At 63.6% G+C, this 57,671-nt stretch carries 47 protein-coding genes and 1 pseudogene; 21 read left to right on the forward strand and 27 right to left on the reverse strand.

Annotated elements, in window-relative coordinates:
- Window positions 1-708 (reverse strand): annotated as a pseudogene (locus DOD19_RS01735) (transposase); the annotation flags it as partial.
- Between the two features lie 175 nt (window positions 709-883).
- Between DOD19_RS01735 and DOD19_RS01740 the strand changes: the two are divergent.
- The gene (locus tag DOD19_RS01740; RefSeq protein WP_239497947.1) at window positions 884-1,366 is read left to right on the forward strand and encodes a hypothetical protein; all 483 of its coding nucleotides are present in this window, start codon (window positions 884-886) and stop codon (window positions 1,364-1,366) included.
- The gene (locus DOD19_RS01745; RefSeq protein WP_012435747.1) at window positions 1,359-2,576 is read left to right on the forward strand and encodes a hypothetical protein; all 1,218 of its coding nucleotides are present in this window, start codon (window positions 1,359-1,361) and stop codon (window positions 2,574-2,576) included. The genes DOD19_RS01740 and DOD19_RS01745 overlap by 8 nt, the downstream gene beginning before the upstream one ends.
- Here DOD19_RS01745 and DOD19_RS01750 read toward each other — a convergent pair.
- Window positions 2,573-3,784, reverse strand: coding sequence for a Druantia anti-phage system protein DruA (locus tag DOD19_RS01750; protein WP_012435748.1), 1,212 nt, complete (start codon window positions 3,782-3,784; stop codon window positions 2,573-2,575). The two genes, DOD19_RS01745 and DOD19_RS01750, sit on opposite strands and share 4 nt — an antisense overlap.
- Before the next feature lie 257 nt (window positions 3,785-4,041).
- On the opposite strand from DOD19_RS01750, the gene DOD19_RS01755 reads away from it, so the two are divergent.
- The 3 genes from DOD19_RS01755 (at window position 4,042) to DOD19_RS01765 (ending at window position 6,337) form a co-directional block, all read left to right on the forward strand.
- Window positions 4,042-4,413: a transposase gene (locus DOD19_RS01755; RefSeq protein WP_004633552.1), complete on the forward strand. Its 372-nt coding sequence runs from the start codon at window positions 4,042-4,044 to the stop codon at window positions 4,411-4,413.
- Window positions 4,414-4,418: 5 nt separating this feature from the next.
- On the forward strand, window positions 4,419-4,745 hold the full coding sequence (gene tnpB / locus DOD19_RS01760; RefSeq protein ID WP_131807846.1) for an IS66 family insertion sequence element accessory protein TnpB: 327 nt from the start codon (window positions 4,419-4,421) through the stop codon (window positions 4,743-4,745).
- 62 nt (window positions 4,746-4,807) lie between these two features.
- Window positions 4,808-6,337, forward strand: a complete 1,530-nt coding sequence (locus DOD19_RS01765) for an IS66 family transposase (protein ID WP_009238807.1) — start codon at window positions 4,808-4,810, stop codon at window positions 6,335-6,337.
- Between the two features lie 29 nt (window positions 6,338-6,366).
- Here the strand turns inward: DOD19_RS01765 and DOD19_RS01770 are convergent, their stop codons facing one another.
- From DOD19_RS01770 to DOD19_RS01780, 3 genes are all read right to left on the reverse strand, one after another.
- A complete protein-coding gene (locus tag DOD19_RS01770; protein ID WP_012435749.1) occupies window positions 6,367-7,143 on the reverse strand; it encodes a metallophosphoesterase in 777 nt (258 codons plus the stop codon).
- Window positions 7,121-7,348: a hypothetical protein gene (locus DOD19_RS01775; RefSeq protein WP_012435750.1), complete on the reverse strand. Its 228-nt coding sequence runs from the start codon at window positions 7,346-7,348 to the stop codon at window positions 7,121-7,123. The genes DOD19_RS01770 and DOD19_RS01775 overlap by 23 nt, the downstream gene beginning before the upstream one ends.
- A 115-nt stretch (window positions 7,349-7,463) precedes the next feature.
- Entirely contained in the window at window positions 7,464-8,684 is a 1,221-nt protein-coding gene (locus tag DOD19_RS01780) for an AAA family ATPase (protein ID WP_012435751.1), read from the reverse strand.
- A gap of 770 nt (window positions 8,685-9,454) precedes the next feature.
- Between DOD19_RS01780 and DOD19_RS01785 the strand changes: the two genes are divergently transcribed.
- The 4 genes from DOD19_RS01785 (at window position 9,455) to ubiA (ending at window position 13,620) form a co-directional block, all read left to right on the forward strand.
- Window positions 9,455-9,697, forward strand: coding sequence for a hypothetical protein (locus tag DOD19_RS01785; protein WP_045202615.1), 243 nt, complete (start codon window positions 9,455-9,457; stop codon window positions 9,695-9,697).
- Window positions 9,698-9,871: 174 nt separating this feature from the next.
- Window positions 9,872-10,372, forward strand: coding sequence for a Dps family protein (locus DOD19_RS01790; RefSeq protein ID WP_024974785.1), 501 nt, complete (start codon window positions 9,872-9,874; stop codon window positions 10,370-10,372).
- A gap of 127 nt (window positions 10,373-10,499) precedes the next feature.
- Window positions 10,500-12,677, forward strand: a complete 2,178-nt coding sequence (gene katG / locus DOD19_RS01795; protein WP_112183710.1) for a catalase/peroxidase HPI — start codon at window positions 10,500-10,502, stop codon at window positions 12,675-12,677.
- Window positions 12,678-12,744: 67 nt separating this feature from the next.
- Window positions 12,745-13,620, forward strand: a complete 876-nt coding sequence (ubiA, locus tag DOD19_RS01800; RefSeq protein ID WP_112183712.1) for a 4-hydroxybenzoate octaprenyltransferase — start codon at window positions 12,745-12,747, stop codon at window positions 13,618-13,620.
- Window positions 13,621-13,685: 65 nt separating this feature from the next.
- Here the strand turns inward: ubiA and proC are convergent, their stop codons facing one another.
- Window positions 13,686-14,510, reverse strand: a complete 825-nt coding sequence (gene proC / locus DOD19_RS01805; RefSeq protein ID WP_112183714.1) for a pyrroline-5-carboxylate reductase — start codon at window positions 14,508-14,510, stop codon at window positions 13,686-13,688.
- A gap of 30 nt (window positions 14,511-14,540) precedes the next feature.
- Window positions 14,541-15,257, reverse strand: a complete 717-nt coding sequence (locus DOD19_RS01810) for a YggS family pyridoxal phosphate-dependent enzyme (RefSeq protein WP_112183716.1) — start codon at window positions 15,255-15,257, stop codon at window positions 14,541-14,543.
- A gap of 122 nt (window positions 15,258-15,379) precedes the next feature.
- On the opposite strand from DOD19_RS01810, the gene DOD19_RS01815 reads away from it, so the two are divergent.
- The 9 genes from DOD19_RS01815 (at window position 15,380) to DOD19_RS01855 (ending at window position 24,828) form a co-directional block, all read left to right on the forward strand.
- Window positions 15,380-16,423, forward strand: a complete 1,044-nt coding sequence (locus tag DOD19_RS01815; protein WP_024974790.1) for a type IV pilus twitching motility protein PilT — start codon at window positions 15,380-15,382, stop codon at window positions 16,421-16,423.
- Between the two features lie 66 nt (window positions 16,424-16,489).
- The gene (locus tag DOD19_RS01820; protein WP_112183718.1) at window positions 16,490-17,629 is read left to right on the forward strand and encodes a PilT/PilU family type 4a pilus ATPase; all 1,140 of its coding nucleotides are present in this window, start codon (window positions 16,490-16,492) and stop codon (window positions 17,627-17,629) included.
- 197 nt (window positions 17,630-17,826) lie between these two features.
- Window positions 17,827-18,264 (forward strand): type IV pilin protein, encoded by a 438-nt coding sequence (locus DOD19_RS01825; RefSeq protein WP_112184288.1) that lies wholly within the window; start codon window positions 17,827-17,829, stop codon window positions 18,262-18,264.
- A gap of 8 nt (window positions 18,265-18,272) precedes the next feature.
- The gene (locus tag DOD19_RS01830; protein ID WP_024974793.1) at window positions 18,273-18,746 is read left to right on the forward strand and encodes a GspH/FimT family pseudopilin; all 474 of its coding nucleotides are present in this window, start codon (window positions 18,273-18,275) and stop codon (window positions 18,744-18,746) included.
- On the forward strand, window positions 18,743-19,345 hold the full coding sequence (pilV, locus tag DOD19_RS01835; protein ID WP_024974794.1) for a type IV pilus modification protein PilV: 603 nt from the start codon (window positions 18,743-18,745) through the stop codon (window positions 19,343-19,345). Before DOD19_RS01830 ends, pilV begins: the two co-directional genes overlap by 4 nt.
- Window positions 19,342-20,379: a PilW family protein gene (locus DOD19_RS01840; protein WP_112183720.1), complete on the forward strand. Its 1,038-nt coding sequence runs from the start codon at window positions 19,342-19,344 to the stop codon at window positions 20,377-20,379. The genes pilV and DOD19_RS01840 overlap by 4 nt, the downstream gene beginning before the upstream one ends.
- Window positions 20,380-20,381: 2 nt before the next feature.
- Window positions 20,382-20,951 (forward strand): pilus assembly PilX N-terminal domain-containing protein, encoded by a 570-nt coding sequence (locus DOD19_RS01845; RefSeq protein WP_024974796.1) that lies wholly within the window; start codon window positions 20,382-20,384, stop codon window positions 20,949-20,951.
- Between the two features lie 30 nt (window positions 20,952-20,981).
- Window positions 20,982-24,233, forward strand: coding sequence for a PilC/PilY family type IV pilus protein (locus tag DOD19_RS01850; protein WP_112183722.1), 3,252 nt, complete (start codon window positions 20,982-20,984; stop codon window positions 24,231-24,233).
- Window positions 24,234-24,330: 97 nt separating this feature from the next.
- A complete protein-coding gene (locus tag DOD19_RS01855; RefSeq protein WP_112183724.1) occupies window positions 24,331-24,828 on the forward strand; it encodes a glutathione peroxidase in 498 nt (165 codons plus the stop codon).
- Between the two features lie 7 nt (window positions 24,829-24,835).
- On the opposite strand, the gene DOD19_RS01860 is transcribed toward DOD19_RS01855, so the two are convergent.
- The 11 genes from DOD19_RS01860 to DOD19_RS01910 form a co-directional block, all read right to left on the reverse strand.
- Window positions 24,836-25,534, reverse strand: coding sequence for a YafY family protein (locus DOD19_RS01860; protein ID WP_112184290.1), 699 nt, complete (start codon window positions 25,532-25,534; stop codon window positions 24,836-24,838).
- Between the two features lie 41 nt (window positions 25,535-25,575).
- Window positions 25,576-26,055: a cupin domain-containing protein gene (locus DOD19_RS01865; protein WP_024974800.1), complete on the reverse strand. Its 480-nt coding sequence runs from the start codon at window positions 26,053-26,055 to the stop codon at window positions 25,576-25,578.
- A 60-nt stretch (window positions 26,056-26,115) separates the two neighbouring features.
- Entirely contained in the window at window positions 26,116-26,511 is a 396-nt protein-coding gene (locus DOD19_RS01870; protein ID WP_027680594.1) for a VOC family protein, read from the reverse strand.
- Between the two features lie 168 nt (window positions 26,512-26,679).
- Window positions 26,680-27,411, reverse strand: coding sequence for an LrgB family protein (locus DOD19_RS01875; RefSeq protein WP_037031462.1), 732 nt, complete (start codon window positions 27,409-27,411; stop codon window positions 26,680-26,682).
- Entirely contained in the window at window positions 27,408-27,785 is a 378-nt protein-coding gene (locus DOD19_RS01880) for a CidA/LrgA family protein (RefSeq protein ID WP_024974803.1), read from the reverse strand. Before DOD19_RS01880 ends, DOD19_RS01875 begins: the two co-directional genes overlap by 4 nt.
- 52 nt (window positions 27,786-27,837) lie before the next feature.
- Window positions 27,838-29,082 carry a glycolate oxidase subunit GlcF gene (glcF, locus tag DOD19_RS01885; protein WP_024974804.1) on the reverse strand — a complete coding sequence of 415 codons (1,245 nt, stop codon included), beginning with the start codon at window positions 29,080-29,082 and terminating at the stop codon, window positions 27,838-27,840.
- A gap of 12 nt (window positions 29,083-29,094) precedes the next feature.
- Window positions 29,095-30,228 carry a glycolate oxidase subunit GlcE gene (gene glcE, locus DOD19_RS01890; RefSeq protein WP_112183725.1) on the reverse strand — a complete coding sequence of 378 codons (1,134 nt, stop codon included), beginning with the start codon at window positions 30,226-30,228 and terminating at the stop codon, window positions 29,095-29,097.
- 22 nt (window positions 30,229-30,250) lie between these two features.
- A complete protein-coding gene (locus tag DOD19_RS01895) occupies window positions 30,251-31,180 on the reverse strand; it encodes an ion transporter (protein ID WP_112183727.1) in 930 nt (309 codons plus the stop codon).
- A gap of 11 nt (window positions 31,181-31,191) precedes the next feature.
- Window positions 31,192-32,691, reverse strand: coding sequence for an FAD-linked oxidase C-terminal domain-containing protein (locus tag DOD19_RS01900; protein WP_112183729.1), 1,500 nt, complete (start codon window positions 32,689-32,691; stop codon window positions 31,192-31,194).
- A gap of 161 nt (window positions 32,692-32,852) precedes the next feature.
- The gene (locus tag DOD19_RS01905; protein WP_024974808.1) at window positions 32,853-33,743 is read right to left on the reverse strand and encodes a LysR substrate-binding domain-containing protein; all 891 of its coding nucleotides are present in this window, start codon (window positions 33,741-33,743) and stop codon (window positions 32,853-32,855) included.
- A gap of 27 nt (window positions 33,744-33,770) precedes the next feature.
- Complete coding sequence (locus tag DOD19_RS01910; RefSeq protein WP_112183731.1) at window positions 33,771-35,189, reverse strand: FAD-linked oxidase C-terminal domain-containing protein; 1,419 nt, start codon at window positions 35,187-35,189, stop codon at window positions 33,771-33,773.
- A 118-nt stretch (window positions 35,190-35,307) separates the two neighbouring features.
- Between DOD19_RS01910 and DOD19_RS01915 the strand changes: the two genes are divergently transcribed.
- On the forward strand, window positions 35,308-35,865 hold the full coding sequence (locus tag DOD19_RS01915) for a cob(I)yrinic acid a,c-diamide adenosyltransferase (RefSeq protein WP_024974810.1): 558 nt from the start codon (window positions 35,308-35,310) through the stop codon (window positions 35,863-35,865).
- Between the two features lie 68 nt (window positions 35,866-35,933).
- Here DOD19_RS01915 and DOD19_RS01920 read toward each other — a convergent pair whose 3' ends face one another.
- The 6 genes from DOD19_RS01920 to DOD19_RS01945 form a co-directional block, all read right to left on the reverse strand.
- Entirely contained in the window at window positions 35,934-36,836 is a 903-nt protein-coding gene (locus DOD19_RS01920; protein ID WP_112183733.1) for a mechanosensitive ion channel family protein, read from the reverse strand.
- 191 nt (window positions 36,837-37,027) lie between these two features.
- The gene (locus tag DOD19_RS01925) at window positions 37,028-39,148 is read right to left on the reverse strand and encodes a c-type cytochrome (RefSeq protein ID WP_239497962.1); all 2,121 of its coding nucleotides are present in this window, start codon (window positions 39,146-39,148) and stop codon (window positions 37,028-37,030) included.
- 455 nt (window positions 39,149-39,603) lie between these two features.
- Complete coding sequence (aroG, locus tag DOD19_RS01930) at window positions 39,604-40,683, reverse strand: 3-deoxy-7-phosphoheptulonate synthase AroG (protein ID WP_012762821.1); 1,080 nt, start codon at window positions 40,681-40,683, stop codon at window positions 39,604-39,606.
- Between the two features lie 388 nt (window positions 40,684-41,071).
- A complete protein-coding gene (gene tldD / locus DOD19_RS01935; protein ID WP_112183735.1) occupies window positions 41,072-42,535 on the reverse strand; it encodes a metalloprotease TldD in 1,464 nt (487 codons plus the stop codon).
- Between the two features lie 30 nt (window positions 42,536-42,565).
- Window positions 42,566-43,435 carry a carbon-nitrogen hydrolase family protein gene (locus DOD19_RS01940; protein ID WP_024974814.1) on the reverse strand — a complete coding sequence of 290 codons (870 nt, stop codon included), beginning with the start codon at window positions 43,433-43,435 and terminating at the stop codon, window positions 42,566-42,568.
- Between the two features lie 5 nt (window positions 43,436-43,440).
- On the reverse strand, window positions 43,441-47,721 hold the full coding sequence (locus tag DOD19_RS01945; RefSeq protein WP_112183737.1) for a YhdP family protein: 4,281 nt from the start codon (window positions 47,719-47,721) through the stop codon (window positions 43,441-43,443).
- 175 nt (window positions 47,722-47,896) lie between these two features.
- On the opposite strand from DOD19_RS01945, the gene glnE reads away from it, so the two are divergent.
- Both glnE and rrtA read left to right on the forward strand, forming a co-directional pair.
- Window positions 47,897-50,740, forward strand: a complete 2,844-nt coding sequence (gene glnE, locus DOD19_RS01950; RefSeq protein WP_112183738.1) for a bifunctional [glutamate--ammonia ligase]-adenylyl-L-tyrosine phosphorylase/[glutamate--ammonia-ligase] adenylyltransferase — start codon at window positions 47,897-47,899, stop codon at window positions 50,738-50,740.
- Window positions 50,737-51,357, forward strand: a complete 621-nt coding sequence (rrtA, locus tag DOD19_RS01955) for a rhombosortase (RefSeq protein WP_112183740.1) — start codon at window positions 50,737-50,739, stop codon at window positions 51,355-51,357. Before glnE ends, rrtA begins: the two co-directional genes overlap by 4 nt.
- An 88-nt stretch (window positions 51,358-51,445) precedes the next feature.
- On the opposite strand, the gene mprA (DOD19_RS01960) is transcribed toward rrtA, so the two are convergent.
- The 3 genes from mprA (DOD19_RS01960) to mprA (DOD19_RS01970) all read right to left on the reverse strand — a co-directional run bounded on the left by mprA (DOD19_RS01960) (window position 51,446) and on the right by mprA (DOD19_RS01970) (window position 57,513).
- Window positions 51,446-53,503, reverse strand: coding sequence for an MprA protease, GlyGly-CTERM protein-sorting domain-containing form (mprA, locus tag DOD19_RS01960; protein ID WP_112183742.1), 2,058 nt, complete (start codon window positions 53,501-53,503; stop codon window positions 51,446-51,448).
- Between the two features lie 196 nt (window positions 53,504-53,699).
- Window positions 53,700-55,679: an MprA protease, GlyGly-CTERM protein-sorting domain-containing form gene (gene mprA / locus DOD19_RS01965; RefSeq protein ID WP_112183744.1), complete on the reverse strand. Its 1,980-nt coding sequence runs from the start codon at window positions 55,677-55,679 to the stop codon at window positions 53,700-53,702.
- A 190-nt stretch (window positions 55,680-55,869) separates the two neighbouring features.
- On the reverse strand, window positions 55,870-57,513 hold the full coding sequence (gene mprA / locus DOD19_RS01970) for an MprA protease, GlyGly-CTERM protein-sorting domain-containing form (RefSeq protein WP_112183746.1): 1,644 nt from the start codon (window positions 57,511-57,513) through the stop codon (window positions 55,870-55,872).
- Window positions 57,514-57,671 lie beyond the last annotated feature (158 nt).

Consider the following 57,671-nt stretch of genomic DNA (forward strand, 5'->3'; position numbering starts at 1 on the left):
TGGCCACCTCCAGCAGCCGCTGGCGCTCCTCGGGCGTCAGGGCATGGCCTGGGGTCCCACGCAGGGCCGTAGGCCTGCCGTCGCCGGTTTGCAGCCCATCCTGGGCCTTCCAGCGCTGAAGCGTCCGCACGCTGATGCCGGCGAACTCGCAGGCTGCGGCGAGCCGGGCGCCCTCGTGGTGCGCCTGCTCGATGTGTTGGGCCATGTTGCGGCGATCTTCCAGGCCGATCATTCGGCCTCGCCCTTTTCCCTGGGGAAGATCGCCTCGAGTTTTTTTGACAGCACCAGCAAGGCGGCCGCCTCGGCCAAGGCCTTTTCCTTGCGCTGCAGCTCGCGCTCGAGCTCCTTGATGCGGCGGCGGTCCTGCTTGGTCTGCTGCGCACTGGCGGGCTGCTCGTGCGGCTGCGCCAGGGCCTGGGTGGCGCTGCCTCGCCACTGCGCAAGCTGCTGCGCGTACACCCCGTTCTTGCGGCACCAGGCGCTGCGCGCCGTCTCGTCCATGGCTGCCGTCGTGATGACCGCCTCCAGCCGGGCCGCAGCCGTCCAGATGCGCTCGCGCGCCGGCTTGGCCAATGCCTCGGAGCGCCAGCGCTCCAGCGTGTCGGCGTTCACGCCGATCTCCCCTGCCACGGCTTCCACCGCGGCGCTTTCGGGCGGCAGCAGCCTGGCCACCGCGCGATCCTTGAATGCTTGTCCGTATCGAGCCAATTCGTCCTCTTCAACGCCCCCGTGCTTCAAAAATCGGTGGGAAGGCGAGGCTGTGGATTTGTGGACGATGCGCTTCGCGCACCGGCCAGCTTGCCGTGGACAACGCTGGTGCGTTGCCCACCGCGCAGGCCTTCGCCCACAAGCTCCACAGCCACCTACCACCAAGGTAAGAGTCTTGAAGTCAGAGACTCAAGAATCTATCGGGGCGACAACTATTCTGACGCGGGGGGCGGCCGTCCGTGACGTGATGGTTAAGGGGCGACTGAACTCTGCGAAGGAGCCGTATCGACTTTACCGTCTGGAGATGACCAAGGATGAACCGAGATCGACGATTGCCTTGTTACGTGATCTTGACCCAGAGCTAGGATCTCTCGCGCGCGAGCTTCTCCGGCGAGCGATCTTTATTGAGCTACAAGACAGTCGCGCCAAGGAGGGGCTTTCAAAGCAAACTATGCGTTGGGAGTTGCGGCGAATATTCAATCCAGCATTCGGACTTTCGCTCAAGCGTGATAGTTATCTAGGGGTGCGCGACATTGAGGAGCTGCAAACATTCCTGACGGCTCCGGAGCGTTTTGCGGATCGAGCAAGGATGTCGTATGCCACCAAGAGCGGCGCGGATCGGTTCAGTGGGGAATTGTTCGAGGATACAGATGACTGACAAGCAGGCTTTCGTCAAACGAATTTGCTTTGACGATGTACAGGTGTCTCTTCCCGAAGTTGAACCGTGGGATGGAGATGAGGTTTCTCCCGATCTGCTAATTAGTGCCCTTGGTTTTGAGGATCGAGCTTCCGCTATCCCCCAATTGTTCGCTGAGCGCTTACCTCAGGGTGGGGCGGCTATTGCCTTGCTAGGTTGCTACGACATCAATACTCAGGACAACGAGGGTAATGGGGATGCCATCCGCGGGGCTCTGTCGCGTTTTTGTTCCGAAATTCGCACCTTCAGCGCCGAAAGTCCGCATGAGGTGCAATGCGCCGTGCAAGCTGCGCTGCAGGAGCTTCGGCAAAGCCGACAGAAAGTTCGCGTCGCTTTCGATATTAGCGGCGCATCAAGTACGTTGATCCTGTCCGTTCTTGCAACGCTCATTCCACAGGCACCCCGACTCGTACTCGACATCGTCTACGCAGAGCCAGAGGAATATGCTCCTCCGCGCTTCGAATATGAATCGAGGCTCGAGGAGTTGGTCCAAGAAGCCTTGTCGGATGGTGACGACAGCTCGTTTGCCGAGCAAGGTGTCTCCGATGTGGACGTCAACGAGCTGTATCCTGGTTTGAACGCAGAGAATCGCCCTGATCGAGTTATCGCGCTGCCCTCGTTACGCACATCTCGGTTGGTGCGCTGCCTTGCTCACATCAGCGATCAGCCACTTGTGTCGCCAGTGTCATCCATCTTCTGGATCCTTGGTGAGCCACCCGCGTCTTCCATGAGGTGGCGATTGGATCTGCAGCGTCGAATCGTAAATCGTCAGCTGGCAGTAATGGTAGGTAAGGAGCCTTCTGATACGACCGCTCCGTCACTATGTGAGCGCAACCACCATACTTGCAGTACGCGAGACTATCGCCAGACATTGGGCACTCTGGTCAGCCAGATTGATCAAAGCGCGGGATCGAACGTCTGGCTCATTCACATGGGATCGAAACTGCAGGCGGTTGGCGTCGCACTTGCGCTGCAGGTGCGTAACGAGGTCACAGTTCTGCGGGCGCGCCCAAAGCAGTTCAACGCTGGCAAGTACTCCAGTGGCGTTGGGACGCTGTGGCGATTGCACTTCGAAGACTTGGCAGGGGTTCTTGGCCGACTTCAACAGATCGGCGAGCTGGAATTGGAAACGAAAATTGAGACGTCACGTGAAAGACGTCCAAGTTGTTAGCGCTGTTTTTTTTGCGCTGTGAGAAGGTCCCATTCTTGGACCTTCTCGCGCACTAGATTTTGTGCATCGACTTCGCGCCAATCTGGGTAGCGGTGGGATCGAGGTACTGCCCATCGTTGCTTCCAGTAATCCGAGTACTCATCCACAGATAGTCTTTGGGGGGCTCCGAAAGAACCGCCTGCCATGCCAGAGTGGAGGTCGCTGACTAGGTTGAATAGATAGACTTCACGTTGCACGCCATGTGCAAGTAGGTCCAGCGGTAACCCAAGCAACATCAGCGCTTTGGTAACGTTTTGCCAGCGAACCTTGGGGCCGTTTCCATATCCGTTGGGTGTCAGCTGTCCATGGGCTACCAGCAAATCGCACATGCGATCGTAGAGATGCTCCAAATGGAGCATCCCGAATCCCTTCGTGTAACCAATCGGCTCCGCCAGCAGACGGCTATCGTATCGCAGGCGGTTGTACTGCGCGCTCTTGCCAAACGCGCTGGTCGTTGTAATCGCTACGAGCGGCTGCTGGATTTGTTGGCGTTGCATTGTCGTGCGCTTCGCCGCGTATCTTAGCCAGTACGCCTCCCGGATTGCGTCCGCTGCGAGTAGTCCCGCGCAAAGCTTGCCTCCTAGCAGGAAGCTATAAGGCGGGATCGCGCCGATGGTGTAGGCGTCCATCGTTTGGTTGACCAGCTCGAGTTTCCGACCAGCGGGAAACTCGAATAGTGTGTCTCGGCAGGCAAGGTCTGCCGGAGGGGATTGCAGTCCCAGGATACCAATCAGGCCGCCATGGGTTTCGTCCACTACAAGGAAGCGTAACCTGCGGCCGTATCCTTTCGAGTACGGCATGGACCAGCACGCACGAGCCAACGTCCACAGCTGCTCTTCCTCTGTCGTTTGCACCAGTCGGAGCGCGGGCTTTATTGCATGAACATCGATGTTCTGGCCGTTTTTGAACCAGTGACGGTGGCGCTCGAACAATGCCGCAAGCTTGCCACTGTATCCAATTCGCTCCCCAAGCCCGCGGGCAGCAACATGCAATCCTCGGACAAAGTCCTTGTTGCCGAACGTCAGAGCGTTGGTGCAGGCGGCGTGGGCTGAAACAATATCTGCGGCAAGCTGTTGTTTCCTAGATTCAAGCCATATGACTGCGCCTGAAGGGGCATGGAATGCCCCTTCAATGAGATTGGACGGAGTTCGGCGCACGTTACTGGTCATGGGGCGCTATTTGGCCAGAGGTGCGCGCGGAAGTCAAGCATGGGAAAAGCAACGCTAGTGCCGTGTCTCAGCATGCGACTTTCACGCGTGTAGCCTCATCGCCCGAGGTAATGTGCGGCGCCGCAAGAGTGCCTACCAATCGGTGTGATTCCCCAACGATGGGTTACGGGGCTATATCTGTAAGCACCCGGTGAACCCGTCTTGAAGGGGACCCGCGTAGCAAGGAGCATCGTGTCCATCTAGTTCTAGGTGGACACGTGGACACTATCGAAGAGAGCGCGCCAATACGGCGCCGACGTCGGCATAGCGCCGAGTTCAAGGCCAAGGCAGTGCAGGAGTGCATGCAGCCGGGTGTTTCGATCGCGGCGATAGCCCTGCACCATCGCCTCAATGCGAATCTGCTGCGGCGCTGGGTCGCCGAGCAGGAAGCAAAGAATGGCGCGCCTGAGGACCGCGAGTTGATGAGGGTGCCGCAAGGCGAGTTCATCCCGTTGCGGATCGGCGAGCCGACCACTGCCGTGCCGGACATCCAGATCGAAGTCCGCCGTGGCGCGACGACGATCAGTCTTCGCTGGCCGGGATCGGCCGCAGCGCAGTGCGCCCAGTGGCTGCAAGGGTGGTTGCGTTGATTCGGGTGGACGCGATCTGGTTGGCCGTGGAGCCGCTGGACATGCGCGCCGGTACCGAAACGATCCTCGCGCGGGTCGTCAAGGTGTTCGGCGCGGCACGCCCCCACCACGCCTACCTGTTTGCCAATAAGAGTTCGACGCGCATGAAGGTGCTGGTCTACGACGGCTTCGGCATCTGGCTGGCCGCGCGGCGCCTCAACAAGGGGCGCTTCATCTGGACGAACGGCGACCAGGCGATCGCCACGGCGCTCAATCCCGAGCAATTGCGTGCGCTGGTGACGGGGCTGCCTTGGCAGACGCTCACCCACGACCACGCGATCACGGTCGTGTAATACCCCCAAAGCCGTAAACTGGCTTCCTTCCAGAGGACTTGGGGTTCTGGCAGACTCGCCGCATGAACCTACCCACCAACCTCGATGCCCTGAGCCCGGACGAACTGCGCACACTGGCTGCGCAGTTGATGGCCCAGGTCGGCGAGAAGGACCGGGAGTTGCGGTACCGGCAAGCCAAGATCGACCAGCTCACACACGAGCTGGCCATCCACAAGCGCTGGAAGTTCGGCAAGCGCAGCGAGCAACTGACATCTGAACAGGCGAGTCTGCTGGACGAAGCCATTGACGCAGACCTCGAGGCGATTGAGACCGAACTGGAAGCGCTCCTGCCGTCGTCCAAATCTGAAGCCAAGAGCAAGCCCAAGCGCCAGGCATTGCCGCCGCAGTTGCCGCGCACCGACATCCACCACGAGCCGGACGCAGAGACCTGCACCTGTGGGTGTGCGCTCAAGCGCATTGGCGAAGACATCAGCGAGAAGCTGGACTACACGCCGGGCACGTTCACCGTGGAGCGTCACATCCGCGGCAAATGGGTGTGCGATCAGTGTGAGACGCTGGTGCAGACGCCGGTGCCACCCCACGTCATCGACAAAGGCATCCCGACGGCCGGACTGCTGGCACATACGCTGGTGTCCAAGTTCGGCGACCACCTTCCCCTGTATCGGCAGGAGCGCATCTATGCGCGCGCCGGTCTGGCCATCCCGCAATCGACACTGGGCGCGTGGGTGGGCATCTGTGGCGTGCGTCTGCAACCGCTGGTGGACGCCCTGCAAGAAGAGGTTCTGAGCCACGGTGTTCTGCACGCCGACGAAACGCCAGTGCAGATGCTCGCGCCCGGCAATGGCAAGACGCACCGCGCCTACCTGTGGGCCTATGCGCCGAGCGAGTTCGAGAAGATGCGCGCGGTGATTTACCAGTTTGCGCCCAGCCGCAGCGGCGAGCACGCTCGCGCGTTCCTGGGGCAGTGGCAAGGCAAGCTGGTATGTGATGACTTCGCCGGCTACAAGGCCAGCTTCGACGGTGGCGTCACTGAGATCGGTTGCATGGCCCATTCGCGGCGCAAGTTCTTTGAACTGCACGACAAGCACAAGAGCGAATTGGCGGGCCAGGCACTGCGCTACATGGTGAGCTTGTACGAGATCGAGGCGCAAGTGCGGGATGCTGAGCCAGACCAGCGCCTGGCAGCGCGGCAACAAAGGGCTGGCCCGATTCTAGAGCGGCTGCACGCCTGGCTCGAGGAACAGCGACGCCGCGTCCCAGACGGCTCGGCGATCGCGCGGGCCATTGACTACAGCCTCAAGCGGTGGCCGGCTCTCGTGCGTTACCTCGACGACCCGACGGTGCCCATCGACAACAACCACGTCGAGCGACAGATCCGGCCGGTTGCCCTGGGTCGCTCCAATTGGTTGTTTGCAGGCTCACTGCGCGCCGGTCAACGCGCGGCTGCCGTCATGAGCCTGATCCAATCGGCCAAGCTCAACGGGCACGATCCCTACGCCTATCTGAAAGACGTCCTCACGCGACTGCCGACCCACAAGGCGGCCGACATCGCCGAACTGCTCCCGCATCGCTGGACGCCCAGCGCCACCTAGCTGGCAAGACGGGTTCACCGGGTGCTTACCTATATCTCAAGCACTAATCCAGTACTGAAGGCCTGATTTTCCGCTGGGTGTCCTTTCGGTGCATATCCCCGTGGATTGCATATAACGCGACATGCGCCGACGCTGTAGTCGAAGCTGTCGTGCATATGGCCATGAATCCATAGATCGGCCAGTTGGACCACATCATCCATGCGGCTGGCATATGCAGACGTCAGCGGATCATCTTGATAGCGCGACGAGACACTCTTGGCCGAAGGGGCGTGATGGGTAACGACCACCCGCCTGTGCTGTGAAGGGGACATTAGTTCCGTGCGGAGCCAGTCGCGCGCGACGTGGTGCATCCGTGTCGTATCCCGCGGTTGCAACTTTCTGAACACCCCGTGCGATTCAAAACGAATGGCCCCGGTGAAGTCGGACATGCCTCGACCAGCGTAGCCTTCGGCGGTACGCACGTTTTCTTCTGTACCCCCGTACAAAGCGAAGTCTGTCCAGAGCGTGGCACCTAGGAACTCTACGTCCCCGATCACGAATCTATCCATGTCGAGGAGATGAACGTTCGACGTTGCCGCGCATGCCGCCCGCAGATCTCGCAGCACTCTGCTGTGCTCGCCTTTGTAGAACTCGTGGTTGCCAGGCACATAGATGACCGGCAGGCCACGACTCTGGGCTTCAATCCAAGGCATTCCTCGCTTGCCTATATGAATGTCACCAGCAAGCACGATGACATCAGCGCCCGTCGTGTCGATGTCGAGGGTAGTGAATTCGAGGTGCAGGTCACTTAGAACCAGGAGATTCATGCTTACTCGTGACGTCCTGGCTCACATCAGGAGGGATGTCGCTTGGGGCCGCTTCAGATTTTGCCTGCGGCTCTGGTTGGCGTCGGATGTAAGCCGGTACGATGCCTTGCTTTTCGAGGCGGCGTACTGCCGCGGCAACTGCCGCGTCCGCGCGCGTCAAAAATGTATCGCTGGTCATGAATCGGCCGAATTTGTCTGCCGGCATGGCTTGCTCCATTTGTCCTGCCCCCCAGATTACTCCGTCCACGCCTTCGCGGCAGCGCGTCTCTCCACAGGGCGATTGCAATAGCGTAGGTCGCGGGCATGGTGATTCATTGCCCCTAGGCCCGCTCACCAGATTGTCGGTCTGCCACGAAGCCGATCGCCTGCCGCCCGGCGCGCCGCGGCATCTTGGGCGCGGCGACGTGCTTTCCTGATGCCATCGCAGTCGCAAAAGCATCCTGGACCAAACGATGTGTTGCGCGCAGATCTAGGTCGCTCCGTCCTGCCAAGGCTTCTGCCGCGCTGGCGTCCAACTCAATGCGCTTGCCGGTGGCACGCTGCAGCCGCTGCACCTCCGCCAAAACAAGCAGCAACCGCTGCTCGGGCTCAGGTGCCGGGATGTCAAACACCTCTACGCGGCTCAATAGCGGGGAAGGCACAGCGTTGAGATCATTGGCCGTCAGGACGTAGATGATCCGACTGGCGTCAAACGCCATATGCAAGAACATGTCTTGGAATGTGCTTGCTGTCTCGGACTCAAGTAGATCCAGCAGTACAGGAGTTACCGGGTAGCGGACATCGCTACCAATCTTGTCCACTTCGTCCAAGATGAGCACAGGCGTCGCCGAGCTGCCACGGGCGAGCATCTCAATAACCATCCCAGGTCGAGCGCTGTGCCAGGCGCTATCGCCGCCCGTCAGTTGGAAGCTTGCCTGGGCACTTCCAGCGGACCACTTCCGCATTGGCACATTCAGAAGCTCTGCCAACTTCAGCGCAAAGTGCGTTTTTCCAATGCCTGGTGGTCCTGTCAGCAGGATCGGCCGAATCCGGAAATCCTTTGTCCGCATCGCACTGTTCAACGTGAGATCAATCCTGAGCTTCTCAATCGGCTCACTCAGGTTGCCGAACACGCTCCGCGCCGTTTCGAGCTTCTTCAGGGCAGATCGAACACGAGGTAGTGCGCGGTAGCCCTCATTGCTCCCGGCTCGCTCCAACAATGTCTCGGCGCACCGCCGCTGGCTGCGGTCTGCACCTTGCATGTGCTCGTTGGCGAGCGCCAGCGCTTCAGGCCCAAAAACCTGAATATGCCGGGGCCGAGCACGGCGAGGAGCGGGAACCACTTCTGCCGGCGTCGCCACAGCCGGTCCAGCAGATGAGGATTCATGCTCATCTTCTTTTATCACCGCAAGGTCCAGTTTGGCTTGTCGGGCAGCCTCAAGGACGGTGTGCGTGTTCGAGGGGATGAGCAGATGCCATGCCGCCGCACTACGCTGCTCGGACAGATCCCCTAAAGGAACAAATCCAGGTGGGTGCTCCGAAGGTTGCCGGGGAGCAGACATGATGATTCTCCATACGCGAATCAATGGCTTGCAGCCGCAGCCATCGAACCCGGCAACGCCGGGAGCCGAAGAAGCCCGAGGTCAGTCAGCTATTCGCGAGTGAGTTCGCTCTGACGGAGCGAACGCGCGGCTGCCGACATCGACCGCTGGGGTCGATTGGTGACGGCAGGTGTCTTTGGCAGCCATGGAGGTATGAAAGGTGTGATGCGGCTCGTGTAACCACGTTCTTGAACCATACAACACCAGGTAGGCTGAGGCTATCCGGCGAAGTACTGGACTTGGTTCGCAGCCGCGAACGTTGTGGTCGGACGACGTGATGGGCGGATGCGCTGCGCATCAAATGGTGCGGCGCATCATTTCGTAGAGCCGAAAAAGTGAGGGGAATGGCTCTGTAGTGCGGCTTCTCGCTGGGTAGCACCCAATCCAAACTTCGATATTTTCTAATCTACTTCGCTATTTTCTAATTATCTTCGCTACGCGGACAGCCGTCATTCATGGCGGTCATAGCGCACGCCTAATTGATAGATAAAAACAATCAAATATACGATTCGATAGCAAAAATGTAGACTGTCTTCCATCGTGAGCGCATCGCTTACTACTCAATCACCGTGGAGCCCGTCATGTCCTTGCCGCTTGCCTCGAACACCGTCGCGACCGTGCTGGAATGGCTCGCTGCCTATGGTGAATCGCACTGACCTGATGGATGCATGAAGCTGCCCGCGCTTGTCGTGCGGGCGTCAAGAACGCGCGGGGTCGCAAGGAGAAAAAGCATGGCAATGGTGCGGATGTTTGTTTCGGAATGGCAGGGGTTTGCGGGCACCGTGCGCGCGTCGCAGGCAGAGGTGCCGACGCTGTCCGGCATGCCCGGCAGCGCGGCCGGTGGGCTCGGCACCCGCGCTGCGGAATCCGCCCGCCTGCAACGCAAGTGGGTGCGCAAGCAGATCGGTCTAACGATCGTGGCTGCCGGCGCTATGATCGTGCTCCTGCACGGCATGGTGCAGCTCATGGTCTGATGACCGGCCTGATGCTCGGTTGCCATCCGCTCTGCGTTTCGTCATCGGACGCTGCGACGATCGGAACTTGCTGCGCGAGCGGCAACCGAAAGAAGGCTTGAAGCACGCGTGGCCCGACGCTGAATCAAGAGAAGGGCATCGCGTTTTTGCACACCACTTCATAGGGGAATCCAGATGGCAAAGAAGAACAACGGCGCGACTGCCGCAGCCCAGATCAACATCGGCATCGCCGACAAGGATCGCAAGAAGATCGCCGAAGGCCTGTCGCGCCTGCTGGCCGATACCTACTCGCTGTATCTGAAGACGCATTACTTCCACTGGAACGTCACCGGCCCGATGTTCAACACGCTGCATCTGATGTTCGAGACGCAGTACAACGAACTGTGGAATGCCGTCGACCCCGTGGCTGAGCGCATTCGCGCGCTGGGTTATCCCGCTCCGGGCTCGTATTCGGAGTTCGCCAAGCTGTCGTCGATTCCGGAATCGAAGGGCATTCCCGAGGCGATGGACATGGTGCGCGAGCTGGTAGCCGGCCACGAAGCCGTGACGCGCACCGCCCGCAGCCTGTTCCCCGATGTCGACAAGGCCGCCGATGAACCGACCGCCGACCTGCTGACGCAACGCATGGACACGCACGAAAAGACCGCGTGGATGCTGCGCTCGCTCCTGGCTTAACGCTGGCTTGACGGCCGTTCGCCACGTTTGCGACAGGCGTTTCGACAGCAGCGAATTGCGCCCCTCCCGCGAGCCCGTTGTGTTGCGGGTGGGGCTGCATCAACCCCATGACCTAAACGAGAGAATCATGACGACTGAAGCCAAATGCCCGTTTCCCGGCCATGCTCCCGCTGCTTCGCACGCCTTCGGTGGCGGTACGGCCAACAAAGACTGGTGGCCCAATCAGCTGCGCGTTGATCTGCTGAACCAGCATTCCGAGAAGTCTGATCCGCTCGGGTCGAAGTTCGACTACCGCAAATCATTCAATGCGATCGACTACGACGCGCTCAAGGCCGATTTGCGCCGCCTGATGACGGATTCGCAAGACTGGTGGCCGGCAGACTTCGGTCACTATGGCCCGCAGTTCATCCGCATGGCGTGGCACGCCGCCGGCACGTACCGCACCGGAGACGGCCGTGGCGGTGCAGGGCGCGGCCAGCAACGATTCGCACCGCTCAACTCGTGGCCCGACAACGTCAACATCGACAAGTCGCGCCGCTTGCTGTGGCCGATCAAGCAGAAGTACGGCCAAGCCATCTCGTGGGCCGACCTGCTGATCCTGACCGGCAACGTGGCACTCGAAACCATGGGTTTCCGCACCTTCGGCTTTGCCGCGGGCCGTGAAGACACCTGGGAACCGGACAACGATGTGTACTGGGGCAGCGAGACCGCTTGGCTCGCGCCCACCAACAACCCCAACAGCCGCTACTCGGGCGACCGCAATCTTGCGAACCCCCTGGCCGCCGTGCAAATGGGCCTGATCTACGTGAACCCGGAAGGCCCGGACGGCAACGGCGATCCGCTGGCCGCCGCCCGTGATATCCGCGAAACGTTCGCCCGCATGGCGATGGATGACGAAGAAACCGTCGCGCTGATCGCCGGCGGCCACACCTTCGGCAAAACGCACGGCGCGGGCGCGGCAAGCCACGTTGGCGCCGATGTCGAAGCGGCTCCGCTGGAAGCCCAAGGCCTTGGCTGGGCCAGCACATATGGGACCGGCAAGGGCGCCGACGCCATCACCAGCGGGCTGGAAGTCACCTGGACGCAGACCCCTGCGCAATGGAGCAACTTCTTCTTCGAAAACCTGTTCAAGTACGAATGGGTGCAGGAGAAGAGCCCCGCCGGCGCGCTGCAGTGGGTGGCCAAGGACGCCGATGCGATCATTCCGGGCCCGACGCCCGATTCGCCCAAGCGCCGCCCGACGATGCTGACGACCGATCTGTCGCTGCGCTTCGATCCGGCGTACGAGAAAATCTCGCGCCGCTTCCTCGACAACCCGCAGGCGTTTGCCGAAGCCTTTGCCCGCGCCTGGTTCAAGCTCACGCACCGTGATCTCGGCCCGAAGTCGCGTTACCTCGGCCCCGAAGTGCCGCGTGAAGACCTGATCTGGCAAGACCCACTGCCGGCGGCCACGTACAAGCCGACCGAGGCCGACATCGCCGACCTCAGGGCGAAGATTGCTGCTTCGGGCCTGACGGCATCCGAACTTGTTGCGGTGGCATGGGCATCTGCTTCGACCTTCCGGGGTTCGGACAAGCGCGGCGGTGCCAACGGTGCGCGCATTCGTCTGGCCCCGCAGAACGACTGGGCAGTCAACCAGCCAGTTGTCGGCACGCTGGCCAAGTTGGAGGAGATTCAGCGCGCCTCCGGCAAGGCTTCGCTGGCCGATGTGATCGTGCTGGCGGGCAGCGTCGGTATCGAACTGGCCGCCAAGGCAGCCGGCACGACGATCACCGTGCCGTTCACGCCGGGCCGCGTCGATGCCACGGCCGAGCAGACCGACGCCGCCTCGTTCGCGCCGCTCGAACCGGTGGCCGACGGCTTCCGCAACTACCAGAAAGCCGACTACGCGATGCCGGCCGAAGTGTTGCTGCTCGACAAGGCCCAGTTGCTGACGCTGACCGCACCTGAGCTGACCGTGCTGATCGGTGGCCTGCGCGCCATCAACATCAATGCGGATGGCAGCCAGCACGGCGTATTTACCGCCACGCCGGGCGCGCTGACCAACGATTTCTTCGTCAACCTGCTCGACATGGGCACCGAATGGAAGCCTGCCGGCGACATCTACGAGGGATTCGATCGCAAGACGGGCGAGCGCAAGTGGACGGGAACGCGCGTCGATCTGGTGTTCGGTTCGAATTCGATCCTGCGTGCGCTGGCAGAGGTGTTTGGCAGCGCCGACGGTAAGGAGCGCTTCATCAGCGAGTTCGTTGCCGCTTGGGTCAAGGTGATGAATCTCGACCGCTTCGATTTGGCCGCCGCCTAAGCTGCTTTCGGCGGGACTAAAATGGCGCCTTGCCTCGTGCAGGCGCCATTTTTCTTTGGTGATTTCCATGCAATCGTCCGCCGCCCAACCCAGCCGCCTCGTGCTCTATGCGCGCCTGATGCGCATGGACAAACCGATCGGCACGCTGCTGCTGCTGTGGCCGACGCTGTGGGCGCTATGGATGGCCGCTGATGGCCATCCGTCGATGTCGCTGGTGGTGATTTTCACGGTCGGCACATTCCTGATGCGCTCGGCTGGCTGCGCCGTCAACGACTGGGCGGATCGCGACTTTGACAAACACGTCAAACGCACCAAGGAACGGCCGCTCACCGCTGGCCTGATTGCCCCGTGGGAGGCGCTGGCGGTTGCCGCGGCGCTGTCGCTCGTCGCCTTCACGCTGATCCTGCCGCTCAATGCGCTGACCAAGTGGATGTCGGTGGCGGCCATCGTGATTGCCGGCACGTATCCTTTCTTCAAGCGGTTCTTCGCGATTCCGCAGGCGTACCTGGGTATTGCGTTCGGGTTTGGGATCCCGATGGCGTACGCAGCGGTGCAGGATCAGGTGCCGGTGCTGGCGTGGCTGATGCTTGCCGGCAATGTGTTCTGGGCGATTGCCTACGACACCGCATACGCGATGGTCGATCGCGATGATGATCTGCTCATCGGCATCAAAACATCGGCCATTACCTTCGGACGCTACGACGTGGCGGCGATCATGCTGTGCTACGTGGGGTTCTTCGGGATCATGGCTTGGGCTGGCCATGCGATGGCGCTAGGCGTGGCGTATTGGATCGGGTTTGCCGCTGCCGTGGCGTTGTCGCTTTGGTATTACCCGATGCTGCAGACGCGGGATCGGATGAAGTGCTTTTTTGTTTTCCGGCATAACAATTGGCTGGGGGCTTGTTTGTTTGCTGGGGTGGTGGGGGCGTATTTGCTGCGCTAGGGGGTTGGTGGTGCTTCACCTGTTTCAGCCCCGGCAGGGAACGAAACACAGATGGACCGACCGCCTCAATCCCGCCCAAACTCCTCCCCCATCTCCTTCCCACGAGCCGCCGCAGCATGCATTGCCCGCACAAAGGCAGCCTTAATATCGGCCCCTTCCATTGAAGCGAGCGCCGCATAGGTCGTCCCACCCTTGGACGTCACGCGCTCGCGCAGTACCTCAATCGGCTCAGAGGATTGGCCTGCCAGCGTGGCCGCGCCAATAAACGTCTCGACCGCCAACGTGCGCCCATCCTCTGCCGATAGCCCCAGTTCCTTCGCTGCCTGCTGCATCGCCTCGATGAAATAGAACACGTACGCCGGGCCGCTGCCCGAGATGGCGGTCACCGCATCAATCTGCGCCTCGGCGGGCACCCACACGCTCTTGCCGACAGCATTGGCGATGGCGCTGGCGGTGGCACGGTCGGCATCCGACAGGCCCGCATTGGCGGCCAAGCCGGTCATCCCCAGACCCGAGAGCGCTGGCGTATTCGGCATCGCCCGAACCACACGTGCGTGCCCATTCAGCCAACGGGACAGATCCTGGATCCGGATGCCCGCCGCCACCGACAGCACGAGGCTGTCACCCAGATGCGGTGCGAGTTGCGCACAGACCTCACGCATTTGCTGCGGCTTGACGGCCAGGACGATCACGTCGCGGTCGGCCAGTTCTGCGCCCGGGGAGGCGGCGGTGCGAGCGCCCCAGGTTTGTTCGGCGCGGCTGCGGGCAGGTTCGGTCGGGTCCACCACCACGATGTTGGCGCCGTGCGCGCCCTTGGCAATGAGGCCGCCGATGAGGGCCGCTGCCATGTTGCCGCCGCCGATGAAGCCGAGTTTCAGTGTGTCGAGCATGAGAATGGTGGTGTGAAAGAAAACAGGAATTCAGGCGTTTGCATACTGCCGCGCCCCGAAGATGGCGCTGCCGACGCGCACAATGGTGGCGCCTTCGGCAATCGCGTCTTCCAGGTCGGCGGACATGCCCATCGACAGCGTATCGAGCGGGATGCCGGCCTCGCGCAGCCGACCTGCCAGGGCACGCAGATCAGCAAACGGCTTGCGCTGCGCGGCAGGGTCATCGCTCGGCTCGGGCACGGCCATCAGGCCGCGCAACTGCAGGCGGGGCAGCGCCGAGACGGCTTGTGCCACGGCAAGCACTTCATCGAAATCGGGCAGCAGACCATGCTTGCTGGCCTGGCGGCTGATGTTGATCTCAAGACAGACCTGCAGCGGTGGCAAGGTGTCGGGGCGCTGGGCTGAGAGGCGCTCGGCAATTTTGAGGCGGTCGACGCTGTGTACCCAGTCGAACTGCTCGGCCACGGTGCGGGTCTTGTTGCTCTGCAGGGGGCCGATGAAATGCCAACGGATCGGGTCGGCGCCCGTGCGCAAGTCGGACAGCGCGTCGATCTTGGCAACGCCTTCCTGCACGTAGTTTTCGCCAAAGAGGCGTTGCCCTGCGGCGTGTGCGGCGCGTACGGCATCGGCGTCGAACGTCTTGGAAACGGCCAGCAATGTGACACCCGCAGCATCGCGCGAAGCCAGTGTGCAGGCCGTTGTGATCCGTTGACGCACGGCTTGCAAGTTGGCGGCGATTACAGACATAATCCGGCGACGTTTGTTACAAATAAACAAGGTTCCGGCACGTCAAATCAACGGCTCGGAGCGCGTCTGGAGGCGCCATTGCGACGCCCGGGCGACATAAAAAAGTCGGGGGTCATTATAAGATGGACATCGCGCAGCTTCTGGCGTTTTCCGCCAAGAACAAGGCGTCGGACTTGCATCTGTCGGCCGGACTGCCGCCGATGATCCGGATCCACGGCGACATGCGCCGGATCAACGTGCCGCCGCTCACGCACCAAGATGTGCACTCCATGGTGTACGACATCATGAGCGACGGGCAGCGCAAGGTCTACGAAGAGAACCTGGAAGTCGACTTCTCGTTTGAGATTCCAGGGCTCTCACGTTTCCGGGTCAACGCGTTCAACCAGAACCGCGGCGCTTCAGCCGTGTTCCGGACGATTCCGTCGAAGGTGCTCTCGCTGGATGACCTGAAGGCGCCTGCCGTGTTTGCGGACCTGGCGATGAAGCCGCGCGGCCTGGTGCTCGTCACGGGCCCGACCGGTTCGGGCAAGTCGACGACGCTTGCCGCGATGGTCAACCACCGCAACGAAAACGACATGGGCCACATCCTCACGGTGGAGGACCCGATCGAATTCGTGCACGAATCGAAGAAAAGCCTGATCAACCAGCGCGAGCTTGGTCCGCATACGCACTCATTCGCCAATGCGCTGAAGTCGGCACTGCGTGAAGACCCGGACGTGGTGCTGGTCGGCGAATTGCGTGACCTTGAGACCATTCGCCTGGCGCTCACCGCCGCAGAAACCGGCCACTTGGTGTTTGGCACGCTGCACACCAGCTCGGCCGCCAAAACCATCGACCGGGTCGTCGACGTGTTTCCGTCGGACGAGAAGGAGATGGTCCGGACCATGCTTTCCGAATCGCTGGAGGCGGTGATCTCGCAGACGCTGCTTAAGACGCGCGACGGTTCGGGCCGGATTGCGGCGCATGAAATCATGATTGCCACGCCGGCCATCCGTCACTTGATCCGCGAGAACAAGATCTCGCAGATGTACTCGATGATGCAGACGAGCAGCGGCATGGGCATGCAGACGCTCGACCAGTGCCTGTCGGAGCTGATCAAGCGCTCGGCGATCAACTACGCAGACGCGCGCGCCATCGCCAAGAACCCGGACGCGTTCGCGAGCTGACACGCGAACTGATGCGCTGACTGACACGTCGGCGCGCTTTCCAATTTTCTTCAGGAGGGGCACGCCATGCTGGACCGCGAAGCCGCCACCAAATACATCCACGAACTCTTGCAGTTGATGGTGAACAGCCGTGGCTCGGACTTGTTCATCACGTCGGAATTTCCGCCCGCGATCAAGGTGGACGGCAAGGTCACGCCGATCTCGCAGCAGCCGCTGAATGCCGTGCAGGCTGTCGGTCTGGTCAAGTCGATCATGAACGAGAAGCAGCTGCGCGAGTACGAAGACAGCTCGGAATGCAACTTCGCCATCACAGCGCCGGGTGCGGGGCGTTTCCGCGTGTCGGCGTTCATGCAGCAGGGCCGCGCCGGCATGGTGCTGCGGACCATCAACACGAAGATCCCGACGCTGGACGAACTGGATTTGCCGCCGAGCCTGAACGAGATCGTGATGAGCAAGCGCGGGCTGGTGATCGTGGTGGGTGCAACGGGCTCGGGCAAGTCGACCTCGCTGGCGGCGATGGTGGGGTATCGCAATGCGAATTCGTACGGCCACATCATCACCATTGAAGATCCGGTGGAATACGTACACACGCACCAGAACTGCGTGGTGACGCAGCGTGAGGTGGGCGTGGATACGGAGTCCTGGCACGTGGCGCTGAAGAACACGCTGCGCCAGGCGCCGGACGTGATCCTGATCGGCGAAATCCGGGACCGCGACACGATGGAATACGCCATCCAGTATGCGGAAACCGGCCACCTGTGCCTCGCCACGCTGCACGCCAACAGCTCGAACCAGGCCATCGACCGGATCATCAACTTCTTCCCGGAAGAGAAGCGTCAGCAGTTGCTGATCGACTTGTCGCTGAACCTGCGCGCGATGATCGCGCAACGCCTGCTGCCGCGTCAGGGCAGGAAAGGGCGCGTACCGGCGGTCGAAATCATGCTGGCCACCCCGCTGGTGCAGGACCTCATCTTCAAGGGCGAGGTGCATGAGCTGAAGGAGGTCATGAAGAAATCCCGCGAGCAGGGGATGATCTCGTTCGACCAGGCGCTGTTCGAGCTGTACGAGGAAAACAAGATCACCTACGAGGATGCGCTGCGCAATGCGGACTCCCTCAACGATCTGCGCCTGCAGATCAAGCTGCACAGCAAGCGCGGCGGGCAGACAGATCTGTCTGCTGGCACTGAACATCTCAACGTCGTGTGATGTGTCGAAAGCGCTACACCATTTGAGGTAATTTGCGGCGCATAACGTTTGCGCCGCTCGGAAGGCCACCCGGCCGTCATGATCTTTCCTTAATATTTGCTGAGAATTGCCGTTTAAGCGGTGAGCGGGCCTGCCAAGTCATCGGCGGGCGCGCATCAAAACGATAAAAGCAACAGCAAATCCGGGTGGGTAAAAACGTGGCAAGCAAGCCGAGGTGTCAGCGCGCGCGGGCGGCGCGGGGCTTTACGCTGATTGAGCTGATGATCACAGTGGCCATTGTCGCCATCCTGTCGATCATTGCGTATCCCAGCTACGTCCAGTACATCGTCCGCTCCAATCGCGCAGCGGCGGAATCCTTCATGCAGGAAGTGGCGTCCGCGCAGGAGCGCTTCCTGCTCGACAACCGTGCCTATGCGCCGGACCTCACGACGCTGCGATACGCCAGCAATGTGCCGGCCAACGTTTCGCCAAACTACACCTTCACGTTGAGCGCCAGCAGTGTGCCGCCGTCCTACCAACTGGCGGCGACTCCGCAGGGCTCGCAGCAGGTGAACGACACCGCATGCGGCACGCTCACCCTGACCAACACTGGTGCCAAGGGGGCGTCCACTGGCGCCTCGAACTGCTGGAAGTGAGGCGAGGCATGAATATCCTGCGCAAGCCCATTCAAGGTTTCACGCTGACCGAGCTGATGGTCACGCTGGCCGTGCTCGCCATTCTCGTGACGATTGCCGTGCCGTCGTTCTCCGGAATGATTGCGACGCAGGCCACACGCAATGCGTCGTTTGATCTGTCGTCCGCCGTGTCGTTGGCGCGTGCGGAGGCGGTCAAGCAGAACGCCATCGCCACCGTCTCGACCACCAGCACGTGGGCGACCGGCTGGACGCTGACGGTGGGCACGCCCGCCACGGTGATCCGCACGTTCGGCCCGTACAGCGGCGTCACCATTGCCGCGAGCAACGGCAACACGCTGTCGTTCGGCAACGATGGCCGACCGACTGCAGGTGGCGTCACGTTCCAGGTCACGCCGACGAGCGCGTCGCAATCGGTCTCGTCGAGTTGCGTACAGGTGGGCGGCACCGGCCGCGTCGCCGTGGTTTCGGGAACGTGCTCATGAACGCCATCGCACATTTGTCACATCGCCGGTTACGCAAGGCCGGGCAGCGTGGGTCGACGCTGATCGAAATCCTGATTTCGGTCGTGATCCTGCTGGTGGCGCTGCTGGGCGCGGCCGGAATGATGGTTCGCTCGAACCAGTCCGAGATGGAGTCCTACCAGCGCGTGCAGGCCCTGACGTTGTTGCAGGACATGGCTGCGCGGCTCAATGCCAACCGCCAGGTGGCCTCGTGCTACGCCGTGGCCGGTGCGATCACCACGGCCGGCACGGGCGGTGTCTCGGCACCCAGTTGCACGACTGGCACGGCCGCGCAGCAAGCCACTGTCACCACCGATCTCGCGGCTTGGAACAATGCGCTGCTCGGCAATACGGAGACCGCCGCCAGCGGCACCGTTGCCCTGGGCGCCATGATCGGCGCGCGCGGCTGTATCGAGGCCGTCGACACGGTCAACCAGATCTATCGCGTGACCGTCGCATGGCAAGGCCTGGTGCAGACCGTGGCGCCGGCGCTGCCTTGCGGCAGCGGCAGCGGCAATTACGGTAACGACGCCTATCGGCGCGCCATCAGCGTGCAGGTGCGCATGGGGGTGCTGTCATGACGCCGAATCGCACCTTGCGACGTTTGCAGCGCGGGATGTCGCTGGTCGAACTGATGGTCGGCTTGGCGCTGGGGCTGTTGCTGCTGACCGCGTTGGCAAGCCTGTATGCGTCCACCTCGCAATCGCGCGTGCAACTGGGCAACAGCGCCACGCAGATCGAGAACGGCCGCTATGCGCTCGACATCATCAGCCAGGAAGTCGGGCTCGGAGGCTTCCTCGGTGATCTGAATCTGCTGGGAACCTCAGCGCTGGCCACGCCCGATGTGTGCGCAAGCGCCACCAACGCACTTGGCTTTACCAACAGCCCTGCCACGGTGCCCGTTGCCATCTACGGCTATGCCGCCAATACGAACCCGGCAACGTGTTTGCCGAACCTATCGCTCAATTCGGAAATCCTGGTGGTGCGACGCGTGTCAACCGCGGCCGTGTTGCCCAGTGCGATCGTTGCGGGTCAGACCTACTTGCAGGATTCGTTCTGCAGTACGGACACCGCCCCCTTTGTCTTCAGCAGCAACAGCGCGGACTTCGTGTTGAAAGACAAAACCTGTGCAAATCCGGCCCCGGTGCGCCAGGTGAGCATACGGGCTTTCTATATTGCTACGTGTGACCGCTGCAACGGCAGCGACAACGGGCTCAATACGCTCAAGATGGTCGAGTTCTCCAATGGCGCGCTGCAGCCGCCCAACTCAATCGCCCAGGGCATCGACGACTTGCATTTCGCCTATGGCGTTGACATGGACGGCAACGGTTCGCCCGATTGCTATGTCGCCAATCCGGGCATCGACAACAGCGCCGCGTGCACCAATGTGGCCGGCTACAACTGGACCGCATCCGCCGCCACGAACTGGAGCAACGTGACCGCCGTACGCATCAACGTGCTTGCGCGCACGCTGGGCGTGTCGCCGGGCTGGACGGACACGCGGTCTTACGACATGGGCCGCGGCACGCTCACCGCCCCTTTCAACGATGGCTATAAGCGACGCGTCTATGCGGAACTCGCACGCGTCGCCAATGTAGCCGGCCCACGGGAGTAGCCATGCGGCGCTTATCGGTTCGCCAATCGGCACGTCAGTCGGGCGTGACCCTTGTTGTCACGCTGATTTTCCTGGCGATCTTCATGGGCATCGTCGTGATGATGATGAACTCGGGCGTGATCAACACCAAGATCGCCGCCAACCAGCAATACGGCCTGGAAGCGCGCAGCGCTGCGCAGCAGGGCATTGAGCAGGTCATCAGCGTCGATTTCACCTCGAACCCCGTCGCCACCAACGTGCCGGTGGACGTGAACGGCGATGGCAAGACGGACTACACGGCGCAGGTGGCAGCGCCAACATGTCTGGCGACCAAGCAGATCTCCAATACCCAGTTGACGTTAGACCCGACCAACCCGAATTTCGCCACCGATTCATCCTGCTTTGGCGGCGTCAACACCAATTCCGATACGGGGCTGCTGACCAAGGCGGGCACCCCTGGCGGCATGTCGAACTGTAGCGCGACGCAATGGGACGTCTCCGCCACTGTCAACGATGCGAACGCAACAAAAACGAACACCACATTACATCAGGGTGTCGCTGTACGGGTACTGACTGGCACGTTGTGCCCGTAAGCCCGAACGCGCCAAGCCAGGAAGACTGACATGCGCTCATTTGCCAAACGTATCGCCCTCACCGCAACGGCGAGCCTCATGCTCGCGCTGGCGGGATCGCCGCCAGCAGGTGCGGAGGATATCGATCTCTATACGGGGTTGCAGCAGAACGCTGGCAAGCCGAATGTGCTGATCATCTTTGATGACGGCGCCAACTCTGACGCTAACGCCCAGTTCACCTGCTCTGTGCAAGGCCTGACCGTCGCCAACCCAAAGAAAAGTTCCGGCGCAGAGCAATGTGCGTTGTATGGAGCCATCCAGTCGATCAACAGTACTTCGCCGCTGCTGGGTAACCTGAACCTCGGGTTGATGATGTTCGACCCGAAGAGCCCGGGCGGAATCTTCCGGTTCCCGTCTGCAAGCTCGCCGTCCGCGCAAGCCCTGCAGCTGATGGATGGCACGGGGGTGAACAGTTTCCTGTCGTACATGCAGAATCAGTTCCCAAGCGATCTGAACGGCAACAACGTCCAGACGTCGGGTGCGATGCAGGAGGCCTGGTCCTTTTACTATGGGTACCATTCCTCGCTCAACAAGATGATTGCGTTGTCGGGCAACCAGTACACGTCGCCCCTCACGGATCCGTGTCAGCGCAATTTCATCATCTACATCGGTAACGCCACCAACAGCGGGCATCCGGCTGAAAGCGACTCGCAGATGTACAACGCGCTGGCGGCCGCTGCGCCGACGCCGACTTCTGCACAGCTCCAGCAGATTGTCATCCCCACGTATAACAAGTATCAAAGCAACTGGGGAGACGAGTGGGCGCGCTTCATGTATCAGACCGATCTGCAGGGAACGGCCAATTCGGCCAATCCGCAGAACGTCGTGACCTACGCCATCACGGTCACGGATGGTAATAACCCCGACTACGTCGCGTTCGACAACAGCATGGCCACCAACGGTGGCGGCAAGGCCTACACCATCCAGCTTGGCGACGTGCAAGGGTTGCAGCAGGCCCTGTTGTCGATCCTGAATGAGATCCAGGCCGTCAACAGTGTCTTCGCATCGGTCAGTCTGCCTGCCGCTGTCAACACCCAGGGTCAGTTCCTGAGCCAGGTCTACATCGGTATGTTCCGCCCGGATGCCACTGCCGCGCCGCGCTGGATGGGCAACCTCAAGCAGTATCAGGTCGGCTACGACACGAGCGGCAATATCGTCCTGCAGGATTCTCTTGGGAATCCTGCCATCAGCAGTGCGGGCACGGGCTTCATCGCGCCAACAGCGGTGAGCTTCTGGACCCAGGATCCGCCATTGACGTTCGGTGCGGGCAGCTATGGGACATCGGGTGTATCCGGCTGGCCAACCAACGGTTTTTGGCAGAACAGTCCATCAGGCGTGGGCTGGAACCTCGATTCACCTGACGGCCAGATCGTCGAAAAGGGTGGCGCCGGCGAGATGATGCGTGCCCAGAACGTGACCAGCCAGTCAGGACGGACGCTCTACACGTGCAATGGCGTGGGCACCTGTCCGCTCGGCACGGCCATGCCGTCTTTCGATACGTCCAACAACTGGCTCACGGGCACCAACGGGTTGAATGCGATCAATTCCGGCACAAGCGGTGCCCCTAAGATCACTACGTCGGCGCAACAAAACTATCTGATCAACTGGGTACGCGGGCGCGACGTCTATGCGCTTGACGGTGGGGCAAGTACCGGCGCTGGGCAGGAGGCCGAGACCGGACCGGGCGGATCCGTGACCGTGCGCAGTTCGATTCACGGCGACGTGCTGCATTCGCGCCCTGTGGTCGTGAACTATGGGGGTAGCATCGGCATCGTGGCGTTCTATGGCGCCAATGATGGTGTGTTTCATGCCGTCAATGCGAACCAGACCATGGGCGTCAACGGCGTCCGGCCGGGTGGTGAACTGTGGGGCTTCATTGCGCCCGAGTTCATCGGCAAGCTGAGCCGTCTCTACGCCAACTCGCCGGAAGTGCAGCTTTCCACGACGCCTGCCGGTATTTCGCCGACGCCGACGCCGCGCGATGATTTCTTTGACGGCAGTACGACCGTCATGCAGGACCAGCGGAATCCGGGAAACCCGCGCACGATCATCTTCCTGACCGCGCGTCGCGGCGGTAACTTGATCTACGCGTTGGACGTGACCAATCCGACGAGCCCGCAATACCTGTGGTCACGCAGCAATAGCGACATTCCGGAACTCGGCCAGACCTGGTCAAAACCGCGTCTCATGACGGTGGCGGGCTACTCCGGCCCACTGCTGATCATGGGGGCTGGCTATGACGCGTCCTCCGAGGACAGTGATCCCGCGCCCGGCACCGATACGGTGGGCCGCGGCATCATCGTGCTCGATGCCTACACGGGTGCGCCGGTGTGGAGCGCGCTTCCCAGCTGCACCGGCATGCCTGGTGTATGCGTGAAGAACACCGGTCTGACCCGGTCGATTCCCTCTGACGTCACGGTGGTCGATCGCACGGGCAGCGGCTATATCCAGATGGCTTACGCCGGAGACGTCGGCGGCAATATCTGGCGCGTGGATTTCCAGACGGCCGCAGGCAACACTCCGTCCAACTGGACGATCACCCAGCTCGCTACCCTGGGCGGCGCAGCCAACACCAATAACGCGCGCAAGTTCTTCTATGCCCCCGACGTGGTGCCCACCTCCGCCTACAACGCCATCATGGCGGGCACCGGCGATCGGGAACACCCGCTGTATTCTTCCAACACGATGCCGGGTACGGCCTACAACGTAGTCAACCGGTTCTACATGGTGAAGGATTCGAATCTCGGCAGCATGCCCGCGAGCTGGACCCCTATCACCGAAGCCAATCTGTTCAATGCATCGACGCTGGCGTACGACGGATCGGGTTCGGGCTTCTACATCACACTGCCCAACCCGGGTGAGAAGGTGGTGAACGCTCCGCTGACGGTGGCCGGATACACCACCTTCGGGACGAACACCCCTGCCATTCCCACGGCAGGCCAGTGCTATCCCAACCTGGGTGTTGCGCGCGCCTACTCGGTCGGCTTCCTGACCGGTACCGGGCAGAATCCGAACCGCTCGGTTGTTCTCGACGGCGGTGGCTTCCCGCCCTCGTCGGTGTATGGCGTTGTCCTGATCAATAACGGCAACGGCACCACCTCGTCTGTGCCGGTGTGCTTCGGCTGCGGCAATCAGACGGGCACCAGTGGAGGCGGCTCCGCGCTGGCACCCGTCCAAGTGACACCTAAAGGTCTCGGCAAACGCAAGCGCACATTCTGGTTCGCCGACACCGACAAGCATTGACCCGCATCGCCCCTCAACGGCCCGCCCAGCGCGGGCCGTTACAATTCCGGACAGATGCCGGAGCACCCCCGTTCCCGCAACCACCCGGAGAGTAGCCATGAGTGACGTCTACGCATTCGAGGCCGATTCGTTGACCGGCCAGCGCGTGCCGCTGTCGCAGTACAAAGGCAAGGTCCTGCTGATCGTGAACACGGCGAGCAAGTGCGGATTCACGCCGCAATACGCCGGTCTGGAGGCGGTGTACAAGCGGCTGCATGAGAAAGGCCTCGAGGTGCTCGGCTTTCCGTGCAACCAGTTCGGCAAGCAGGAGCCGGGCGGCGAAGACGAAATCGGCGCGTTCTGCGAGAAAAACTACGGCGTCTCGTTTCCGATGTTCGGCAAGATCGACGTGAATGGTTCGAACGCGCATCCGCTCTACAAGTGGCTGACCTCGGAAAAGCCCGGCGTGCTCGGCATCGGAGCGGTCAAATGGAACTTCACCAAGTTTCTGCTGCGCCGCGACGGCACGGTCTACAAGCGCTATGCGCCCATGACCAAGCCGGAAGAGATCGCCGACGATATTGAGCGGCTGCTGGCGGAGCCGGATCCCGTCTGAGGTTGGGTCAGTCCGACGACCCCCGCACCTTGCGCATGAAATCCGCCAGCGAGCGCTCGGCGGATTCGGCAAAGTGGCGCTCCAGAATGTCGACCTTGACGCAGCGGTCGAGGCGGAAGGTGCGGTAGTCCTGACGGTGCTCGCACCAGGCGGCCACGAGCCAGACTTGTCCCCAGAAGAACAGGCCGAGCGGCTGGATGCAGCGCTCGGTCAACTGACCTTGCGCATCCCGGTAAGACAGCCGCGCAACGGCGTGGCGGCCGAGCGCCGCATGCAGCGTGTCAAAGATCTGTTTGACCTCGCTGCCCATGCCGTAGCCGGGGGCGAAGATGCGTGTGGTCTCGGCTTCGTTGCGGCGCTCCGCAGGCAGGGCGCCCATCAGTTTTTCCAGTGCCGCTTCCACCGAGTCGGCCATGGTGCCGCCGCTCCACGCCTTGATCATCCGCGCGCCGGCCACCAGGGCCTCGACTTCATCGGCGGTGAACATGAGCGGCGCGATATCGAAGCCCGCGCGCATGCGGTAGCCGATACCGGCTTCGCCTTCGATCGGCACGCCCGAGACGGACAGGTCGCGGATGTCGCGATACACCGTGCGCTCGGACACGCCGAGGCGCTCGGCCAGCATCGCCGCCGTGGTCAAACGGCGGCCTCGCAGGATCTGGGCAATCTGGAACAGGCGGTCGGCGCGGCGGGTCATGCGCGGCATTGTAGTGGCCTTCGGCCCGGGTGCAATGCGCGCCATATCCCCTACGCGCCGAAGGGCGTCAGCTCACGTTGCGGGTGGATGTCCACCACGTCGACCTGCTCGCCACGGCGCAGCATGCGCTTGCCCAGTCGCGGGAAATCGGCAATCTCGATGTTCAGATGTTCGCCGCCGCACAGATAGACGAGGTCTTCCTTGCCGCAGTTGCGCAGGTGGTGCGCGATGCCCGTGGGGAACGCCATGAAATCGCCGGCGCGCACGGTGAACATGCTGTCTGCGATTTCAGCCTGCGCTTCGCCAGAGAGGATGTAGATCCATTCCTCTTCGCGCTGGTGCGAGTGATAGACGAATGATTCCTTGCCCGGCGGCACGCGCGCGAAATTCACGCCGGTGCGCTTGAGCCCGAGTAGCCGGCCCATCATGGTGCCGTGGATTTCCGACAGGCTGTTCCAGGGGTGCGAAAACGACTGCGTGCGCGCGGTGACATCCGCTGCACGCATGAGATACGGGGATTGGCTCGGCATGGTGTTCTTCTTCTCTGTCTCGTAGTGAAGGCCGGCGCCCGCGCACCGGCCTCGGGGGCGTTACTGCTGTAGCAGGTACGCCTGTGTCTTGGCGTCCGGTTCGTGCAGGCCGACGCGGTTGCCTTCGGTATCGACAATGTGGGCGATGCGGCCCATGTGGTCGGGCAGCGTCATCGGGCCGAATACGCATTGGCCGCCACTGCCGTTCACGCGTTCCAGCACCGCATCCAGGTTGGGTGCGTTCAGGTAGACCACGCTGCCCTTGTCGGACGGCGCAAAGCCTTCGCCCTTGACCAGCGCCCCGTGGATGGTCGTCTCACCGGCCGGAAACACGCCCATGGTCAGATCGCCCATGTCTTCCTGCTTGAGCTGCGTGTCGAAGACGTTCTCGTAAAACTTCACCGCGCGCGGGAAATCGTTAGCGGGGATTTCAAACCAGTTGATCACGCTTGCCATGTTGTCGCTCCGGTTGATGAGGCAGGCGGTTGGGGGAACCTGTCTCGTTAAGGTGGAGCGATTCTGGCGGGGGGCTCCTGACAGCGTTCTGTCAGGAGCATTCAGGAGGACTGCGGAGTGTGTTGAACATTGCCCGGGCAGTGAACGCCGGGCGGAGGGGGAAACAGTTCAGTGCGGAATCCAGCCCGCCAGCAGCGGCACCAGCACCGCCGTCAGCACGCCATTCAGGCCCATGCCCAGCGCGGAGAACGCACCCGCCTCCGGATTGACCTGAAACGCGCGCGCCGTACCGATGCCATGCGCCGCAATGCCGGTAGCAAATCCGCGCACGCTGTACTCGCGCACGCGCAGCAGATTCAGCAGCCGCGTCGTGGTGGTCGCACCGACAATGCCGGTAATGAGCACCAGCACCGCCGTAATGGTCGGTGCGCCGCCGATCTTCTCCGAGATGCCCATCGCGATCGGGATCGTCACCGATTTCGGCGCCATGGAGCGTAGCGTTTCGGGCGATGCGCCCAGCAGCCATGCGATGCCCACGGCTGACACCACCGCCACGATCGACCCTGCCAGCAGCCCGCCCACCAGCGGCAGCGCGTGGCGGCGCAGTTTCGCCCATTGCTGGAACAGCGGCACGGCCAGCGCGACGGTGGCCGGGCCCAGCAGAAAATGCACGAACTGCGCGCCGTCGAAGTACGTCTTGTACGGCGTGCGCGTGAGCGTCAGCAGCGTGCCCAGGATGACGACCGCAATCAGCAGCGGATTGACCATCGGGTTGAAGCGGCTGCGCTCGTGCAGGCGCACGCCGATCAGGTAGGCAATGAGCGTGGCGGTCAAGCCCAACAGCGGGCTGGCGGCCAGGTAGACCCAGAGCTGGTGCAGGTTGGGAGCCATCGCGTTCATGGGGCCAGCTCCTCGTTGCCTTCGCCGCTGTCACCCATGCGGCGCATCAGCGCGCGGGTGACGAGTGCACCGGCGGCAATCGATAGCCACGTCGACACAACGGTCGCCACGACGATCGGCAGCCACTCCTGCCCGATGCGGTTCAGTTGCGTCATCACGCCCACGCCGGCCGGCACGAACAGGATGGTCAGATGTCGGAGCAGGTCACTGACGGTGCCCTGCATGACTTCGAGCACGCGGCCCTTGTCTACCAGCAGGTAGATGACCAGCAGCACCATGCCGATCACCGGGCCGGGCACCGGCAGGTGCAGCGAATACGTCAACAGCTCTCCCACCGACTGGAACGTCAACAGGATCGCGAAGGTTTGCAGCATGGGGCCTCCGGGTGAAACGAAGCGCCAAGTATAGAACCCGGCTGCGTTCGTTTCAGCCCAGCATGCGGTCGACCAGTTCGATCCAGTGTTCGACCGGCGTGTCCGTGCCGCTCTGCAGATGCGTCACGCAGCCGATGTTGGCGGTGACGATGCGCTCGGGCTGCGTCGCTTGCAGCTTGGCGAGCTTGTCGTCGCGCAGGCGGTAGGCGAGCTCCGGTTGCAGCACTGAATACGTGCCCGCCGAGCCGCAGCACAGGTGGCTGTCGGCGCAGAGCTTGACGTCCACGCCCAGCGAAGCGAGCAGCGTTTCGACCGCGCCGCGAATCTGCTGACCGTGCTGCAGCGTGCAGGGCGGGTGCCACGCCACGCGCGGCCGTTGCGCTTCCGGTTTGGCCTTCTGCAGAAGCTGTTGCGAGAACGCCGGCAGCACCTCGCACAGGTCGCGCGTCATGGCGGACACGCGCGCCGCACGCTCGGCATAGGCCGGATCGTCGCGCAGCAGGTGTCCGTATTCCTTGACCATCGCGCCACAGCCCGAGGCGGTCATGACGATGGCCTCGGCGCCGGCTTCGATATGCGGCCACCACGCATCGATGTTGGCGCGCATGTTGCCGAGGCCGCCTGCGTGGTCGTTCATGTGATAGCGGATGGCGCCGCAGCAGCCCGCGCGGTCTGCGCTGATGAGCTGCACGCCCAGCTTGTCGAATACGCGCGCCGTGGCTGCATTGATGTTGGGAGACATGGCGGGTTGTACGCAGCCTTCGAGCAGCAGCATCTTGCGTGCGTGCGCGGTGTTTGGTCGCACGCCGGCGTGGGGCTGCTTGGCCGGGACCTTGTTGCGCAGCACTTGCGGCAACATCGGCCGCACCGCCTGCCCGAGCTTGAGCGCGGAGCCAAACAGCGCCGGCCGTGTCAGCCCCTCGCGCAGCGCCCAGCGCACGGCGCGTTCGCCCAGCGGGCGCGACTCTCCTTTCGCGTCGAGCTGGTCATCGACGATCTTGCGGCCGATCTCCACCAGGCGCCCGTAGGTCACGCCGGATGGGCAGGTCGATTCGCAGTTGCGGCAGGTCAGACAGCGGTCCAGGTGCAGACGCGTGGCCTCACCGGCGGGTTGGCCCTCCAGCACCTGCTTCATCAGGTAGATGCGTCCGCGCGGGCCGTCAAGCTCATCGCCGAGTAGTTGGTAGGTCGGGCAGGTGGCCGTGCAGAAACCGCAGTGCACGCACTTCTGCACGATGCTTTGGGCTTCTTCGCCCTGAGGGGTGTTGCGCAGGAACGCCGCGAGCGTGATTTGCATGATGGGCTTGCGTTAGAAGTCGGCGTACAGACGGCCCGGGTTGAAGATGCCGTGCGGATCGAAGCTGTCCTTCAGGCGCTTGTGCACAGCCATCAATGGCGTGGCGACAGGCGTGAAGATGTCGCTGGCGCGGTCGCCGTTGCGGAACAGCGTGGCGTGGCCACCGGCTTTGCGTGCTGCGTTGCGGATAACGTCAGCCGAGGTGTTGGCGGTGTCGATCCACCAGCGCTGGCCGCCGCCCCACTCGACGAGTTGTTCGTCGGCAGACGCATGGCCGAGCGCCAGTGGCGGCGTAGCCGGGGGCAGGGCGATGCGCCACAGCGGCAGGCTGCCCTGCACGGCACGCGCAAAGAACGCATGCGATTGCTCGCGCAGGTCGCGCCAGAACGTCGCGCCTTCTGCGTCGTCAACGCGCTCGCCGCCGAGCTTGGCAATGGCTGCGCGCACCGCCGCATCGGCACCGCTCAGGCGTACCCACAGCACACCGTCGATCCACGCAGACGCCGCGATCGGCAGCGGCTGGCCGCCCCAGCGGTTCAGGGTATCGATGGCTTCGCCTTGCGCCATGGCAAAGCGCAGCGTTGCATCGCAGAACGGCATCGGCAGCACCTTGAGCGACACCTGGACGATCAAGCCGAGCGTGCCGAGCGCGCCGGCCATTAGACGCGAGACGTCGTACCCGGCCACGTTCTTCATCACCTGGCCGCCGAAGTTGAGCATGTCGCCGCGGCCATCCATGACGACGGCGCCGAGAACGAAATCGCGCAGCGCGCCCACCGACTGCCGGCGCGGGCCGGACAGGCCGGATGAAAACGCACCGCCGACGGTCGCCTGCTTGCCATCCGCGGCAAAGTGGGGCGGTTCGAACGCCAGCATCTGCCGGTGCTCGGCCAGCGCGGCTTCGATCTCGACGAGGGGCGTGCCGCTGCGCGCCGTGATGACGAGTTCGGCGCAGTCGTAGTCGACGATGCCGGACCATTCGCGTGTGTCGAGCACGGTGCCGTGGGGTGCCGGTGCGCGGCCGTAGAAATCCTTGGTACCGCCACCACGCAGGGTGAGCGGCGTTCGGCTGTCGGCGGCCTGGGCAATGGCGTCACGAAAGCGCGAGAGCGCGGGCGAAAGGGCAGTGTCTGGGGTGGTTGGCATGTCGAACTTTCTGGCGGGCAGCTCACTGGCTGCCAGCTGTCTCCGTTGGAAGCAGTGGGAGCCGGGTGCCGCAGCGCTTGCAGAATGCGGCGTCTGTATCGTGACGGTCTAGCGTGCAGCCGCTGCACGCACGGGTCTGCGGTGGGGTGGAGGAGGCAGATCCTTCGCGCATGGTGTTCACCAGCTCCGCGCCGATGATGCCGGTGGGAAACGCGATGATGCTGTAGCCGAGGAGGATGGTGAGCGAAGTGATGAACTGCCCCAGCGGGGTCTTCGGTACCAGGTCGCCGAAGCCAGTGGTGGTGAGTGTGACCACCGCCCAATACATGCTGACCGGAATGCTGGTGAAGCCATGCTGCGGGCCCTCCACCACGTACATCACGGTGCCCAGGATGATGGTGATGATGAAGACGGTGCCCAGGAACACGAAGATCTTGTGCCGCGCGTTCAGCAGCGCACGCAGGAGGATCTGCGCCTCTTCAAAGTAGACCGTGATCTTCAGTATCCGGAAGATGCGCAGCAGGCGCAGCAGCCGCACATCGAGCAGATATGCCAGTTCGGGCACAAAGATCGCCAGCCACGTCGGCAGGATCGAGATGAAATCGATGACGCCGTAAAAGCTGAGCACGTAACGCCACGGCCTGCGTACCACGAGGATGCGCATGACGTATTCCGCCGTGAACAGCAGTGTGAAGAGCCACTCGAGCACCGTGAACAGCGTGCCCGCGCGGCCGCTGACGCTCGGCAGGCTGTCGAGCATCACCACCAGAACGCTGGCGAGGATGGCGCCAAGCAGGGTCAGGTCGAACAGCCTGCCGGCGCGCGTGTCGGCTTCGAAGATGACGCTGTACCAGCGTTGGCGCCAACCGCTCTCGGGCTTGCCAAGATGCTCGCCAAGGCGCGCGTTGTGGGCGTGCCAGCGGTTCCGGGCGGTACGGGGCGGATTCGTCATGACTGCGGGCTTCAGAAGCGCGGCAAATCGGGATGCGGCAGCAGGCCGTTGCGCACATGCAGCTTGCCGTATTCGGCGCAGCGCGCGAGCGTGGGGATGGCCTTGTCGGGGTTCAGCAGGCGCACCGGATCGAAGGCCGCCTTCACGCGCAAAAAGGCGTCACGTTCTTCCGTCGAGAACTGCACGCACATCGAGCTGAGCTTTTCCACGCCCACGCCGTGTTCGCCCGTCACGGTGCCACCCAGTTCCACGCAGGTCTCCAGGATGTCGGAGCCGAACAGCTCGGCGCGGTGCCACTCGTCCTGGTCTTCGCCGTTGAAGAGGATGAGCGGGTGCATGTTGCCGTCGCCCGCATGGAACACGTTGATGCAGCGCAGGGCGTACTTCTGCTCCATCTGCTGGATGCGCCGCAGCAGCGTGCCGATGTGCTTGCGCGGGATGGTGCCGTCCATGCAGTAATAGTCCGGCGAGATGCGGCCGGCTGCCGGAAACGCGTTCTTGCGTCCGCTCCAGAACTTCAGGCGCTCGGCTTCGCTTTGCGAGACCTGGATGCGCGTGGCACCCGAGGCGCGCAGCACTTCGCTCATGCGCGCGATTTCTTCGGCCACTTCTTCGGGGGTGCCGTCGGACTCGCACAGCAGGATGGCTGCCGCATCGAGGTCGTAGCCGGCGCAGACGAATTCTTCAACAGCGGCGGTGGCGGGCTTGTCCATCATCTCCAGCCCGGCCGGGATGATGCCTGCGGCAATCACGTCGGCCACGGCGTTGCCGCCGGATTCCACATCGTCGAAGCTCGCCATGATCACCTGCGCCAACTGCGGCTTGGGGATCAGGCGCACGGTCACTTCCGTCACCACGGCCAGCATGCCTTCGGAGCCGACCACCGTGGCCAGCAGGTCCAGGCCGGGTGCGTCGGGTGCTTCGCTGCCGAATTCGACGACCTCGCCATCCATCATCACGGCGCGCACGCGCAGCACGTTGTGCACGGTCAGGCCGTATTTCAGGCAGTGCACGCCACCCGAGTTTTCATTGACGTTGCCGCCAATGGTGCAGGCAATCTGCGACGACGGATCGGGTGCGTAATACAGCCCGTGCGGATTGGCGGCTTCAGAGATGGCGAGGTTGCGTACGCCCGGCTGCACGACCGCCGTACGCGTATAAGGATCGACCTTGATGATGCGTTTGAACTTGGCCAGCGACAGCACCAGCCCGCCCGGCGTCGGCATTGCACCGCCCGAGAGGCTCGTCCCCGCGCCGCGCGGCACCACGGGCACGCCCATGCGGTGGCACACACGCAGGATTTCGACGACCTGCGCCTCGGTATCCGGCAGCACCACGGCCAACGGCACCTGCCGGTAAGCGGCGAGGCCATCGCATTCATACGGGGTGGTGTCTTCACGCTCCCAGAGCAGCGCGTCGTCGGACACGATTTGGGACAGCGCGGCCGTCAGCTCGGCCTGCAGGGCAGATTGATCGCGGGCGGTAGCTGACAAAGACGATGGCGCATTCATGGGGTGTCTCTCATGGTTCTGCCCGCCAGCGGTGGCCGGGGTGGGAGGCACTATAGCCCGGCCGCCGCGCCGCGCGGCGTGTTAAGGACTTTTGCTGCGATGAATTTGGCTCGCCGGGGCGGCCAATGTGGTTCATCGCGATGCAGCAATACGAAGCGCGGCTACCAATCCAGCCCAAGCAACCAATCGACAAACTGCCGCGCCTCGGGCTTCATCGGCGCCTGTTCGCGCTGGACGATGTAATAAGCATGTGGCGAGGCCGACTCGATGTCCAGTAGCCGCACAATCTGCCCCGAGCCCAGCCAGTTGCGCGCCATCGCCTGCCGCACCAGCGCGACGCCCTGGTTGGAGGCCACCGCTTCGAGCATCAGGCCGATGTCGTTGAACAGCGAGCCGGTGGCGGGTTCCGCCGCGTCCAGCCCCGCCGCCTCAAACCAGGGGCGCCAGGGCTCCAGCGGACTACGCAGCAGCGTGAGGTTCAGCAACTGCGACGCTTCGGTGATGGTGTTGCCGCTGATCTGCTCAAAGTAGCCCCGCCCGCATGCCGGGAACACCGGCTCGTTGAGCAGCAGCGTCGTCTTCAGGTCCGGATAGCGGCCGGTGCCGTAGCGGATCTCGACATCGGTGTCCTCGGCTTTCACGTCGAGGAACGGGATGGACAGATGCAGTTCCAGATCAATGTGCGGGTACAGCGCGTTGAATTCCGGCAGACGCGGCACGAGGTGTTGGCGGCCGAACGTGGGTGGGATCGCCACGCGCAGCCGCGCGCGTTGCTTGCTGAATTCCGGCCGCGCCAGTTCGTGCAGCGTGTCGAGTGCCACTTGTACGCTGCGCAGGTAGCGCGTGCCCGCGGCGGTCAGCCGCAGCGCGGTGCCGGTGCGCACGAACAGGTCTTCGCCCCATAGCTCTTCGAGGTTCTTGATGCGGTGCGATACCGCGCTGGGCGTGACGGACAGTTCTTCGGCCGCACGCGCGAAGCTCGCATGGCGCGCCCCCGCCTCAAAGGCAATCAGCAGATGCAGCGGAGGAACGCGCTTGAAGACGGAGGACATGCGGGCGGTCGCTGGTGGGTGAGTCGGTTACAGGTGGAAGATCTTGCCGGGGTTCAGGATGTGCTTCGGGTCCAGCGCCTGCTTGATGCTGCGCATCAGGTCGATCGCATCGTTGCCGTGTTCGGCGATGAGGAAGTCCATCTTGTGCAGGCCCACGCCATGTTCGCCCGTGCAGGTGCCGTCCATGGCGATCGCACGCGCAACGATGCGCTGGTTGATGCGCTCGGCTTCTTCCAGTTCTTCCGGCTTGTTCGGGTCGATGAGCAGCGCGACGTGGAAGTTGCCATCGCCCACATGGCCGACGATGGGGGCGGGCAGCTGCAGCGCGCTGGCGAGCAGATCCTTCTCGGTTTCCACCACGCAGTCGGCCAGGCGCGAGATCGGCACGCATACGTCGGTGGTGACGGCGCGGCAGCCGGGCTTGAGCTGCAGGAACGCAAAGTAGGCGTTGTGCCGGGCGTTCCACAGGCGGCTGCGGTCTTCGGGGCGCGTTGCCCATTCGAAGCCTTGGCCTTTGTGTTCAGAGGCGATCTGCTGGACGGTCTCGGCCTGTTCCTGCACGCCGTGCTCCGAGCCGTGAAACTCGAAGAACAACGTCGGCATCTCGGGCAGCGTGAGCTTGTCGTACTGGTTGATCGCGCGGATGGCGAGCGCGTCGACAAACTCCACGCGCGCAATCGGCACGCCCATCTGGATGGTGTCGATCACAGCGGACACCGCATCGCCCATGCTCGCGAAGGCGCACACGGCCGCGGACACTGCTTCAGGCTGCGGATACAGCTTCAGCGTGATCTCGGTGATGATGCCAAGCGTGCCTTCGCTGCCGATGAAGAGGCGCGTGAGGTCGTAGCCCGCCGACGATTTGCGTGCACGGTTGGCCGTCTTGATGATGCGGCCGTCAGCGGTGACCACCGTCAGGTTCAGCACGTTCTCGCGCATCGTGCCGTAACGCACGGCATTGGTGCCGGACGCGCGTGTCGCGCACATGCCGCCGATGGACGCATCCGCGCCCGGGTCGATCGGGAAGAACAAACCGGTATCGCGAATCTCGGTATTGAGCTGCTTGCGCGTGACGCCCGGCTCGACCGTCACCGTCAGGTCTTCGGGGTGCACCGACAGCACGTGGTTCATCTGCGAGAGATCCAGGCTCACGCCGCCGGCCACGGCCAGGAGATGGCCTTCGAGCGACGACCCGGCGCCATACGGGATCAGCGGAATCTCATGTTCAAAGCAGAGTTTGGCGACGGCGGCGACTTCCTCGGTGGTCTGCGCGAAGACGACGGCGTCGGGCAGCATCGGGTCGTAGGCGGATTCATCGCGGCCGTGGTGGGCGCGTACGGCTTCGGTGGTGGAGATGCGATCGCCGAAGCGGGTGCGCAGCGCGTCGAGCATCGCAGGCGGAATCGGTTTGCGGATGCTCTGGGAGGGAGGGGCTGGGTGGTTCATGGCGTCTCGCGTGGGGCGGCGGTCTGAAGCCGGCTCGGGCTGTCATTCTAACGCCGGGGGCATGCCGCCCTTGCGATAATGGCGCCACCAACATTGACGCTATACAGGGAGACGCACCGTGGGCAACCGCCTATCCAAAATCGCTACCCGCACCGGTGACGACGGCACGACCGGCCTCGGCGACGGCAGCCGCACGGCCAAGGACAGCCTGCGCATTGCCGTCATCGGCGACGTCGACGAACTGAACTCGCACATCGGCGTGCTGCTCACGGAGACGCTGCCCGAGGGCGTGCGCGCCGCGCTCACGGCCATCCAGCACGACCTGTTCGATCTGGGTGGCGAATTGTGCATTCCCGGCTACACGATGGTGACGACTGCGCACGTGCTGCGGCTCGACCAATGGCTGGCCGATTACAACGCCGATCTTCCGCGGCTGGCCGAATTCATCCTGCCCGGCGGCAGCCGCGCTGCGGCACAGGCGCATGTCTGCCGCACCGTCGCGCGCCGTGCCGAGCGCAGCATCGTCGCTTTGGGCCGCGCAGAGACCATCGGCGAGGCGCCGCGCCAATACGTCAATCGCCTGTCGGACCTGTTGTTCGTGCTGGCGCGCGTGCTCAATCGCGCAGATGGCGGCACGGACGTCCTGTGGAAGCGAGACGAGCACAAGCCGACCTGATCGCAGTCGGCGCACCAAACAAAATGGCCCGGTTGCGTACCGGGCCGTTTTGCTTTGCAGCGCGTGGATCAGTTCACGCTGGTCGGCGTGGTCGTGGTTTGTGCCACGGCAGCCAAGCCTGCCAACTGCCCCGGCGTCGTGATGGTCAGCGCCTGTGATGGCGTCGGCGCCGGGAAGCCGCCTTCGGCCAGCGCTTCCTTGATCGTGCGGTTGGTGTCGAAATAAACCTGCCAGTAGCTGTCGTTGTGCGTGTACGGGCGCACGGCCAGCACGGGCCCCACCAGGTTGAACTCCAAAATCTCCACGTCGACGGCCGGATCGCTCAGCACGTTCGGAATGGCGGAAACCTTCTCCTTGAGCAGCGCGATGGCGGCGCGGTGGTCGGCGCTTCCGGCCAGTTGCGCCTTCAGCTCGACGCGGCGGTAGGGGTTCAACGTGTAGTTCTGGATCGTGTCTGCGAAGATCTTGCCGTTGCCGACCATCGTGACCACGTTGTCCGGCGTATTGATCGTCGTGGCAAACAGGCCGATCTCCTTGATCGTGCCGGTCACGCCGCCGGCCGTCACGAAGTCGCCCACCTTGAACGGCCGCAGCACGATCAGGAATGCGCCCGCCGCAAAGTTCGACAACAGGCCCGACCACGCCATGCCGATGGCCACACCGGCTGCGGCAATCAGCGCCGCGAACGTCGTCGTCTGGATGCCGAAATAACCCAGGATGCCGATCACCAGCAGCACGTTCAGTGTGACGGTAATGATTGAGCCGACATAGCGCAGCACGGTCGGATCGACCTTCTGTCGGCTCAACGAGCCTTCCACCATGCGCACCGCCAGATTGATCAACCAGCGGCCGACCACCCAGAAGACGATGGCGCCGAGGACCTTCATGCCGACGTCAGCGGCGTATTGCGCCACGATCGCCTGGTACTTGTTTGCGGTGTTGACGGCGGTTTCCGTCAGGGTGTCTGCCATGGATGCCTCCGGGGGAGCAGGGGGAATCCACCTACGATATGTCAAAGACAACGCACTTGTGTGACTTTGATACTTCCTGTTCACATTTGTTATATGTTGCGCCGCGCCAGTGCCCGCACCGGCAACAGAGGGCGCCCCCGACGGCCTTTGCCGTCATTTCATGGCGCCTATGTTGCATGGGAGGGCCGTGGTCAATAGCGAGCATCGCCGGGTTTCTTATCCTTCGGCCAGTCATTGACCTTGGGCGCAAAATCCGGGCGGGGCATGTGTGAGAAGAACTGCGCCACATCCACTGCCTCTTGATCCGTCAGCCCGCCTTGACCCAGCGGGAAGCGATTGTGAAATGCGATCGGCATGTTGTGCTTCACAAAGGCTGCCGCAGTGTAGGTGCGCGCCATGCCTGCGCCAATGTTGAACGACTGGTCACCCCAAAGCGGGGGATAGACATATTGGCCTTGCGCGTTCGTGATGCCTTCTCCGTTGGCACCGTGGCACAGCGCACACTGGGCCGTATAGATATTCCGTCCATTTTCCACATTGGGCACCAGACTCTTGTCGATCTTGCCCACGCCGCGTCCAGGGACCTTGTCTTCCGGCTTGGTCTCGCGCTTCATCCAGTCGAAATAGGCGACCATGGCTTTCATCTCTTCGGAATTCACCGGCAAAGGCTTGCCGTTCATCGAGCGAAGGAAGCAACCATTTATGCGCTCTTCGAGCGTTATGACACGCCCGGCGCGCGGTGCGTAGCTGGGGAAGAAGGCGGAGATGCCGACATAGGGCGAACCGTCGGCAACCGTGCCTGCATTGAGGTGACAACTGGCGCAATTGAGCTTGTTGCCAACATTCTTGGGCAGCATGTTGTGCGTATCGATGTTCAGGCGCGCGCCTAGCACCAACTGCTTGGCGTTGGGTTCATCAAGCACGGCGGCCAAGCGCGGTGTTTCGAACGGGGTGGCATCCAGTTTCCTGACTTCCAGTTCCTTGCGTGCCTTGCCCACGTCCGATGCAGCCACTTGTTGCTGCTTGGCGCTGCCCCAGCTTTCGCGCGTGAAGTTCACGATCTCGGCGATTTCCTGGTCGCCCAGCCGAGCAAACGAAGGCATGGTCAGCACTCGGGCATGGCTGACCGTCTGTGCAGTGGCAGAGCCAGTCAGCAGAATATGCAGCAGTGTGGCCGGGTTGCTCTCGCCCAGTACCGGGTTGCCTGCCAGTGGCGGGAACACGTTGGGCACGCCATCGCCGTTGCTGCGGTGGCAATCGGCACAGAACTGCAGATACCCCAAGCCGCCGCGGCTGGTGTAGAGATTTGGCGGCGGGTTGGGCGTGCCGGTGGCATGCTGCACCGGTTGTGACGCCGCCCCCGCGGCAGGTGGGACGATCACGGGCGCAGGACCTTGCGCAATCTGCATCGGCTTGTCGATTTTGCTGGTGGGCAAGGACTTCAGGTACTCGCCAATCGCCAGCAAATCGCCGTCCGTCATGTACTGCGTGCTGTGCTGTACTACGTCCACCATGTTGCCCGAGACGGCGCCATGGCGGTTGCGCCCGGTCTTGAGCATTTCAGCGACATCCTGCGGTGTCCAGAGGCTGCGCAGACTCAGGGCACGCCAGCCTTCGACCGTTTCACCGGCCAGGAAGTATCTGCCGTTGGAGTCGGCCTCGGTCATGGTCTTTTCCTGAAAGCCGATACCGCGCGGCGTATGGCAGGCGCCGCAGTGCCCCAGGCCTTGCACGATGTAAGCCCCCCGGTTCCACTCCTGAGATTGCGAAGCATTCGGCCGGAACGGCTGGCTATCCAGAAAAGCCCAGTTCCACAGCGACAATCCCCAGCGCTGGTTGAAGGGAAACGACATACCCAGCGGCCTGTTGGTCTGCTGCACTGGCGCCACACCCTTCATCAGATAGGCGTACAGCGCTCGCATGTCCTCCGGCGTCATCTTGGCGTAGGACGGATACGGCATGGCCGGATACAGGTTGTGACCATCTGCGGCGATGCCCCTACGCATCACGCGATCAAACTGGTCAAAGGTATAGCGCCCGATGCCTGTTGTGGCTTCTGGCGTGATGTTGGTCGAATACAGCACGCCAAACGGCGTCTGCAGTGCAAGCCCGCCGGCCATCGGCTTGGATTTATCGCTGGTATGACATGCGACGCAGTCGCCCAGCCGCGCCACATAACGCCCTCGCGCCACTTGCGCGCGCGTCGCATCGTCCATGTTCTTCGCATCGCTCGCAGGCAGGTCGTCAATCACCTGGGGCAACTGCGTATGGGCAGCGGCGATGGTATGAGCCGCGGGTGTCGTCGTACCCAGCGAAGCGCCAGAGGCATGCGTAGGCGCGACCGGCTGTAGTTGGGCTTGCGCCCCGCACTGCCACGCGGCAAATGTCGCGGTCATGAGCATGAACTGCAAAAGCCGCTTTTTCGTACGCTTGGCTGTGTGGGAGTTGGGCATGCTGACTTGTTCTTCCGGGGGGGGGGAGGGTGGACTTAAGGGGGAGTCACCATTTTATTAAGAGGGGTAACCGTAAGATCACATCGTGCTCGCTTCTGTTTGATCTATCGCACGATTGCCCCGTTGGGTGGGTTGCTCACTTCAAGCGCGGGGATCGGGAGCCGATCCAGGTGAGGCAAGACGACAGAGAGAACAACTTGCCCATCGCGGTTCTGGTCAGCCTCCGGATCGCCCCGGCTTGCAGCGTTTGTCCTGCGCGGAAACAAAAAAAAGGACGCCCTACGGCGTCCTTCTTTGCGTCACTCTGTCGTGACTCAGTTGCCGCTGCCCGGCACCAGACGGCGCTTGCGCACGGCGTCGGCCAGCGTTTCCAGCACCTTCACCGAATCGTCCCAGCCGATGCACGCATCGGTCACGCTCTGGCCGTAGGCCAGGTCCGACACCGGCGTGCCCTGCACGTGGTCCTGGCGACCAGCGTTGATGTGCGACTCCACCATCACCCCCACGATGCGGTTGTCGCCGGCAGCCATCTGGCGGCCGATGTCTTCGCACACCGGGATCTGGTTTTCATGCTTCTTGCTGCTGTTGGCGTGCGAAGCGTCGATCATCAGGCGCGCGGCCAGGCCCGACTTGGAGATGGCGTCGCAGGCTTCCTGCACGCTGGCGGCGTCATAGTTGGGCGCTTTGCCGCCGCGCAGGATGATGTGGCAGTCCTCGTTGCCCGCCGTCGACACGATGGCCGAATGGCCGCCCTTGGTGACTGACAGGAAGTGGTGCGGCTGCGATGCGGCCTTGATGGCGTCCACGGCGATCTTCACGTTGCCATCGGTGCCGTTCTTGAAGCCGACCGGGCACGACAGGCCGGAAGCCAGCTCGCGGTGCACCTGCGATTCCGTCGTGCGCGCGCCGATTGCGCCCCAGCTCACCAGATCAGCGATGTACTGCGGGCTGATCACATCGAGGTATTCGGTGCCGGCGGGCAGGCCCAGCTCGTTGATGTTCATCAGCAGCTCGCGCGCGGTGCGCAGGCCGTCGTTGATCTTGAAGCTGCCATCCATGTGCGGGTCGTTGATCAGACCCTTCCAGCCGACCGTGGTGCGCGGCTTCTCGAAGTACACGCGCATCACGATTTCCAGCTCGTTTTTGAAGCGCTCGCGCTGCTCGACCAGGCGGCGGGCGTAGTCCATCGCTGCCTTGGTGTCGTGAATGGAGCAGGGGCCGATGATGACGATCAGGCGGTCATCCATGCCGTGCAGGATGCGGTGCATCGCGTTCCGGCTTTGGTAGATCAGGTCGGACACGGTGTCGCTGCACGGGAATTCGCGGATCAGATGCGACGGCGGCGTCAGCTCTTTCAGTTCGCGAATGCGCAAATCATCGGTGTTCTTCGGCATGGAAAGCTCCGGGGATGTGTCTTGAGTTCTATTGGAAACGTCTACTGTGTTCGGATCGTGTTTCGCGTCGGTGCCGGGGTGGGGCAGGTGACTGGGCGAAAAAAAACCGCCAGGGTCGCTGGCGGTTTTCGGTATCTGCTGGGTGCTTTATTTTTGCTGCAAGCGCCCCTCTCCTTCCGCCAGCGGTGCGAGATGCCAAAAGTAAAAGTAAAAAAACTTGGCGAAGGACATGAGAGGAAAACGCGTCGATGCAGGAAAAATTGTGGCGCAGAGGTGACTTGAAACTACTGCGCCGCACCAATCGAACCGTCTTTATAAACCCTTTCTTTGAGGGCTGCAAGCGCGGATTTTCCGGGCCTGCGGCGCCAAAACGACGGTTTCAGGGCAATCAGGCCGTGCCGCCCACCGTCATGTTCTCCATGCGCAGGGTCGGCTGACCGACGCCCACCGGCACGCTCTGGCCTTCCTTGCCGCACACGCCAATGCCCGAATCGAGGCGCATGTCGTTGCCGATCATGGTCACGTGCTTGAGCGATTCCGGGCCGCTGCCGACCAGCGTCGCGCCCTTGACCGGGGCGGTGATCTTGCCGTCTTCGATCAGGTAGGCCTCGCTGGCCGAGAACACGAACTTGCCGTTGGTGATGTCGACCTGACCGCCGCCGAAGTTGACCGCATACAGCCCCTTCTTGACGCTGGCGATGATCTCTTGCGGGTCCTTGTCGCCGCCGAGCATGTAGGTGTTGGTCATGCGCGGCATGGGCAGGGTGGCGTAGCTCTCGCGGCGGGCGTTGCCGGTCACGGGCATCTTCATCAGGCGCGCGTTGAGCGTGTCCTGCATGTAGCCCGTGAGGATGCCGTCTTCGATGAGCGTGTTGCACTGCGTGGGGTTGCCCTCGTCATCGAGGTTAAGCGAGCCGCGGCGGTTGGCAAGCGTGCCGTCGTCCACCACGGTGACGCCCTTGGCGGCCACGCGCTCGCCCATGCGTCCGGAGAACGCCGACGAGCCCTTGCGGTTGAAGTCGCCTTCCAACCCGTGGCCGATGGCCTCGTGCAACAGCACGCCGGGCCAGCCCGGGCCGAGCACCACGGTCATCGTGCCAGCCGGGGCCGGCTTGGCTTCCAGGTTGACGAGTGCGGAGGAGACTGCCTCGTCCACGTATTCGCGCAGCAGTTCGTCGGTGAAGTAGCCGTAGGCATAGCGGCCGCCACCGCCGGAACTGCCCATTTCGCGGCGCCCGTTCTGCTCGGCAATGACGGTCACGGAGATGCGCACCAGCGGGCGCACATCTGCCGCGATCACGCCGTCGCTGCGCGCGACCAGCATGACGTCGTATTCACCGGCCAGGCCGGCCATCACCTGCACGACGCGCGGGTCCTTGGCGCGGGCAAGCTTTTCGATCCGCTCCAGCAGGGCGACCTTCTCGGAGGCTGTCATCGAATCGAGCGGGTCGTTCGGCGCATACAGCGAGTGGCTGCCCGCGATGCTGGCCAAGCTGCTCGCCACCTTCACGCGGCCGGCGCCGGCTTTGCCGATGGTGCGCGTGGCGCCGGCGGCCTGCATCAGCGCGGGCAGGCTGATATCGTCGGAATAGGCAAACGCGGTGCGGTCGCCCGAGACGGCGCGCACGCCCACACCCTGGTCGATGCTGAAGCTGCCGGATTTGACGATGCCTTCTTCCAGGCTCCACGCCTCGTTGCGGGTGTACTGGAAGTAGAGGTCGGCATAGTTCACGCGGTGCGTGAAGATGTCGGCCAGCGCGCGCTGCAGGTGCGCTTCATCAAGGCCGTAGGGGTCGAGCAGCACGCGGCGCGCGATGGACAGATTCTGGATGGCGATGTCGCCTGCGTTCATGATCGGTTCTCGCAAAAAAATTCGATTGGCTTACATCACGCGGTGCTTGAGCGCCGGCAAGTCCCGGCGCACTTGTGCGATGCGGGCGGGGTCCATGTCGCCGATGGCAACGCCTTCGCCCTCGGGCACGGAGGCGATGACTTCGCCCCACGGGTCGACGAGCATTGAATGGCCCCAGGTACGGCGGCCGTTTTCATGGCGCCCGCCCTGAGCGGCGGCGAGCACGTAACACTGGTTCTCGATGGCGCGGGCGCGCAGCAGGATTTCCCAGTGCGCGGCGCCCGTCACGTAGGTGAAGGCCGCCGGCATCAGAATCAAGTTCAGGTTGCCTTGCGACGCCAGCGCCCGGTACAGCTCAGGAAACCGGAGGTCGTAGCACACCGACATGCCCACGCGGCCGCACGGCGCATCGAAGGTGACCGGCGTGGCGCCGGGCTCGATGGTACGGGCCTCGTCGTAGCGCTCTTCACCGCGGACGAAGTTGAACAGGTGGATCTTGTCGTAGCGCGCGACACGCAACCCGGCCGGGTTGAATGCGAGCGACGTATTGCGCACGCGCTGTTCGTCTTCGCACCACATCGGCAACGTGCCGCCGACGAGCCACAGCTTGTGGCGGCGCGCGGCATCGGCGAGGAAGGCCTGGATCGGGCCCTCCTGGTCGTCCTCGCGGATGGCGACCTTGTCGCTGTCCTTACGGCCCATCATGCAGAAGTATTCCGGCAGCAGCGCGAGTTGCGCGCCCTGGGCGGCCGCCTCGGCAAGCAGCGCATCTGCGCGCGCCAGGTTGGCGTCCACGTCGACGGCCGTCACGGTCTGGATGGCGGCGACGCGAAAAGGTGCATCGAAAGGCGCATCCATACCGGATGCGACGGGGGCCGGGGCAACGGTGGTCGAAGTCATGTGGGCTATTTTGCCGAGGTTTGCGATTGGCTGCCCGAATTACCGTTGGATGCGACTTTCTCGATCTTCGGATCAGCCCAGCTACCGGTCACGTGGTACTGCGTGACGAATGCCTTCGACAACTGATCGCCCAGGACCAACTGCGCGGCCAGCGTGCCCAGCCCGAGGGCCGGATTGATGAACGCCGCCGCCAGCGAGGCCGACGTGGCGTCCACCTTGGGCGTGACCTTCACGCGCAGGTCCTGCGTTTCATCGAGGATGTTGGCCGAGCCTTGCATGGCCACCTGGAACTGCGGGCCCTTGACGGCAAAATCTTCGGTGTGGGCAACGCCGCTGGCGATGGTGCCGGTGGCTGCCACGCTCTCGAACGGCGTGCCACGGCCTGTGGCGCTGCGCAAGTCGGTTGCGAAATGCAGTAGCCCCTGCAGGCTCAGCACGCCGGCCAGCTTGGCCAGGCCCGGATCGACTGGCAGGAACTGGCCGCGCTCCAGGTTCAGCGCCATGCGGCCGTTGAGCGTGGGATAGTCGATCGACATGGGCGAGCCGCGCCAGACCACGCGGCCTTCGAGCTTGCCCTTGGCACCGTCGATCACCTTGGCGAAGCCCATCTTCTGCAGCAGGTCTCCGGTGTCGCGCAGGTCGAGGTTGAAGTCGAGCAGCGTCCGACGCTCAGGATCATCGCCACCGCCACGCAGGCGTCGCGGGATGCGCCACGTGCCGCGTGCCGTCAGCGTGGCGGCGGGCTGCTCGATCTTCAGCGTCTCAAGCGTCCAGACGGGCGCGCCGTCGGTGATCTGGTTGCGCGCCTTGATCTCCAGCTTGCCGAGCGCCTTGCCACGCAGGTCGAATTTGTCGGCAACGAGGTCGACCGATGGAATTTCGTGCGAGCTGCTGGCCAGCGATTCGGTGAGCGCAGTCTCTTCCTTCGCATCCGGGATGCTCATGCGCGACAGACGCATCGTCAGCTCGCCGAAGGGCACGGCGGCGCTTTCGGCGTGCCAGCGCGCGCTGCCTGCAATTTCGCGCGAATCGATGGTCGATTGCCAGTTGGGGCCGTCGCGCGTGGCATCGATGCGCACGGCGTTGAAGTCGCGGCCCAGGATGCGCAGCGTTTGCGCGCGGGCGCTCAGGTGGCTCGGCAGATATGCGCTATGGCTGTCGGAGGCGTTGGCGGCATTGGCCGCATGTTCGGCCGCAGTCTGGCTGGCGCTCTTGTCGGCAGCGGGCGCGGCAAACACCTGGCGCCAGGCGTCGATGTCCAACTGATCCAGCGCCAGGTTGGCCTGCACGCCTTCCTGGGGCTGCGGCACGGGCTGCCGTATGCCGATGCCGCCTCGCAGCACCTCGGTGCCGTTGCCCGTGCTGCGTTGTTCGTAACGCGCGCTGACGATATTGCCGATCTGCAAAACGATTTCGTCGATGGCGTTGTTGGAAGCCAGCGGCTGCATCTCGAAACGCACCGGCAGCGGCTGCCCGGCGGCCTTGTTCAGCGGTGCCGGCAAACGCACCGTCATCGGCGTGAGGTCGGACTGCACCTGGATGAGCGGGCGATGCTGCTTGACGCTGATGGTCGCGCTGTATGGTGCGCTGCCCTCCAGCGAACGGGCGATGGCGGCCACCGGGCTGTTCTCCGGCGTCGTGTCCCGCAGCCCTTGCGCCGATGCGGTGCCCGCCACCTGGATGCGGATCGTGCCGTCGGGTGCGGTGCCGCCCGTGGGGCGGATTTCGCCGCCGGCAAAGCGCGCGCGCAGGTTGTCGAAACCGATGCCTTTTTGCGTAAAGGTCAGCGCGCCGTTGACGTCGGTGAGCGGTGGCGCCTGCGGAACAAGCGTGACGTCATTGCGCACGAACGTGACGCTACCCTGGGCGCGCGTCGAATGCATCTCGTGCAGCGGCAGGTCCAGCTTGAGCGCCAGCGTGGCGTTGCCCTGGGCGTGTGCGTCCTTGGTGAAATGCCCGATCCACTGGCCGATGGGGCTGGCCTCGACGTATTGCAGGAAGTTTTGCGTGGCGCCATCGCCGCGACCATCGATGGTGAGCAGCGGGCTGCGGTCGCCCATGTCGGGCAGGCTGCCATTCACGTCCTGCAGATTCACGCCCATTACCTTGGCGCGCGCCACCTTGAACGACAGGGATGCCCGATCGAAGATCACCGTGCCGTCGATGTTGGTGAACGCCGGCCAGTCACCCGGGTGCGTGGGCACGCGACCCGGCGGATTATGCGCGGCTTCGGGCGGCGCCGATTGGTACGTCACGTCCTGGATCGGCACTTCCACGCGGAAGACGCCCTTGTGCGGCGGCCGGAACGGGAAGTCGTGCAGATCGCCCGCCAGTGCGAAACCGACGTTGTTGGCCGTGCCGGCTTGCAGCGCACCGCCCAGGTAGTCACGCAGATGCTGTCCGATCGACAGCGGCAGGTAGCGCGGCACACGTGGAACGTTAGCGCGGTCCAGCGTGCCCTTCAGATCGATGGTCCCGAGATGGCTGGTGTCTGGCGCGTGACGATAGCTGCCCGTGATGCGCGCCGACAGGTCGTCGTTGGAGAACGCAAGGTTGTCGCTGGTGACGACCAGTTCCTGCTTGCGATACGTCCAGTTGAACGTGCCCTGCAGCCGGTCCAGCGGCACACGGGCGTCGGCAAAGGTGCCGGGCAGCAGCAGCGCGGTGTCATTGGACTCGATGCGCAGCGTGCCCTTGTCGTTGGAGAAGACCGCGTTGCCGGAGATGTTTTCAACGCCGGGCACGGCTGGCTCGGGATGCTGGCCCGGCGGCACCGCGGGCAGCGCGCCGGGGCCGAACGACACCTGGCGCATCGTGGCGCGGCCCGTGAAGTGCACGGGCGCCGGCGCATTTGGCCGCCAGCGGGAGACATCGCGCTGCCAGTTGATGTCGAGATCGTCGATGCGGCCGGACGGTTGTTTGGTACGCAGCGGTTCGAGCACGCCGGCGGGCAGCGGCAGCGCAGTGGCGATGTTGCGCAAGTCTGCCAAATCCAGTGTCGTGGCTTTGACTTGCAGGCTGCGCAGCGCATTGCGCGAGTCGAGCGCCCACCCCACGGTGACATTGCGCAAGCCACGCGGCGTGCCAGCCGGGTTGGCCGGCGCCTGGATGCCGGGTCCTGCCAGTTCGGGCGCCGACGGCGGTTGGGCGGGTGGATTCAGCGGCTGCCAGAGTAACGTGTCGACGCGCAAGGTGTGCTCGCCGCGCGCATTGCGCTGATGCGTGGCGAGCACCTGGAGGCTGCGCAGCTGCAGCGGGTCCAGATCCTTGCGGACCTGCAGATCGAGCTGCTGCCCCGTCAGCCGAGCCTGGCTGCGCGTGAATACGCCGTCGGCAAACTCCACCGAGCCGTCGGAGGTGAGCGTGCCGCTTTTTGCGGCGGCCAGCACGGGCACATAGCGCTGTACGGAAGCCAACTGCAGCGTATCGACCTGCCAGGAGGCCTGGCCGTGCCAGTGGTGCCAGTCGCCTGGGCGGGCTAGCAGGTCGTGACGGAAATCGGCGTGCAGTTTGATGGGGCCGTTGAACAGCGTGGGCGAGGTGCCGCTGGCCTCCAGCCGGTGCCGCGTCGGGCCGCTGCGTAGCTGCACCCGCACATTGCCCAGCGCCACTTCGGGCAGCTTCTGCTGCTCGTCGAGCCAGCGGACGGCGCCTTGCTGGAAATCGATGTCTCCTTGGGAGAGGAGCTGGTCGAGGAAATCGCTGTCGCCGCCGGTGTCCGGGCCGAGTGGCATGCCCGCGACGAGCAAGGCGCCCTGAGCGTTGCGCCGTACCAGCACGTCGGCCTGGCTGGCGTGCAGGGAGGCAAAGGTGATCTGCATGCGCAGCAACGAGCGCCAGGACAGCCGCGCCTGCACGTCCTGTACCGCGAAGGTGCGACGGCCGGCAGTGTCGTGCGCGTCGATGCGCTGGGCGCGGAAGGCCGGGTGCCAGCCCTCCCAGTAGGTCTCAAGCGAGCCGATGCCGACGGTGGCGTGCAGTGCGCTGGACGCCTCGCGCTCCATCCATTCGCGCGCCAGGCTTACGCGCGGCCACAGGATGAAGCGCACCGCCAGCATGCCCACGATGGTCAGGACGGCCAGCGCCGCCGCCGTCTTCCAGAGCACGCGCCACAGCTTGCGCCAGATCGGGGCGCGCAAAACAGTCCCAACGCCCGTGCCGATCCGGCTGACGAATCGCACCAACCACGCCCAGGCCGTGGGCCGGCCCACCCCGCGTGTGGACAGGGTGCTGGCGTGTCCACCATCGGACTTCGGCGATTCTGGGGGCTGGGACGGGCGAGGCATGATGCGGATTATCCGATATTCAGGAGGCGGCGCCACATTTGGAGTTGGGCGTCGCGCCTGCCCAGCGGCAAGCACGCCCAATGCCCATGAACGTTGGTGACCACGGATTGCCCTGCGTTTATCGGCGCGCATTTCAGCGAGAATGGATGTTTCCGCCAATGCTCGATGCGTCCGCATGACTGATTCCGCCTTGTCCGCCCAGCCATTTCTGCAAGCTCCGGCCCGCGTGCCGGAGGCTCCCGCCGCTGCGCTGCCTTTTGCACTTGCGTATTCGCGCTATCTCCAGCGCCAGGCGCAAGCGCGTGAGGGCTGGGCCGAGCGCGTGCAGGCCGGCGCAGGCCACCCGATTGACGTGACGTGGCTGTCGGCGCGCTTTACCGAGTTGTTCGACACCAAGGCCGTGGAGGTCGAGGTTGCGCTCAAGCGCGCCTTGCGCCTGCTGCGCAATGAAGTCTTCGGCGCACTGGTTGAGCGTGACCTGTCCGGCGCCGCGACGCTCGATGAGGTCACGGGCACGATGACCGACCTGGCCGAGTTTGCCGTGCGCATGGCCATTTCCGTGATCGGCCAGGAACTGAGCGCGCTGCACGGCCAGCCGATCGGGCAATCCTCGGGCGAGGTGCAGGAACTGGTGGTGGTTGGCATGGGCAAGCTGGGCGGGCGCGAGCTGAACGTCTCGTCCGACATCGACCTGATCTTTCTCTACGACGATGACGGCGACACGCAGGGCGGCCCGCGCCCGCTCTCCAACCACGAATATTTCACGAAGCTTGGCCGGCGGCTGATCAACGCGCTGGCCGATGTGACGGAGGACGGCTACGTCTTCCGCGTCGACATGCGCCTGCGGCCGAACGGCGATGCAGGGCCGCTCGCGTGCAGCCTGGGCATGCTCGAGGAGTACTTCGTCGTGCAGGGCCGCGAGTGGGAGCGCTACGCCTGGATCAAGGGCCGCGTGATCACCGACCCGGCCAGCCCGCATGCGGCCCGGGTGATTCAACAGTTGGAGCGCGTGACGGGCCCGTTTGTCTTCCGGCGCTATCTCGATTACGGCGTGATCTCCGCCATTCGCGCGCTGCATGCGCAGATCCGCAACGAGGCCGCCAAGCGCAGCAATGGTGCCAACCAGCAGCGCGATAGCACGGGCCACCTGCAGGCACGCTCGCCCAACATCAAGCTCGGGCGGGGCGGCATTCGCGAGATCGAATTCGTCGCGCAGGTGTTTCAGCTCATTCGCGGCGGGCAGGATTTCGGGCTGCGCGTGCGGCCTACGCTGGAGGTGCTTCGGGCGGCGTCAGAGCGTGGCCTGATCGACGCCGAAGCCGTGGCGCGCCTGACCGAGGCCTATCGCTTCCTGCGCCAGCTTGAACACCGCCTGCAGTACATCGAGGACGCGCAAACGCACAACCTGCCGGGCTCCCCGGAAGATCAGCTGCGCGTGGCACGCATGATGGGCTTTGACGATTATGCGGCGCTGGTCACCAAGCTTGAGGCGTATCAAGACGAAGTCGCCCAGCATTTCGATCAGACCTTCTCCGACAAGCAGGACAGCCAGCCGCCGTGTGCCGAAGTCTGGCATGCAGATCTGCTCGACGAGGAGCACACGGAAACCGCCCGCGCACAGCTCGCCGAACTCGGCTACGCGAATCCCGACAGCGTGCTGGAGCGGCTGCGCGCGACGCGCAATTCGCCGCGTTATCGCGCGTTGTCTGAAGTCAGCCGCCAGCGTTTTGACTTGCTGATCAACCGCGCGCTTGACCAGGCATCGCGGCAGACAGATGCCGATGTCACCATCGCGCGCTTTCTCGATTTCTTTGACGCGATCAGCCGGCGCTCGTCGTATCTGTCGCTGCTGAGCGAATACCCGCAGGCCATGGAGCGCGTGGCCCACACGCTGCACGCGTCGCGCTGGGCGGCGGACTACCTCACGCGCCATCCGCAACTGCTCGATGAGCTGCTCGACGTGGAAGCGCTGTCCGCCGAGCCCGATTGGCCCGCCTTCCGTGCGCGCGTGCGAGACCGTCTGCAGGCAGCGTCCGACCATGTCGAGATGCAGATGGACATCCTGCGCCAGGAGCACCATGCAGAAACCTTCCGCGTGCTGCTGCAGGACCTGCAGGGCATGCTGAGTGTCGAGCACATCAGCGACCGGCTTTCCGATCTGGCAGATGCCGTGCTGGACCTGACGCTTGAGACCGTCTGGCAGCAGGTCACCACGCGTCACCGGGAGGTGCCGCGCTTTGCCGTGGTCGCCTACGGGCGGCTCGGCGGCAAGGAACTCGGCTATGCGTCAGACCTCGACGTCATCTTCCTCTACGATGACGATGACGAACGCGCGCCCGATGTCTACGCGTCATTCGCGCGCAAGCTCATCACGTGGCTGACGAGCCATACCGCTGCGGGCATGTTGTTCGACGTCGACACGCGCTTGCGCCCGAACGGCGCGGCGGGCTTGATGGTCACGCACTTCGAAGCCTTCCGCCGTTATCAGATGCGCGAGGGCGACAACGCGGCGTGGGTGTGGGAGCACCAGGCGCTCACGCGTGCACGTTTCTGCGCGGGCGATGCGGAAATCGGCGAGCGCTTCGAGGCGCTGCGCACCGCCGTGTTGCGCCAGGCGCGCGAACCCGGTCCGCTGCGCGACGAGATCGTGGCAATGCGCGAGCGCGTGGCAGAAGGCCATGCGAATCCCACGGGGCTGTTTGATCTCAAGCACGATCGCGGAGGCATGGTCGATATCGAATTCACCGTGCAATTCCTGGTGCTGCTGCATAGTGCGGCGCATGCCGAGCTGACCCTCAACAAGGGAAACATCGCGCTACTGCGCATGGCTGGCGAACTCGGGTTGATCGATGCGACAGCCGCCGCGCAAGTGGCCGATGCCTATCGGGACTTCCGCGCGCGCCAGCACAAGTTGCGGCTCGACGGGCAATCCGTTGCGCGCGTACCGGTCGACACGTGCGCAGACGAGGCCGCGCACGTACGTGCGTTGTGGGAGCAGGTGTTCGGGCCTGCGCAATGAGTGCGCATCGGCAAACGCTGCACACGTGGGGCGCATGCGCCGGTGTGGCCGCGCTGTCGGCGGCCTTCTCTTTCGTGCCGTGGCTGTACGCGGTCGGGCTGTATCAGCGCGAGGCTGTGCGCGCGGGTCAGTGGTGGCGCATCGTCACCGCCATGTGGGTGCATCTAGACACGTGGCATTGGTTGGCGGATGCGATGGCGGCGGTAGGGCTCATCCTGCTGCTGGCGCGTGTGTTGCGGCCGCAAGTCATCGTTGGCACGCTGGTGGTGTGCGGGGTGCTCGTGCAGATCGCACTGCTCAATCAGCCGACGGTGCAGTGGTACGGCGGGCTCTCCGGCGCGCTGCATGGCCTGGCGGCATGGGGCGGGCTGCGGCTGCTGAAGCCGTCTGCGGACGGGGCGGAGGATCGTTTCTCACGCTGGATTGGCGTGGCGCTGTGCGCAGGCGTGCTGGTGAAGGTGTGGCTCGAACAATCGTGGCTGTCGCCCATCGCCTATGACCCGCACTGGGGGTTTGGCGTGGTGCGCATCGCGCATGCATTTGGCGCGGCCAGCGGGTTGCTGATTTGGGTGTTGGGGGAGTGGCGCGCGCAGGGCAGGCGGCAGGCGCACGGTTGATCGCCTGAGCGATCGCATTCGCATGCATGAAAAAACGGACACGCTGGAGGCGCCAGCGTGTCCGTTTTGCGTTTGCACGATAGCTCGATCAGGCTTTGCGACGGCGGAAGGCGAGCGCCCCGCTGATCAGAAGCAGACCTGCCACCCACAGGGGGAGCGCCCCGCCGCCACCGCTCTGGTTCAGCGGGCCTGTGCCGCTCGTGCCACCGCTGAAGGGCAGGGTGCCCGAGCCGGTGCCGGGAGTGGTAGTCGGCGGTGCCGTGACCGTGACGGAAGTCGAGGCCGATGCCGTGCCGCCCAGGTTGTTCGTCACCGTAATCGTGAAGCTGTAGGTACCTGCGGCGCTCGGGGTGAATGTGGCAGTGACGTTGCCGTTGCCATCCGGGCCGGCCACCGTCGGAGTCACGCCCGGCCCGCCGGTCTGCGCCCACTGGACACCCCCACTGGGCAGCGTATTGCCAAAGCCCGCACCAACCACGGCTGTCAGCGTGACAGCGTTGTTGGCCACAATGGTGCTCGCCGAGCTCGATACGGTGACCGTTGGTGTGCCGACCGACAGTGCGATGGCGGCTCCGGCGTCCAGCATGCCTGCCCCACAGATACCCGGGTTCTGCGTGCAGAACGTACCCGCCGGGAATGCGCGCGCCGATTGGCTCAGGATCGCCTGGACATCGTCCACGCTCAACGTTGGCTTGTGGGACAGCAACAACGCAGCAACGGCAGCCACGTGCGGCGTGGCCATCGAGGTGCCCATCTCGGTGGTGTAGTAGCTTGTGCCTGCGTCCGGCGTGGTGAGGCTCTGATTCGACAGCGACACAATTTGTCGGCTGGTGACGGCGCCATTGCTGCCCGTATTGATGATCGCACCAGGGCCGCCTCCAGGGGCACTGAGCGTCGTGCCGCTGCCCACATTGGCGTAGACGGCGAGGTCGCCATCGACCGTATGCGCCGTCACTGCAATCACACCCTTGCAGTTTGCCGGCGAGCTGATGGTATTGAGACCGTCATTGCCCGTCGCCACCACGATGGTCGCGCCACGGGCGCGGGCCGCGCTGATGACGGCTTGTTCTGCACTCGAGCATGCCCCTTGACCGCCCAAGCTCATGTTGACCACCTGCGCCATCGGCGAATTCGGTTGCAGGGCCGTGCCGCCAGCGCCCGGTACATTACTCGCGCCGGTCACCCAGGCAAGGGCATCCATGATGTCCGAGGTGACACCACCGCACCTACCCAGCGCTCGGGCCATCTGGATTGTCACGTTGGGTGCAATGCCGGCAATGCCGACAGAGTTGTGCTGCGCGACGATCTGGCCGGTGACGAACGTGCCGTGCCAACTGCTGTCGGAAGCTCTGCCGCAATAGGTCGGATAGTCGGTTGCGTTCTGGGTAGTCACCCAGTCGCCGGGGTCCGACGGGTTGGTGTCGCGGCCGGCCGGCGTGTCCAGCGGGTCGTTTTCGACGAAGCCCAGCGGCACCGTCTTGTGACTGGCCGGGTCGGGCATCGCGTTGTAGGCATCGTTGCTGATGAAGTCGTAGCCCGGGCGGATATTGGCGCCCACGAAGTCCTCGTGGTTGGCTAACAGACCCGTATCGATAACGGCGACGTTGACTGTACTTGCGCCCTTGGTCGAATCCCATGCGGTCGTGATGTTGGCTCCGCCGACAGCCGTGGTGGCAGGGCCGTTGGCGACAACGGTACTCGGCCACAGGCTCCATTGGTCGACGAACTTCGGATCATTGGGCACGGAGCTAGGCCGCATGATGCGGTCCGGCGACACATACTCGAACTGGCCACTGGCCTCCATCCGTTGGGCCACCGCCTGCGCGTCGGCAACCGACATCGTGCTCGGCAGCGTAACCACGTGTGCGCCGCCCGACATCGCACGCTTATAGGTCACCGGCAGTTGTGCTGCGACCGACCAACGTTGCACTGTCGCAACGTCCGCGCGTGCAATGGGGGCGCCGACCGCAACCGATTGCGTCTTCAGCCCACTGCTTTTCTCTTTGACGATGAGTTGCGTCACCCATTGCAGTTGCGGTGCAGGGCTGGTGGTCCTACCCCCTGCCACCGCCGGCACTGCGTGATACGACACCAGCGCGAGCGCTACCAGCGCCCGAGCCACACCCCCTGAAACCCCTGTCTTCATGCGGACCGCCCCGATTGTTTTTGTGGACTTGTGAAATTTGCCAAGGCATTTTCCTGAAGGATTTCCGGGGCCGCGAACGTGTTTTGGGTTTAAGTAGAAACCCTAGTTTCGTTGGCCGGGGCAGGTATGTTGCCGTCCATCGGGGTGAAAAAAAACCGCCTCACAAGGAGGCGGTTTCGCGATGCGCAGGTCCGTGTCAATGCGAAAGCGAACGCCGCTTCCAACCTGTCAGCCCCCCGGCCACCAGCAGACCTGCAACCCACAGTGGGAGCGCGCCACCGCCACCGCCACCGCTACTGCTAGTCGCAGTACCGCTACCCGTGCCTGAGCCCGATGTCGCCGCCGCCGCGGTAGTAGTCACGCTGACCGTATCTGACGCAGTTGCGCCCGAGCTATTCGTCAACGTCACGCTAAAGCTGTACACGCCCGCGACGCCCGGCGTGAACGTGGCGGTGCTGACGCCGTTGGCATCGGGGCCAGTCGTCGTCAGGGTGATGGGCGTCCCGGCGGTCTGGGCCCAGACGGTGCTGCTGGTCGTTTTGTTATAGCCGGCGCCTCCTATGGACGTCAGCGTGACGGCCGTGTTGGCGGTCACGCTCGACGCCGATGCCGTGGCATGCACGGTCGGCGAGCCTTGCGCCTGCGCGACGGCTGCACCGGCGTCCAGCGTACCGGCACCGCACACGCCAGCGTGTGTTGCGCAGTAAGTGCCGGCCACGAACGGTCGGGCAGATTGCCTGATGATCGCCGTGATGTTGTCTGGGGTCAGTGCCGGCTGAACCGACAGCATCAGCGCTGCGGTCGCGGCCACATGGGGCGTGGCCATCGACGTGCCGATGTCCTGCGCGTAGGCGTCGCCTGCGGGAGATGCCACCGGTGTTGTCGTGCCAGTATTGGACAGCGACACAATTTTGCTGGCGGAGCCGGGAATGACCGTGCCCGCACCGCCGCCAGGGGCGCTGATCACCGTCTGCGCGCCGACATTGGCGTAGAACGCGTTGTCGCCTTCCTGCGAGTGTGCCGTCACGGCGATGGTGCCAGTGCAGTTGGCCGGCGCATCCACGGGCCCAGCTTCGTTGCCGGTGGCCGCCACGATGGTGACGCCCAACGCACGCGCTGCGGTAATGCTGTTCTGCTCGAGTGTCGAGCAGCTTCCGGAACCGCCTAGGCTCATGTTGATGACTTTGACGGGCGTCGGGTTGTTGGTTACGCCCGGCACCGAGCCGCCGGACAGCCACGTCACGGCGTCCATGATGTCGGAGGTTGCGCCGCCGCACTTGCCCAGTGCCCGCGCCATTTGCACACGCACGCGGGGGGCGATGCCTGCGATACCGATGCCATTGTTGCGCTGCGCCCCGATCTGGCCGGCGACGAAGGTGCCATGCCAGCTGCTGTTGCTTACCGAGCTACCGCAAAACGTGGGATACAACGCGGCGTCGCTGCTGGTCACCCAGTCGCCGGGGTCGGAGGGATCGGTATTCGTGAGCGTGTTGTTGGCGCCGTTGTTGACGAAACCGGATGGGATCGTATTGCCCGTCTTCGGATCAGAGCTGCCGGTCATGGCGCTGTTGCTGACGAAGTTGCGGCCCGTGCCGAAGCTCAGCCCAACGAAGTCGGCATGGTCTGCACGGATGCCGGTGTCGACAATGCCAACGCCAACGGTATTGACGCCGGTCGTGGTATCCCACGCGGCTGTCACGTTGGCGCCGCCGGGCGCGCTGGCCGTCGGCGCCAGCAGGTTCCATTGCTGTCCAAACAGCGGATCGGTGGCGAGTGCCATCGGCCGCATGATGCGGTCGGGCGACACATATTCAAACTGGCCGCTAGCCTCCATGCGCTGCGCGACGGTCTGGGCGTCTTCCAGCGTCATGACGTTGGGCAGCGTCAATACGTGGGCCCCGCCCGACATCGGGCGCTTGTACGTCATCGGCAACTGCGCTGCCGCCGACCAGCGTTGCACAGTCGCCACGTCTGCGCGGGTTGACGCGCCGTCTGTTGCAACCGATTGTGTCTTCAACCCCGTGCTTTTCTCTTTCACGACCAGCTGCGTCACCCATTGCATCTGCGTATTGAACGTTGTGGATTTCTCCACGGCCAGCGCTGGCGCAACGTGATACGACACCAACCCAAGCGCTAACAGCGCCTGTACTACACCCCCGGCAACCATTGTCTTCATCGGAGCAGTCCTGTCTTTTTGTAAGGGATTACAAAGCTTGCATTTGCATTGTCCAAAAGGATTGAGACAGCGTGCAGTAGATCGTATTAGGTATAAACCCTAGTATCTGGCGACGGAAGGGGTGTGCAGGAGCACCACAAATGAAAACCGCCTCCAGAGGGAGGCGGTTTCGGTCAAGCCAACGGCCGCGTCAATGCGGTAACCCACGCTTGCGCCGACATGCAACCCCCAGCGCCAACAGCAGCGCCGCGCCAACCAGCGGGATGGCTCCGCCGCCTCCGCCACCACCGCTGCTCGTACTCCCGGTCGATCCCCCCGACCCCGTCGTGCCACCACCCGAGCCGGCCGGCGCCGTGTTCTGGGCATAACTGACGGCACCGGCGGTATCCAGCAGGCCAGCGCCGCAGATGCCGGTGTTCACAGCGCAGAAGGTGCCGCTCGGGTGCGGCCGCGCGGTCTGCTTCAGGCCAGCCAATACCTGCGCGTTCGACAGCTGTGGTTGCACGCTCAGCATGAGCGCGATGGTGGCGGCTGTTTCCGGTGTCGAAAAGCTCGTGCCTGCCACCGACTTGACCGTGGGGTTGCCGACAGTCTGTGCACCATCGTTGGAGTCGGCCTGGATAACGGAAACGGGCTCTGCACAAGTCGCCGGAGTTGTACTCGTGACGACTTTCGAGTTGCCGCAGCCACCGCCCGGCGCGGACAACGCCACCTGGGGTCCCACGTTTGCGTAGCTGGCGTTCTCGCCGCTGTCGACGTGCGCAGTGACGGCGATGGCGCCCGTGCAATTGGCCGGCGCATCAACGGTCTGCGCGGCTTCATTGCCGGCGGCCGCCACCACGATGGCGCCGCGTGCGGCCAACTGGTTCACCGCGTCCTGTTCTGCCGCAGAGCACTGTGTTGTGCTGCCCAGGCTCACGTTCACCACCCGTGCCGGGTTGGCGTTGGTCGGCACGCCAGACACGTTGATGCCGCCTGCCCACAGCATGCCGTCCACCGTATCGGATAGCAGCGCGCCGCATTTGCCCGACACGCGCACCGGTACGATCGGTGTGTTCCAGCCTACCCCTGCAATATCGAGGGTGTTGTTTGTCTGGGCGGCGAGCACGCTGCTGACCTCGGTGCCGTGCCAGCTGCTATTGGCGATGTCGCTGCTGGTGCAGCCGGAAATGTTCGCGACATCCGTGCTCGTTACGCCATCGCCCAGGTCATGCGCGTCCGTTCCGCGGCCGAAGGTGTTACCGGCGCGGGCTGGGTCGGAAATGAAGTTGTAGCCCGGCAGGATCTTGGCTGACAGGTCGGGGTGATCGGTATAGCCGGTATCGACCACTGCCACCACGATGCCCGTGGAGCCCTGCGTGATGCTCCACGCCGCGGCCGCGTTGATGCCGCCAGGTACCAGCGCCGGCGCGGCCAGGTTGTTCTGCGTGGCGAACAGCGGATCGTTCGGAATGGTGTTGGGCCGCAGGATGCGATCAGGCACCACGTAGGCCACGCGGGCGTCCTGCGCGATCTTGTCGACGGTGGCCTGGATGCTGGCGGCATCGGTCAGCCCTGTGCGCATGAGCTGCGCGTTGGTGCCCAGCGTGCGCTTGACCTGCAGCGTGCTGCCCGCCGCTTGCGCTACCGACAGCAACCGGTTGTTCGCCTCGCTGGCGGAGAGCGTCTTGCGCGTGCCGCTCGTGTCGTCGCGCCATTTGATGATCAGGTCACCGGTGTATTGCGGCAGCGGCGCGGCAGCTGTAGCGACCTGGCTGCCCATCACCCAGGCAAGACAGGCAAGGCCGGCGCCCGCGCGGAGCCAAGACTTCAACCGGAAGAGGGAGGGGGTCATCAGCGGGTGCTCCGTGGGGTCTCGTTGTAATGAGAAACGTCGTCAGGATGTGATCGTTGACATACCGTTACACAAAACCAAAGGTAGCACGCGACTTGTCCGCTTGGTGTGGCGGCGATGGCCGATCACGTTTGCGAGGGGAAAAAGGCCGGTTGTGA

The organism is Ralstonia sp. GX3-BWBA, from assembly GCF_003290055.1.
Taxonomy (GTDB): Bacteria; Pseudomonadota; Gammaproteobacteria; order Burkholderiales; family Burkholderiaceae; genus Ralstonia; species Ralstonia holmesii.

What these genes read in the sequence shown, in the direction of transcription:
- DOD19_RS01745 (WP_012435747.1), top strand. Translation starts at nt 1,359, where the DNA reads ATGACTGACAAGCAGGCTTTCGTCAAACGAATTTGCTTTGACGATGTA.
- DOD19_RS01750 (WP_012435748.1), bottom strand. Translation starts at nt 3,784, where the DNA reads ATGACCAGTAACGTGCGCCGAACTCCGTCCAATCTCATTGAAGGGGCA.
- DOD19_RS01765 (WP_009238807.1), top strand. Translation starts at nt 4,808, where the DNA reads ATGAACCTACCCACCAACCTCGATGCCCTGAGCCCGGACGAACTGCGC.
- DOD19_RS01770 (WP_012435749.1), bottom strand. Translation starts at nt 7,143, where the DNA reads ATGAATCTCCTGGTTCTAAGTGACCTGCACCTCGAATTCACTACCCTC.
- DOD19_RS01775 (WP_012435750.1), bottom strand. Translation starts at nt 7,348, where the DNA reads ATGCCGGCAGACAAATTCGGCCGATTCATGACCAGCGATACATTTTTG.
- DOD19_RS01780 (WP_012435751.1), bottom strand. Translation starts at nt 8,684, where the DNA reads ATGTCTGCTCCCCGGCAACCTTCGGAGCACCCACCTGGATTTGTTCCT.
- DOD19_RS01785 (WP_045202615.1), top strand. Translation starts at nt 9,455, where the DNA reads ATGGCAATGGTGCGGATGTTTGTTTCGGAATGGCAGGGGTTTGCGGGC.
- DOD19_RS01790 (WP_024974785.1), top strand. Translation starts at nt 9,872, where the DNA reads ATGGCAAAGAAGAACAACGGCGCGACTGCCGCAGCCCAGATCAACATC.
- katG (WP_112183710.1), top strand. Translation starts at nt 10,500, where the DNA reads ATGACGACTGAAGCCAAATGCCCGTTTCCCGGCCATGCTCCCGCTGCT.
- ubiA (WP_112183712.1), top strand. Translation starts at nt 12,745, where the DNA reads ATGCAATCGTCCGCCGCCCAACCCAGCCGCCTCGTGCTCTATGCGCGC.
- proC (WP_112183714.1), bottom strand. Translation starts at nt 14,510, where the DNA reads ATGCTCGACACACTGAAACTCGGCTTCATCGGCGGCGGCAACATGGCA.
- DOD19_RS01810 (WP_112183716.1), bottom strand. Translation starts at nt 15,257, where the DNA reads ATGTCTGTAATCGCCGCCAACTTGCAAGCCGTGCGTCAACGGATCACA.
- DOD19_RS01815 (WP_024974790.1), top strand. Translation starts at nt 15,380, where the DNA reads ATGGACATCGCGCAGCTTCTGGCGTTTTCCGCCAAGAACAAGGCGTCG.
- DOD19_RS01820 (WP_112183718.1), top strand. Translation starts at nt 16,490, where the DNA reads ATGCTGGACCGCGAAGCCGCCACCAAATACATCCACGAACTCTTGCAG.
- DOD19_RS01830 (WP_024974793.1), top strand. Translation starts at nt 18,273, where the DNA reads ATGAATATCCTGCGCAAGCCCATTCAAGGTTTCACGCTGACCGAGCTG.
- pilV (WP_024974794.1), top strand. Translation starts at nt 18,743, where the DNA reads ATGAACGCCATCGCACATTTGTCACATCGCCGGTTACGCAAGGCCGGG.
- DOD19_RS01840 (WP_112183720.1), top strand. Translation starts at nt 19,342, where the DNA reads ATGACGCCGAATCGCACCTTGCGACGTTTGCAGCGCGGGATGTCGCTG.
- DOD19_RS01845 (WP_024974796.1), top strand. Translation starts at nt 20,382, where the DNA reads ATGCGGCGCTTATCGGTTCGCCAATCGGCACGTCAGTCGGGCGTGACC.
- DOD19_RS01850 (WP_112183722.1), top strand. Translation starts at nt 20,982, where the DNA reads ATGCGCTCATTTGCCAAACGTATCGCCCTCACCGCAACGGCGAGCCTC.
- DOD19_RS01855 (WP_112183724.1), top strand. Translation starts at nt 24,331, where the DNA reads ATGAGTGACGTCTACGCATTCGAGGCCGATTCGTTGACCGGCCAGCGC.
- DOD19_RS01860 (WP_112184290.1), bottom strand. Translation starts at nt 25,534, where the DNA reads ATGCCGCGCATGACCCGCCGCGCCGACCGCCTGTTCCAGATTGCCCAG.
- DOD19_RS01865 (WP_024974800.1), bottom strand. Translation starts at nt 26,055, where the DNA reads ATGCCGAGCCAATCCCCGTATCTCATGCGTGCAGCGGATGTCACCGCG.
- DOD19_RS01870 (WP_027680594.1), bottom strand. Translation starts at nt 26,511, where the DNA reads ATGGCAAGCGTGATCAACTGGTTTGAAATCCCCGCTAACGATTTCCCG.
- DOD19_RS01875 (WP_037031462.1), bottom strand. Translation starts at nt 27,411, where the DNA reads ATGAACGCGATGGCTCCCAACCTGCACCAGCTCTGGGTCTACCTGGCC.
- DOD19_RS01880 (WP_024974803.1), bottom strand. Translation starts at nt 27,785, where the DNA reads ATGCTGCAAACCTTCGCGATCCTGTTGACGTTCCAGTCGGTGGGAGAG.
- glcF (WP_024974804.1), bottom strand. Translation starts at nt 29,082, where the DNA reads ATGCAAATCACGCTCGCGGCGTTCCTGCGCAACACCCCTCAGGGCGAA.
- glcE (WP_112183725.1), bottom strand. Translation starts at nt 30,228, where the DNA reads ATGCCAACCACCCCAGACACTGCCCTTTCGCCCGCGCTCTCGCGCTTT.
- DOD19_RS01895 (WP_112183727.1), bottom strand. Translation starts at nt 31,180, where the DNA reads ATGACGAATCCGCCCCGTACCGCCCGGAACCGCTGGCACGCCCACAAC.
- DOD19_RS01900 (WP_112183729.1), bottom strand. Translation starts at nt 32,691, where the DNA reads ATGAATGCGCCATCGTCTTTGTCAGCTACCGCCCGCGATCAATCTGCC.
- DOD19_RS01905 (WP_024974808.1), bottom strand. Translation starts at nt 33,743, where the DNA reads ATGTCCTCCGTCTTCAAGCGCGTTCCTCCGCTGCATCTGCTGATTGCC.
- DOD19_RS01910 (WP_112183731.1), bottom strand. Translation starts at nt 35,189, where the DNA reads ATGAACCACCCAGCCCCTCCCTCCCAGAGCATCCGCAAACCGATTCCG.
- DOD19_RS01920 (WP_112183733.1), bottom strand. Translation starts at nt 36,836, where the DNA reads ATGGCAGACACCCTGACGGAAACCGCCGTCAACACCGCAAACAAGTAC.
- aroG (WP_012762821.1), bottom strand. Translation starts at nt 40,683, where the DNA reads ATGCCGAAGAACACCGATGATTTGCGCATTCGCGAACTGAAAGAGCTG.
- tldD (WP_112183735.1), bottom strand. Translation starts at nt 42,535, where the DNA reads ATGAACGCAGGCGACATCGCCATCCAGAATCTGTCCATCGCGCGCCGC.
- DOD19_RS01940 (WP_024974814.1), bottom strand. Translation starts at nt 43,435, where the DNA reads ATGACTTCGACCACCGTTGCCCCGGCCCCCGTCGCATCCGGTATGGAT.
- DOD19_RS01945 (WP_112183737.1), bottom strand. Translation starts at nt 47,721, where the DNA reads ATGCCTCGCCCGTCCCAGCCCCCAGAATCGCCGAAGTCCGATGGTGGA.
- glnE (WP_112183738.1), top strand. Translation starts at nt 47,897, where the DNA reads ATGACTGATTCCGCCTTGTCCGCCCAGCCATTTCTGCAAGCTCCGGCC.
- rrtA (WP_112183740.1), top strand. Translation starts at nt 50,737, where the DNA reads ATGAGTGCGCATCGGCAAACGCTGCACACGTGGGGCGCATGCGCCGGT.
- mprA (WP_112183742.1), bottom strand. Translation starts at nt 53,503, where the DNA reads ATGAAGACAGGGGTTTCAGGGGGTGTGGCTCGGGCGCTGGTAGCGCTC.
- mprA (WP_112183744.1), bottom strand. Translation starts at nt 55,679, where the DNA reads ATGAAGACAATGGTTGCCGGGGGTGTAGTACAGGCGCTGTTAGCGCTT.
- mprA (WP_112183746.1), bottom strand. Translation starts at nt 57,513, where the DNA reads ATGACCCCCTCCCTCTTCCGGTTGAAGTCTTGGCTCCGCGCGGGCGCC.